General features: G+C 52.7%; 57 protein-coding genes, 2 tRNA genes and 1 other RNA gene (2 of these 60 cut by a window edge). 35 read left to right on the forward strand and 25 right to left on the reverse strand.

Annotated features, from left to right (window positions below; translation table 11 throughout):
- Positions 1-454, reverse strand: the 5' portion of a protein-coding gene (locus DNH61_RS10970; RefSeq protein ID WP_111146780.1) for a YitT family protein. The gene continues 338 nt to the left of window position 1, outside the view; 454 of the gene's 792 nt are visible here — the first part of the coding sequence; the start codon lies at positions 452-454; its stop codon lies off the left edge, out of view.
- Between the two features lie 203 nt (positions 455-657).
- On the opposite strand from DNH61_RS10970, the gene cshA reads away from it, so the two are divergent.
- Positions 658-2247 (forward strand): degradosome RNA helicase CshA, encoded by a 1590-nt coding sequence (cshA, locus tag DNH61_RS10975; protein ID WP_111146695.1) that lies wholly within the window; start codon positions 658-660, stop codon positions 2245-2247.
- A gap of 98 nt (positions 2248-2345) precedes the next feature.
- On the opposite strand, the gene DNH61_RS10980 is transcribed toward cshA, so the two are convergent.
- Positions 2346-2447 (reverse strand): sporulation protein YjcZ, encoded by a 102-nt coding sequence (locus DNH61_RS10980; RefSeq protein ID WP_111146696.1) that lies wholly within the window; start codon positions 2445-2447, stop codon positions 2346-2348.
- A 150-nt stretch (positions 2448-2597) separates the two neighbouring features.
- On the opposite strand from DNH61_RS10980, the gene DNH61_RS10985 reads away from it, so the two are divergent.
- The 3 genes from DNH61_RS10985 to DNH61_RS10995 all read left to right on the forward strand — a co-directional run bounded on the left by DNH61_RS10985 (position 2598) and on the right by DNH61_RS10995 (position 4198).
- Positions 2598-3359: a YesL family protein gene (locus DNH61_RS10985; RefSeq protein ID WP_111146697.1), complete on the forward strand. Its 762-nt coding sequence runs from the start codon at positions 2598-2600 to the stop codon at positions 3357-3359.
- Between the two features lie 71 nt (positions 3360-3430).
- A non-coding RNA gene (gene ssrS / locus DNH61_RS10990) (6S RNA) lies at positions 3431-3614 on the forward strand.
- A gap of 191 nt (positions 3615-3805) precedes the next feature.
- Complete coding sequence (locus DNH61_RS10995) at positions 3806-4198, forward strand: DUF1499 domain-containing protein (protein ID WP_111146698.1); 393 nt, start codon at positions 3806-3808, stop codon at positions 4196-4198.
- Positions 4199-4262: 64 nt separating this feature from the next.
- Here DNH61_RS10995 and tpx read toward each other — a convergent pair whose 3' ends face one another.
- A complete protein-coding gene (tpx, locus tag DNH61_RS11000) occupies positions 4263-4781 on the reverse strand; it encodes a thiol peroxidase (protein ID WP_111146699.1) in 519 nt (172 codons plus the stop codon).
- Between the two features lie 95 nt (positions 4782-4876).
- Between tpx and DNH61_RS11005 the strand changes: the two genes are divergently transcribed.
- Both DNH61_RS11005 and gltC read left to right on the forward strand, forming a co-directional pair.
- Entirely contained in the window at positions 4877-5485 is a 609-nt protein-coding gene (locus tag DNH61_RS11005) for a rhomboid family intramembrane serine protease (RefSeq protein WP_111146700.1), read from the forward strand.
- A gap of 18 nt (positions 5486-5503) precedes the next feature.
- Positions 5504-6400 (forward strand): glutamate biosynthesis transcriptional regulator GltC, encoded by an 897-nt coding sequence (gene gltC, locus DNH61_RS11010; protein ID WP_111146701.1) that lies wholly within the window; start codon positions 5504-5506, stop codon positions 6398-6400.
- A gap of 102 nt (positions 6401-6502) precedes the next feature.
- Here gltC and DNH61_RS11015 read toward each other — a convergent pair whose 3' ends face one another.
- Positions 6503-7186 (reverse strand): zinc metallopeptidase, encoded by a 684-nt coding sequence (locus tag DNH61_RS11015; protein ID WP_111146702.1) that lies wholly within the window; start codon positions 7184-7186, stop codon positions 6503-6505.
- A 34-nt stretch (positions 7187-7220) separates the two neighbouring features.
- Positions 7221-7658 carry a MerR family transcriptional regulator gene (locus DNH61_RS11020; RefSeq protein WP_111146703.1) on the reverse strand — a complete coding sequence of 146 codons (438 nt, stop codon included), beginning with the start codon at positions 7656-7658 and terminating at the stop codon, positions 7221-7223.
- A 370-nt stretch (positions 7659-8028) separates the two neighbouring features.
- Here DNH61_RS11020 and DNH61_RS11025 point away from each other — a divergent pair, with 370 nt between their 5' ends.
- The 3 genes from DNH61_RS11025 to DNH61_RS11035 are packed head-to-tail and all read left to right on the forward strand — an operon-like array spanning position 8029 to position 11261.
- Entirely contained in the window at positions 8029-9390 is a 1362-nt protein-coding gene (locus DNH61_RS11025) for an ammonium transporter (RefSeq protein ID WP_111146704.1), read from the forward strand.
- 46 nt (positions 9391-9436) lie between these two features.
- Positions 9437-10510 (forward strand): DUF294 nucleotidyltransferase-like domain-containing protein, encoded by a 1074-nt coding sequence (locus DNH61_RS11030; protein WP_111146705.1) that lies wholly within the window; start codon positions 9437-9439, stop codon positions 10508-10510.
- Between the two features lie 16 nt (positions 10511-10526).
- Positions 10527-11261, forward strand: coding sequence for a 3'-5' exonuclease (locus DNH61_RS11035; protein ID WP_111146706.1), 735 nt, complete (start codon positions 10527-10529; stop codon positions 11259-11261).
- Here DNH61_RS11035 and DNH61_RS11040 read toward each other — a convergent pair.
- Positions 11226-11666 (reverse strand): M67 family metallopeptidase, encoded by a 441-nt coding sequence (locus tag DNH61_RS11040; RefSeq protein ID WP_111146707.1) that lies wholly within the window; start codon positions 11664-11666, stop codon positions 11226-11228. The genes DNH61_RS11035 and DNH61_RS11040 overlap by 36 nt on opposite strands.
- 85 nt (positions 11667-11751) lie before the next feature.
- Entirely contained in the window at positions 11752-13062 is a 1311-nt protein-coding gene (locus DNH61_RS11045; protein ID WP_111146708.1) for an MFS transporter, read from the reverse strand.
- A gap of 122 nt (positions 13063-13184) precedes the next feature.
- On the opposite strand from DNH61_RS11045, the gene DNH61_RS11050 reads away from it, so the two are divergent.
- Both DNH61_RS11050 and DNH61_RS11055 read left to right on the forward strand, forming a co-directional pair.
- A complete protein-coding gene (locus DNH61_RS11050) occupies positions 13185-13727 on the forward strand; it encodes a TlpA family protein disulfide reductase (RefSeq protein ID WP_111146709.1) in 543 nt (180 codons plus the stop codon).
- Positions 13728-13889: 162 nt separating this feature from the next.
- Entirely contained in the window at positions 13890-14258 is a 369-nt protein-coding gene (locus tag DNH61_RS11055) for a hypothetical protein (protein WP_111146710.1), read from the forward strand.
- A gap of 76 nt (positions 14259-14334) precedes the next feature.
- Here the strand turns inward: DNH61_RS11055 and cimA are convergent, their stop codons facing one another.
- A complete protein-coding gene (cimA, locus tag DNH61_RS11060) occupies positions 14335-15948 on the reverse strand; it encodes a citramalate synthase (protein ID WP_111146711.1) in 1614 nt (537 codons plus the stop codon).
- Positions 15949-16151: 203 nt separating this feature from the next.
- On the opposite strand from cimA, the gene DNH61_RS11065 reads away from it, so the two are divergent.
- From DNH61_RS11065 to DNH61_RS11090, 6 genes are all read left to right on the forward strand, one after another.
- Positions 16152-17450: a DNA polymerase IV gene (locus DNH61_RS11065; RefSeq protein ID WP_281272376.1), complete on the forward strand. Its 1299-nt coding sequence runs from the start codon at positions 16152-16154 to the stop codon at positions 17448-17450.
- A 49-nt stretch (positions 17451-17499) separates the two neighbouring features.
- Positions 17500-17736 (forward strand): ferredoxin, encoded by a 237-nt coding sequence (locus DNH61_RS11070; protein WP_111146712.1) that lies wholly within the window; start codon positions 17500-17502, stop codon positions 17734-17736.
- A 212-nt stretch (positions 17737-17948) separates the two neighbouring features.
- Positions 17949-19778: a CHASE2 domain-containing protein gene (locus DNH61_RS11075; RefSeq protein WP_342771437.1), complete on the forward strand. Its 1830-nt coding sequence runs from the start codon at positions 17949-17951 to the stop codon at positions 19776-19778.
- The gene (locus tag DNH61_RS11080; protein WP_111146714.1) at positions 19768-21594 is read left to right on the forward strand and encodes a FecR family protein; all 1827 of its coding nucleotides are present in this window, start codon (positions 19768-19770) and stop codon (positions 21592-21594) included. Before DNH61_RS11075 ends, DNH61_RS11080 begins: the two co-directional genes overlap by 11 nt.
- A 29-nt stretch (positions 21595-21623) precedes the next feature.
- Positions 21624-23204 (forward strand): stalk domain-containing protein, encoded by a 1581-nt coding sequence (locus DNH61_RS11085; protein WP_181438656.1) that lies wholly within the window; start codon positions 21624-21626, stop codon positions 23202-23204.
- 179 nt (positions 23205-23383) lie between these two features.
- On the forward strand, positions 23384-24787 hold the full coding sequence (locus DNH61_RS11090) for a L,D-transpeptidase (protein WP_111146716.1): 1404 nt from the start codon (positions 23384-23386) through the stop codon (positions 24785-24787).
- Positions 24788-24863: 76 nt separating this feature from the next.
- Here the strand turns inward: DNH61_RS11090 and DNH61_RS26325 are convergent, their stop codons facing one another.
- On the reverse strand, positions 24864-25001 hold the full coding sequence (locus DNH61_RS26325; protein WP_181438657.1) for a hypothetical protein: 138 nt from the start codon (positions 24999-25001) through the stop codon (positions 24864-24866).
- Between the two features lie 164 nt (positions 25002-25165).
- Between DNH61_RS26325 and DNH61_RS11095 the strand changes: the two genes are divergently transcribed.
- Positions 25166-26263, forward strand: a complete 1098-nt coding sequence (locus DNH61_RS11095) for a quinone-dependent dihydroorotate dehydrogenase (RefSeq protein ID WP_111146717.1) — start codon at positions 25166-25168, stop codon at positions 26261-26263.
- A 22-nt stretch (positions 26264-26285) separates the two neighbouring features.
- Positions 26286-27089, forward strand: a complete 804-nt coding sequence (gene yjbM / locus DNH61_RS11100) for a GTP diphosphokinase (protein WP_111146718.1) — start codon at positions 26286-26288, stop codon at positions 27087-27089.
- Between the two features lie 144 nt (positions 27090-27233).
- On the opposite strand, the gene DNH61_RS11105 is transcribed toward yjbM, so the two are convergent.
- Both DNH61_RS11105 and DNH61_RS11110 read right to left on the reverse strand, forming a co-directional pair.
- Entirely contained in the window at positions 27234-27767 is a 534-nt protein-coding gene (locus DNH61_RS11105) for a PCYCGC motif-containing (lipo)protein (RefSeq protein ID WP_111146719.1), read from the reverse strand.
- Complete coding sequence (locus DNH61_RS11110) at positions 27767-28276, reverse strand: thioredoxin family protein (protein WP_111146720.1); 510 nt, start codon at positions 28274-28276, stop codon at positions 27767-27769. The genes DNH61_RS11105 and DNH61_RS11110 overlap by 1 nt, the downstream gene beginning before the upstream one ends.
- Positions 28277-28496: 220 nt before the next feature.
- On the opposite strand from DNH61_RS11110, the gene DNH61_RS11115 reads away from it, so the two are divergent.
- Together DNH61_RS11115 and DNH61_RS11120 are read left to right on the forward strand one after the other, a co-directional pair.
- Positions 28497-30197: an RsmB/NOP family class I SAM-dependent RNA methyltransferase gene (locus DNH61_RS11115; protein ID WP_111146721.1), complete on the forward strand. Its 1701-nt coding sequence runs from the start codon at positions 28497-28499 to the stop codon at positions 30195-30197.
- Positions 30194-30949, forward strand: a complete 756-nt coding sequence (locus tag DNH61_RS11120; RefSeq protein WP_181438658.1) for a pseudouridine synthase — start codon at positions 30194-30196, stop codon at positions 30947-30949. Before DNH61_RS11115 ends, DNH61_RS11120 begins: the two co-directional genes overlap by 4 nt.
- Before the next feature lie 59 nt (positions 30950-31008).
- Here DNH61_RS11120 and DNH61_RS11125 read toward each other — a convergent pair whose 3' ends face one another.
- Both DNH61_RS11125 and DNH61_RS11130 read right to left on the reverse strand, forming a co-directional pair.
- Entirely contained in the window at positions 31009-32394 is a 1386-nt protein-coding gene (locus DNH61_RS11125) for an RsmB/NOP family class I SAM-dependent RNA methyltransferase (protein WP_245948136.1), read from the reverse strand.
- Positions 32395-32598: 204 nt separating this feature from the next.
- On the reverse strand, positions 32599-32829 hold the full coding sequence (locus tag DNH61_RS11130) for a 3-dehydroquinate dehydratase (RefSeq protein ID WP_111146722.1): 231 nt from the start codon (positions 32827-32829) through the stop codon (positions 32599-32601).
- A 328-nt stretch (positions 32830-33157) separates the two neighbouring features.
- Here DNH61_RS11130 and DNH61_RS11135 point away from each other — a divergent pair, with 328 nt between their 5' ends.
- The 3 genes from DNH61_RS11135 to DNH61_RS11145 all read left to right on the forward strand — a co-directional run bounded on the left by DNH61_RS11135 (position 33158) and on the right by DNH61_RS11145 (position 36405).
- Positions 33158-33424: a hypothetical protein gene (locus tag DNH61_RS11135; RefSeq protein ID WP_111146723.1), complete on the forward strand. Its 267-nt coding sequence runs from the start codon at positions 33158-33160 to the stop codon at positions 33422-33424.
- Positions 33425-33679: 255 nt separating this feature from the next.
- Positions 33680-34096 carry a GNAT family protein gene (locus DNH61_RS11140; RefSeq protein WP_111146724.1) on the forward strand — a complete coding sequence of 139 codons (417 nt, stop codon included), beginning with the start codon at positions 33680-33682 and terminating at the stop codon, positions 34094-34096.
- Between the two features lie 167 nt (positions 34097-34263).
- The gene (locus DNH61_RS11145; protein ID WP_111146725.1) at positions 34264-36405 is read left to right on the forward strand and encodes a DNA topoisomerase III; all 2142 of its coding nucleotides are present in this window, start codon (positions 34264-34266) and stop codon (positions 36403-36405) included.
- An 8-nt stretch (positions 36406-36413) separates the two neighbouring features.
- Here the strand turns inward: DNH61_RS11145 and DNH61_RS11150 are convergent, their stop codons facing one another.
- Entirely contained in the window at positions 36414-37046 is a 633-nt protein-coding gene (locus DNH61_RS11150) for a TraX family protein (protein ID WP_111146726.1), read from the reverse strand.
- Positions 37047-37262: 216 nt separating this feature from the next.
- Here DNH61_RS11150 and DNH61_RS11155 point away from each other — a divergent pair, with 216 nt between their 5' ends.
- On the forward strand, positions 37263-37721 hold the full coding sequence (locus tag DNH61_RS11155) for a GyrI-like domain-containing protein (RefSeq protein WP_111146727.1): 459 nt from the start codon (positions 37263-37265) through the stop codon (positions 37719-37721).
- Between the two features lie 37 nt (positions 37722-37758).
- Positions 37759-38187 (forward strand): hypothetical protein, encoded by a 429-nt coding sequence (locus tag DNH61_RS11160; protein ID WP_245948137.1) that lies wholly within the window; start codon positions 37759-37761, stop codon positions 38185-38187.
- Positions 38188-38305: 118 nt separating this feature from the next.
- Here DNH61_RS11160 and DNH61_RS11165 read toward each other — a convergent pair whose 3' ends face one another.
- Positions 38306-39436 (reverse strand): GGDEF domain-containing protein, encoded by a 1131-nt coding sequence (locus DNH61_RS11165; RefSeq protein ID WP_111146729.1) that lies wholly within the window; start codon positions 39434-39436, stop codon positions 38306-38308.
- Between the two features lie 123 nt (positions 39437-39559).
- Here DNH61_RS11165 and DNH61_RS11170 point away from each other — a divergent pair, with 123 nt between their 5' ends.
- A complete protein-coding gene (locus DNH61_RS11170) occupies positions 39560-40699 on the forward strand; it encodes a glycosyltransferase family 4 protein (RefSeq protein WP_111146730.1) in 1140 nt (379 codons plus the stop codon).
- A gap of 55 nt (positions 40700-40754) precedes the next feature.
- Here the strand turns inward: DNH61_RS11170 and DNH61_RS11175 are convergent, their stop codons facing one another.
- Positions 40755-41795 carry a YkvI family membrane protein gene (locus DNH61_RS11175; RefSeq protein WP_111146731.1) on the reverse strand — a complete coding sequence of 347 codons (1041 nt, stop codon included), beginning with the start codon at positions 41793-41795 and terminating at the stop codon, positions 40755-40757.
- Between the two features lie 136 nt (positions 41796-41931).
- On the reverse strand, positions 41932-42636 hold the full coding sequence (locus DNH61_RS11180; protein ID WP_111146732.1) for a hypothetical protein: 705 nt from the start codon (positions 42634-42636) through the stop codon (positions 41932-41934).
- A gap of 216 nt (positions 42637-42852) precedes the next feature.
- Here DNH61_RS11180 and DNH61_RS11185 point away from each other — a divergent pair, with 216 nt between their 5' ends.
- The 4 genes from DNH61_RS11185 to DNH61_RS11200 all read left to right on the forward strand — a co-directional run bounded on the left by DNH61_RS11185 (position 42853) and on the right by DNH61_RS11200 (position 44649).
- Positions 42853-43422, forward strand: coding sequence for a xanthine phosphoribosyltransferase (locus DNH61_RS11185; protein WP_111146733.1), 570 nt, complete (start codon positions 42853-42855; stop codon positions 43420-43422).
- 81 nt (positions 43423-43503) lie between these two features.
- On the forward strand, positions 43504-43842 hold the full coding sequence (locus DNH61_RS11190) for a hypothetical protein (RefSeq protein ID WP_111146734.1): 339 nt from the start codon (positions 43504-43506) through the stop codon (positions 43840-43842).
- A 107-nt stretch (positions 43843-43949) separates the two neighbouring features.
- The gene (locus DNH61_RS11195) at positions 43950-44171 is read left to right on the forward strand and encodes a hypothetical protein (protein WP_111146735.1); all 222 of its coding nucleotides are present in this window, start codon (positions 43950-43952) and stop codon (positions 44169-44171) included.
- A gap of 220 nt (positions 44172-44391) precedes the next feature.
- Positions 44392-44649: a hypothetical protein gene (locus DNH61_RS11200; RefSeq protein ID WP_111146736.1), complete on the forward strand. Its 258-nt coding sequence runs from the start codon at positions 44392-44394 to the stop codon at positions 44647-44649.
- Between the two features lie 281 nt (positions 44650-44930).
- On the opposite strand, the gene DNH61_RS11205 is transcribed toward DNH61_RS11200, so the two are convergent.
- The 3 genes from DNH61_RS11205 to DNH61_RS11215 form a co-directional block, all read right to left on the reverse strand.
- Positions 44931-45017, reverse strand: a tRNA-Leu gene (locus DNH61_RS11205).
- Between the two features lie 163 nt (positions 45018-45180).
- Positions 45181-45267, reverse strand: a tRNA-Leu gene (locus tag DNH61_RS11210).
- A gap of 141 nt (positions 45268-45408) precedes the next feature.
- Positions 45409-46134: an N-acetylmuramoyl-L-alanine amidase family protein gene (locus DNH61_RS11215; RefSeq protein WP_111146737.1), complete on the reverse strand. Its 726-nt coding sequence runs from the start codon at positions 46132-46134 to the stop codon at positions 45409-45411.
- A gap of 184 nt (positions 46135-46318) precedes the next feature.
- On the opposite strand from DNH61_RS11215, the gene DNH61_RS11220 reads away from it, so the two are divergent.
- The gene (locus DNH61_RS11220; RefSeq protein ID WP_245948139.1) at positions 46319-46585 is read left to right on the forward strand and encodes a YqzE family protein; all 267 of its coding nucleotides are present in this window, start codon (positions 46319-46321) and stop codon (positions 46583-46585) included.
- A 1-nt stretch (position 46586) separates the two neighbouring features.
- Here the strand turns inward: DNH61_RS11220 and DNH61_RS11225 are convergent, their stop codons facing one another.
- The 3 genes from DNH61_RS11225 to DNH61_RS11235 all read right to left on the reverse strand — a co-directional run bounded on the left by DNH61_RS11225 (position 46587) and on the right by DNH61_RS11235 (position 50382).
- The gene (locus tag DNH61_RS11225; protein ID WP_111146738.1) at positions 46587-47477 is read right to left on the reverse strand and encodes a hypothetical protein; all 891 of its coding nucleotides are present in this window, start codon (positions 47475-47477) and stop codon (positions 46587-46589) included.
- A 161-nt stretch (positions 47478-47638) separates the two neighbouring features.
- Complete coding sequence (locus DNH61_RS11230) at positions 47639-48580, reverse strand: YqhG family protein (protein ID WP_111146739.1); 942 nt, start codon at positions 48578-48580, stop codon at positions 47639-47641.
- Positions 48577-50382, reverse strand: a complete 1806-nt coding sequence (locus DNH61_RS11235; protein ID WP_425452234.1) for a DEAD/DEAH box helicase — start codon at positions 50380-50382, stop codon at positions 48577-48579. The genes DNH61_RS11230 and DNH61_RS11235 overlap by 4 nt, the downstream gene beginning before the upstream one ends.
- Before the next feature lie 300 nt (positions 50383-50682).
- On the opposite strand from DNH61_RS11235, the gene DNH61_RS11240 reads away from it, so the two are divergent.
- On the forward strand, positions 50683-53328 hold the full coding sequence (locus DNH61_RS11240) for an adenosylcobalamin-dependent ribonucleoside-diphosphate reductase (protein WP_245948141.1): 2646 nt from the start codon (positions 50683-50685) through the stop codon (positions 53326-53328).
- A gap of 116 nt (positions 53329-53444) precedes the next feature.
- Here the strand turns inward: DNH61_RS11240 and DNH61_RS11245 are convergent, their stop codons facing one another.
- Together DNH61_RS11245 and DNH61_RS11250 are read right to left on the reverse strand one after the other, a co-directional pair.
- Complete coding sequence (locus DNH61_RS11245; protein ID WP_111146785.1) at positions 53445-54467, reverse strand: serine hydrolase domain-containing protein; 1023 nt, start codon at positions 54465-54467, stop codon at positions 53445-53447.
- A 48-nt stretch (positions 54468-54515) separates the two neighbouring features.
- Positions 54516-55340 (reverse strand): MerR family transcriptional regulator, encoded by an 825-nt coding sequence (locus DNH61_RS11250; protein WP_111146742.1) that lies wholly within the window; start codon positions 55338-55340, stop codon positions 54516-54518.
- Between the two features lie 312 nt (positions 55341-55652).
- Here DNH61_RS11250 and DNH61_RS11255 point away from each other — a divergent pair, with 312 nt between their 5' ends.
- Both DNH61_RS11255 and DNH61_RS11260 read left to right on the forward strand, forming a co-directional pair.
- Complete coding sequence (locus DNH61_RS11255) at positions 55653-56399, forward strand: thioesterase II family protein (protein ID WP_111146743.1); 747 nt, start codon at positions 55653-55655, stop codon at positions 56397-56399.
- A protein-coding gene (locus DNH61_RS11260; protein WP_111146744.1) for an SDR family oxidoreductase crosses the window boundary here: on the forward strand, positions 56392-56695 show its 5' end (the start). Its footprint extends 524 nt past the window's final position; 304 of the gene's 828 nt are visible here — the first part of the coding sequence; it begins with the start codon at positions 56392-56394; its stop codon lies beyond the right edge, outside the window. Before DNH61_RS11255 ends, DNH61_RS11260 begins: the two co-directional genes overlap by 8 nt.

Genomic DNA, 56695 nt, shown 5'->3' on the forward strand with positions numbered 1-56695 from the left:
TCAAGGCAAGAGCGGCAATCACGGCACCATTGAGGATAAACAGGAGCATGCCAAGCGGGAGATCCCGCTTGCGCGTAACAATGGAAGCGACGATATCAAAGCCGCCGGACGAGCCGCCAAGTCGGAGAGCGACGCCGCTCCCGAATCCGAAAATGACGCCGCCGAACACAGCCCCGAGCATGGGGTCCATAACCAGTGACTTTACAGGCACCACCTCAAGTAAGACTGTGGCTGCAACGACGGAATACACGCTCCAGGCGACGAAGTGGCGTCCGAGCACGAACCAGCCCCAGACGAGTATCGGGAAGTTTAGGACAAAATAAAGCAGGCTGATGTTGAAGACAGTCACGTAGCTGATGATCATGGAAATACCTGATACCCCGCCGCTTAGCAGCTGGTGGGGGATGAGAAGCATGTTAAAACCAATGGCGATCAGCAGTGCGCCGATGGTCATAACCGCCAAGGTTCCAAGGAACCGAAGTACCTTCAAAGCGGGTTTCAACTCCTTTTTGGTTATTTGTCGTTTCATGGCCGGGCGTTCCGTCCAAATACGATTAGTATACCACGAAGTCGCTCGCTGGTATTCATATTCTTACCTGTGCTATAATGGATTGGATATTTTCAAGTAGGCACAGAATAGAAGGAGTTTGAATAAGTTTGAAAACATTTGCTGAATTCGGCCTGGAACCCAAGGTTCTGCAGGCTATCACCGAGTTAGGTTTTGAAGAGTCGACGCCCATCCAGGACAAGGCAATTCCAATTGCCATGAACGGTACTGACCTGATTGGTCAGGCACAGACCGGCACAGGGAAGACCGCAGCATTCGGTATTCCACTGATTAACAAGATTTCCACATCCGAGAATCGCATCGTTGCGCTTATTATGACACCGACGCGCGAGCTCGCTATCCAGGTAGCGGACGAGATCGGCAAGCTTTCCCGTTACAAGGGCATCCGTTCGCTGCCGATTTACGGCGGCCAGGATATCGGACGCCAGATCAGGGCGCTGAAGAAGCACCCGCAAATTATTATCGGTACGCCAGGACGTCTGCTTGACCATATCAACCGGAAGACGATTCGTCTGGATGATGTACAGACGGTTATTCTGGACGAAGCGGATGAAATGCTGGATATGGGCTTCATGGAGGACATTACGTCCATCCTGAGCCTGGTGCCGGAAGAACGTCACACCATGCTCTTCTCTGCAACCATGCCTCCGAACATCCAGAAGCTTGCTCAGCAGTTCCTGCGCAACCCGGAGCATGTGTCCGTAATACCGAAGAACATTACGGCGCCTTCGATTGAGCAGGCTTATATTGAAGTGCATGAGCGTCAGAAGTTTGAAGCGCTGAGCCGCTTGCTCGATATGGAATCTCCAGAGCTCGCGATCGTGTTCGGTCGGACCAAGCGCCGTGTTGATGAACTGAGCGAAGCGCTGCAGAAGCGCGGCTATTCGGCGGACGGTCTGCATGGCGACCTGTCGCAGAACCAGCGGGATGCGGTAATGCGCAAATTCCGTGACGGCAGCATCGATGTACTCGTTGCGACAGACGTTGCAGCGCGCGGTCTTGATGTGTCGGGTGTATCCCATGTTATCAACTTCGACCTTCCGCAGGACCCGGAGAGCTATGTGCACCGTATTGGTCGTACAGGCCGTGCCGGCAAAGAAGGTACAGCATGGTCCTTCGTGACGCCGCGTGAGATCGACCATCTGCATTTCATTGAAAAGGTTACGCGTCAGCGTATTGCGAAGAAGCCGCTGCCGAGTCTGGCTGAGGCGATCGAAGGCAAGCAGCGCCTGACAGCCGAACGTCTGATCGAAATGATTCAGAACGAGGAATTCGCCGAGTACAAGGGGATTTCCATTCAGCTGCTGGAGCAGTATGATTCGGTTCGTCTCCTTGCAGCGGCAATGAAGCTTCTCACAGGCGAGAAGAAGGATGTCAGCATTGAGCTGACACCTGAAGACCCAATCCGTGCCAAGAAGCGCAAGCCGGACATTCGTTCGAGCGGACGCCGCTTCTCCGGCGGTCCATTCGGCGGCGGCAACCGCAGCGGCGGCGGCGGTTATCGCGGCGGCGGCGGGGGTTCCCGCAGTGGCGGCGGATATCGTGGCGGCAGCAGTGGCGGCAGTCGTGAAGGCGGCAGCCGAGACGGCGGTTCTCGCAGCAGCGGCGGATACCGTGGCGGCGAAGGGCGCTACAGCGGCGGCGGAGACCGCCGTCCAAGAGGCTCGTCCGAGGAATAAGGTCACAATACCGGGAAAACTCCGGCAGCATGCGGCACGTTCGCAGGCGCCGGAGTGACCCGGTTTTTCCTCATGAATAAGTTGCTGTTATTTAAGCGCTAAACCCAGATCGCACGAGTAATAATAACCAGCAGAATGAAGAGAACCAGAATCGTACCTGTCGAGGTCCAGAATGCACCGCCGTATCCTACGCCGCTCATTGTTCGAACCCTCCTTTTCAACACGTTGATTAGGTTGTTGTTGCAGTACATATCGTATGCTGACTGAACAGTATAGCGTAGACTGAGGCCTAGGAAGGACATAAATGGGCGTTACGGTTCTGCCATGTCTTCTACCGGAGGGGATTTCGGATGGAAATGCGCGGCCTTATGGGCGGCTTTTACAAAATTTCAGAATGGATCATGAGACTTTCAGTCACCAACGTTCTTTGGGTGATCACTTCGCTGCCTTTCTTATATCTTCTGCTTGTACCGCTCTTCTTCTCCCAAACGGTTGAGCAGCTTATCTCGGGATTACTGGTATCAGCACTGGCCGCCCCGTTCTTCTTCTTCCCGGCAACTGCCGCGATGTTTACGGTAGCCCGTAAATGGGTTATGGGGGAAGAGGAAGCTCCACTTTTGAAAACGTTTTTCCGTGGCTATAAGGAAAATTACGTCAAGAGTATGCTGGGAGGCCTGCTGTACACGCTAATCTTCGTGATAATTGGTGTCGATTACTGGGTATATTATTCGGGTATGGAAGGACTTCAGCTTCTGTCCTACATCTTCATGGGGATCGGCATACTGCTTCTGATATCGCTGTTCAACTTCTTCTGCATGATCGTGCATTACCACATGAAGACCGTACAGCTGGTGAAGAATGCGATTCTGATCACGATCGGAAGACCGATCAGAGCGGTTTCGACCGTTGTCATTGCGGCAGCTGCTATTTTTATCAGCGTTAACTTCACGTTTCTGTTTCCGTTCTTCACAGGCAGTGTAATTGCCTTTATGGCCTTCTACAACTTCTATCAGGTGTTCCTGAAGCTGAAGGAGCAGCAGGAGAAGCAGGAACAGGAGGCGCTTGAAAGCCAGGATCAGGAAATGGCGGAGCAGGAAACGAAGCGTCTGTAGTTCTTGGCATTTCCAGCCGCCAGGGACAGCCTGCCTGTTTACTTTTGAGTAACAAGCATCTATAATAACAATACATCCTGCGATGTTCGTTACAGCTTATACGTTGTTTTGAACCAATGGCTGTTTCTAGGGAGTTCAATATTGAAGCGCGGCTGACATGCCCCCGAAAAGGGATCTCAAAAACGTTTCTGCGGACACCCACCTGCGAGAGCGGGTTCAGAAACATGATAAGCGGACGGCATTGGCGGGTTACCTTTTAACTCAAGCCGCTGTTACAGCGGAGCTATAAGAGCCTTCGGTTACTGAATCATATGTGATTCAGCCGGAGGTTTTTTTCTTTTCTTGCGGGCGTTTATGTAAGCGCGTGAAATACCGACTTTTTTCATAGTTGGATTCATGTTATCATATAGGTTAGCAGAAAGAGATGACGGAGGGGGAGATAGTCGTTGTTGAAGCGAACATTGATCGGTATCATCCGCAGTCACGAGCAAACAGGTGACAGGGCCAAAGACCCGGAGCTCAAATCACACTATTACAAGATGTCCAAGGAGAAAGCCTGGGAGGAAGTTGTATCCACGCTGAAGAAGATGCAGGGGTATAAGGTGCTTCATGAGGTGGAATCTGTAGGAGAGATTGTAGTGGAGAAACGTACGGCTACAGGGCGGACGATGGATATCACCGTTTCGGTCATCAGCGTCAATCCATTATTTACGGCAGTAGATATTTACTCCGCATCACGAGGATCTTTCGGTGATTTGGGGTCTAACTACCGGGTAATCCTAGATATTTACCGGACTTTGGATAAGAAGCTGGCACTGTATAAAGCAGAGAAGCCATAACAATAAGCGGGCGAGGGAAATGATTCCCGCGCCCGCTTTCTTGTAAAGATGTAGTGTTCCGGACTTAAACCAATTGCTTGGCGGCTTCAATTGCCTGGTCGTAGTTCGGGTGTTCGGTCATTTCGCTTAAGTATTCCACGTATTGGACGTTGTTGTCGGCATCCAGCACGAAGATGGAACGCATATCAAGGCGCAGTTCCTTAATCAGAACGCCATAAGCCTCGCCGAAGGAATTTGTTTTATAATCGGAGAGCATAACGACCTTGTCCACGCCTGCAGCACCACACCAGCGGGATTGAGCGAACGGCAGATCCACGCTGACAGTGAGGACGGCAATGTTGTCGCCCAGAGCAGCAGCAGCTTCGTTGAAGCGGCGTGTTTGGGCGTCACATACACCGGTATCGATCGAAGGAACGACACTGATCAGTTTCACCTTACCTGCATAATCCTTCAGGGTAACGGTTTCGGTGAGGGATTTATTAAGTTCGAAATCCGGTGCCTTGTCACCTTTCTTCAGTTCGGGACCTACGAGGGTGATCGGATTGCCCTTGAGTGTAGCAACACCTGTACGTTCTTGTGCCATTTTAATGAAGCCTCCTTTATTTGTATGCTTGTTCCGTCATTCATTATAATGGTTAGCAGTTGTCAATGTCCAATCTATGGCAGGGGGAAACCATAATGATTTTTTTGCGATACGAGAGCTTTCGCGGGTATTTGCGCGCCTACCCGGTTACATCAATGCTGCTTGGCATCAACATTTTGCTGTTCTTGTACAATTGGATTGCGGCGGGTGAGCCGCTCCTTAACCGTTTCGCATTCTTTCAGCATGAGCTGCTCGATCCATACGGCCTTACCGAGCCTTGGCGTTATGTGACTTCTATATTTCTGCACGCGGGCTGGGAGCATCTGCTGTTCAACTGCTTCTCAATACTTGTATTTGCGCCGCCGCTGGAGCGGTTGCTCGGAAGGTACAGGTACTTGTTCTTTTATTTGCTCGCGGGCATATTCGGGAACATATTTAGTGCCTTTATCAATACGCTTGGAACCTACGGCGTTCATTACTCGGTCGGAGCGTCAGGGGCGATTTACGGCGTCTTCGGCGCCTATCTGTACTTGGCTGTGTTCCGGAAGCATGTACTTGATGAGGGGTCGCGCAAGACGATATACACGATCCTCGTGTTTGGTTTGATTTATTCTCTCCTCTCCACTAGAATTGATATTTGGGCTCATATGGGGGGCGGTTTGGCCGGATTTGTCATGATGAGTCTGTTTGTACGCAAGAGATAAGAGGGGTCGAATAAGGCAATGGAATTAAGGCAGCTGTATTACTTTGTTAAGGTGGCCAGCCGTGAGCATGTTACCAGAGCGGCGGAAGAGCTGCACGTAGCCCAATCGGCGGTAAGCCGCCAGATTCATCAGCTGGAGGAAGAGCTGGGTGTCAAGCTGTTCGTCCAAAAAGGGCGAAATCTTCAGCTGACGCCAGTCGGACAGCTGTTTCTGAAGCGTGCGGAGTCCATCATTACGGATCTGGAGAGGGCCATCATTGAGATACATGAATTTATGGACCCGGACCATGGAGAAATTCGCATCGGGTTTCCGCATAGTCTGGGTACACATCTAATCCCGAAGGTGGTGGCGATGTTCCGCAAAGCGCATCCCAATGTGCGCTTCCGCTTCAAGCAGGGAATGTATCCTTCCTTGATCCGCGATGTAATGGATGGGGAAGTGGATCTTGCATTCATCTCTCCTCTGCCGGAGAATCAGGGACAGCTCTGCGGACAAGTGGTGCTTACCGAAAAGCTCTATGCCGTCCTGCCGCATGGCCATTCTTTGGCGGAGGAGCTGTCGATTGAGCTGTCCCAGCTGAAGGATGATCCTTTTGTGCTGTTCCGTGAAGGCTATTCACTGCGGCCGATTGTGTGGGATGCTTGTCTGGAGGCCGGTTTCACGCCTAATATCGCCTTCGAGGGCGAGGAGACTGATACCATAAGGGGACTGGTCGCGGCCGGTATGGGGGTCACGCTGCTTCCTGAGATGGCTGTGTATCACTCGGGGCCGATGCAGCCTGTTAAGGTTGAGGTTCGCAGTCCCGAGATCACCAGGGAGATTGGACTTATCCACCGGTCAAATCATAAGCTGCCCTTGGTCGCGAAGGTGTTCCATCAGTACCTGCTGGACTACTTTGCGGAACGGCGGCCATAGCAGGGTGTTCAGAGGTCACAGGGAGTAGTGAGTATAAAATACAAGAAATAAGGCCGGGAAGGAGAGCGGATGCTCTTCTTCCCGGCCTGTTTGCTGTCTGTACTATTCCCGGTTAGAGGTGAAGATCATAATGTACTTGAGAAGCTCTAGCAGAGAGATCAGCGCTGCCGCTACGTAGGTCAGTGCAGCCGCGTTCAATACCTTGGCAACTCCGCGTTCCTCATCGTTCGTGATGAACCCTTCCGAGATCATCAAGTCACGGGCGCGGCTGCTGGCATTGAATTCAACCGGCAGGGTAACGAGCTGGAAAGCGACCGCTGCAGAGAAGAAGATAATGCCGATGCCGACAAGGTTCATGGCGCCGAACAGAAAGCCGGCGATGAGCAGGAATGGAGCGATGCCGGATGTGAAATTAACTAGCGGGAACATTCTGTGCCGGATCGTCAGCATCGGGTAGCTGACTGAATGCTGAATAGCATGGCCAACCTCATGACAGGCAACCGATACAGCTGAGATTGAGTTCTCATAGTAAACCGGCTCGGACAGGCGTACGACCCGGCTGATCGGATCATAATGGTCAGTCAGACGGCCTGGCACCGGTTCAATTGGAACAGCGTGAAGTCCGTTGGCATCAAGCATTCTGCGGGCTGCTTCATAGCCTGTCAGGCCGCTTGATGTTGGTACCTCCGCCCATTTGTTGAAGGTTCCTTTAACCCGGAACTGGGCCCAGATCGATATACCAAATGCAATCAGGATGAGAAAATCCATCGGGTGAAAAAATAACATGCCTATTCCCTCCATTTAAGTAAGAATGATGACGTTACATGAGGGGGCCTTTGCCGATCAAAAGCATTAATGCCTCGATACAGGCAGCTGTCTGAGGCATAAGCCGCTTGTACACGTTGCGTGCCTGCTGTGGCTTCAGCCGGTCGATAACAGGCTCTAGCTCCTGAACCTCCCGCTGCAGCTGAGTCAGCCTGATCTCCAGGTCGGTCAGCTTGCGGTTGACCTGCTCTTCCGAAACCTTGCCCCATTGATCGAGTAAGGCTTTGATCTCATCTAACGTGTATTTTTCTTTCTTCATCTGTTCTATACGAGCGAGCCGTTCCAAGGTTCCATCTCCATATAGGCGGTAATTATTGTCAGACCGTTTAGCAGGAGTAATCAGGCCAAGTTTTGTATAGAAATCAATCGTTCTCGGGCTTAATTCTGCCTTCTTGGCGAGTTCACCGATCCTGTACAGCTTAGTATCCCCAATTTCCTCACCGTCCTTTCAATACAAACTGTACGCTACGATTATATGATACCTAATCCTTAACCATACAGTCAAACGTAATGCTTTGATATACGTCAGATAAAGCGACATTATTCTGCAAGTTTCACAATTCGGATAAATGGATAGCCCGGATGAAAAAAGCCGAAGAATATCCGGTCAGTAAGGATGAATATATGGATTATATGAACGAAAACTTAACATTAGCACATAAAAAAAGACGAACGTTAGAGAATTCTCCCCCTTTTTTTGTGGAAATTCACAAAGTGTATTGTCAAATGAACGTATTCTGACTATAATGGCAATAAGTCTTTCCTCATGTGTGAGATAACATAACATTAAGGGAGTGGTCGTTGTGGTCAAGAAAGTTTTGCTGACAGGAAGTGCATTGCTGTGTTTATTCCCGGTAATGGCCTTTGCGGAGGCGCCATCCGCAGGAATGCTAAATATGGGGTTAAATACGCTGTGGATTATTCTGGCAGCGGTTTTGGTTCTATTGATGCAGGGCGGATTCATTCTGCTTGAGACGGGTTCCACCCGAATGAAGAATGCGGGTCACGTCGCAGGCAAAACCATATTTACAATGGGTCTTGCTTCTATTGTATGGTGGGCCGTCGGTTATGGCTTTGCCTTCGGTACCGGAGAGAATCCCTTCATCGGACTGAGCGATTTCTTCTACAGCGCTCCTCTGATTGGAACGGAGGCTGATCCATATTCGCCAACTGCATTCTTCGTCTTCCAGATGATGTTCGTCACGATCTCGCTGTCCATTGCTTGGGGCGGATTTGCCGAACGTGCGAAGCTGTCCGTGTACTTGATCTTCACTTTGGTCTTCTCAGCGGTTATTTACCCGGTGATTGCTCACTGGATTTGGAATGCGGACGGCTTCCTTGCAGCAGATGGCGCGCAGGATTTTGCAGGTTCTACAGTCGTTCACCTAACCGGCGCGCTGGCTGCCTTCGCTGCTACCGTGCTGCTTAAGCCGCGGATTGGCAAGTTTAACAAGGATGGCTCGGCTAATGAAATTCTGGGTCACAATCAAGTCTTCACGGCGCTGTCTGTTCTTCTTCTGTGGGTGGGCTGGTTTGGGTTCAATGCAGGCAGCTCGCTTGGCGTAGGTGACGGATTCTTCGCTTATGTCGCATTTAACACCCAGCTTGGTGCAGCAGCTGGTGCTGTAGCAGCGCTGTTGATCTCATGGGCCTTTATTGGCAAGGCCGATATCACTACAATGCTGAACGGCGCTCTAGCCGGCCTCGTTGCCATCACAGCCTCCTGTGCTTATGTGGAGCCTTGGGCAGCAGTAGTAATCGGTCTTGTTGCAGGTGTGCTCGTGTTCTTCAGTGTCAAGCTGTTCGAGAAACTTCGTATTGACGATCCGATTTATGCCCTGTCCGTACATGGTGCAGCCGGCATCTGGGGGACACTCGCGAATGGTCTCTTCGCAACTCCTGAACTGGCGGCCAAGGTAGGTGTTGGTGAAGGCGGATTGTTCTACACCGGCAGCTGGCATCAGCTTTGGGTACAGTTTGAGAGCGTCGTAATCTGCGGAGCGTTCGTGCTTGCGGCTTCCTTCCTTGTACTCGGCATTATGAAAGCCGTTATGGGGTTGCGTGTCACCGAGGAACAGGAGATTGTTGGTCTTGACCTTAGCGAGCATGGCAACTATGGCTATCCGGAGCAAATGAAGAAAGCTGGACAAAACCTGAACGTTTAACTGTATACTGGCATCAGGACACACTGACGAAAGGGAGTGGGCGCCCGTGCACGATCCGGAAGTGGCGCAGCTTCTCGCATCAATAGGAACAGTTGAAGACACAGGGGCTCTTCGCAGCCTTCGGGACCGTATTCAGGAGGAGCTGGAGCGGAAGCTTGCTATCACCTCTGTCGAACAATTTTATAGTGATCTGAATGAGGTGCACGACGCGATTGTCAGCAGGGCTGTACACCTCGCAGAACAGGATATGGCACGGACAGGGAATGGTTTCCCTCCCGTGCCTTACGCCTATCTATTGTTCGGAAGCGGAGGACGCAGTGAGCAGACGCTGTCCAGTGACCAGGATAGTGCCGTAGTTTACGATATCCCGGATGACGCGGATAACCGGGAGCAGGTAGAAGCTTATTTTCGGACGTTTGCACAGATCGTTGTGGAAACGCTGAAGTCAGCGGGCTATCCGCCATGTGAAGGCAATGTGATCAGCACGAATCCGGAATGGTGCGAGTCGCTCAGCGAGTTTAAGAGGAAGCTGAACCGGTGGTTCGAAGAAGGGCACTGGGAAGTGGTCCGTTACCTCCTTATCGTGGCGGATGCGAGAATAGCGGCAGGCGATAAGCGACTGATCGATGAGCTGAAGGAGAGCTTCTATAGGGATACGCTGGAGAAGCCGCTTATTGTCAGGCGGATGCTGGATAACACCATGAAGCACAAGGTTCTTATCGGGGTGTTCGGCCAGCTGCTGAAGGAGCGTTACGGTGAGGACTCGGGAAGTCTGGATGTTAAGTATGGTGCTTATATTCCAATGGTAAATGCTGTTCGATTGTTGGCAATTCAAGCAGGAATCAGGGAGACATCGACACTTGAACGACTGGCGAAGCTGAGGGAGCAGGACCGTCTTCCCGCAGGTGAGGCTGAGAAGTATGCTGCAGCGTTCCGGCTGTTCCTGAGGCTGAGGCTTCTTACCATGGAGCGCAATGAAGGCGGCATGTATAAGAACAACGGCAAGATTGCCGGTGATCGTCTGACGGCAGAGCTCAGGCGCGATATCAAGGAGGCGCTCAAGGCGGGCAAGAGGCTCCAGCGGTTGGTGACCAGGCAGACGACGAGCAAGCTATTGTAAGCCGGAGGGGTGAATGATGAAAGAGCACAAGGGCGTTGGCAGAATGTGGCATCTGTATAAAATGGGCGGGCTTACCCCGGCCATTGCGTCGATGCTTGGCGCGCAGAACGCCCAGCAAATGGCCTTTATCCGTTCGATGACGAAGGAGCAGCGCAAGCAATCTGTGCTGGATCAGCCGCTCCGCGAGCTGGAGGTGGTTGTGTTTGATCTGGAGACGACTGGATTCTATCCTTATAATGGAGATGAAATTTTGTCGGTCGGCGGCGTCCTCATGCGAGGTATGGAAATAATGGAAACGCACAGCTTCTACAGTCTGGTTAATCCGGGTCGCAGGGTACCACGCCACATAACAGAGCTGACAGGCATTACGAACCAGATGGCTGAGACGGCCCCCGACCTAATGCAGGTCCTGCATGATTTTATGGAATTCGTCGGCAAGCGGGTGCTGCTGGCCCACGGTTCAGGTCATGACAAGCAGTTCTTGAATGCTGCGCTCTGGCGTACCTCGCGGGTCAATCTGACCCACAGGGTGCTTGACACCATGATGGTCGCCAAGTGGCTGGACGCGAAGCGGGAGTCGTATGGCCTTGACGAGCTGCTGGAGGACTATGGCATTAAGATTACGCAGCGTCATCATGCACTGGAGGATTCCTTCATGACGGCCAAGCTGTGGCAAAGATTCCTGAAACAGATGCTGGCCCGGAATATCACAACATTAGACGATATGTATGCTTACCTCAGTAAACATTAACGCTCCGGCAGAGCTGACCACAGGCCGGTATGTTCTTACCACAGGAGCATCCGGCTGGGTCAGCGACACGATCCAGCTGCAGATTTGCATTCCGCCAGTCCACTGCTGGACATCCGAGGCTGACGGGACAGCAGGAGAAGCGGGATGGGAATGGAAGAAACCGGCGATAGTCAGCCGGTTTCTTTTTATTTTATACATGGCTGTAACCCAATCGGATGGATCGAATTTGTAGGAATTTACCGGCATTCCCGCCGCATTGCGAATGGCGAGAACCTCGGATATAGTTTCGTATTCGTGATCCTGTGCGAAGCAGGCCAGCACCCCGCAGGCTTCATTCGGGAACTGGTCAAGGCAAGCTTGAATCAGCTGTTCATATGCCGGTCTGGTAATTGTAATTAGGTTCAAACGGGTGCTTCCTCCTTCATGACGGGAGAGGCCATCACTTTAGCTGTATCTTCTTAGTATAGCTGAATAATGGACATCCGTCATATCAGGCATTATCCCCGGCAACCTTCGGAGGCTTGACCATGAAGAAGACGAACGCAAGAGCGGCGGCAGCAAGAACAGCCACAGTTGTGAACAGTACCTGCTTCGAGATTTCCACCAGCCAGCCGAATATCGGCGGTCCGAAGGCAACTCCTAGAAACCGGAGGCTGCTGTAAAGGGATGTGATCATCCCGCGATGCGCCTTATCAACCGAACCTGTCACAAGTGTATTGATACAAGGGAGCAGAAGTCCGGTTCCAATACTGCTGAGCGTCAGCAGGCCGATGAGCAGATACAGATTTTGCAGCCCCCATATCGCGGCTGTGAGAGACGCAGACATCATCAGGAGGCCGACGTTCATCAGCACCCGCATCAGATGGCCTTTGTTCTTGATTACCCGTCCTGTTACATAAGAGGTTACAACCAGTCCGAACAGAGGAATGGCCAATATGCCGCCTTTGGCAACGCCGTCTATACTGTAAGGCGGCTTCTCAAGCAGATCGGAGAGGAAGAAGAGCACCCCGAACAGAACAAACAAGGCAAGCGAACCGGCGATGAAAGCGGGAATCAGCCATTTTCCTTTCTTCCGGAAGGTCTGGGCGATGTTCTTCAAATAGTTATGCAGCGTTGGCGGCTTATCCTTATGCTTCGGCTCCTTGATTAGGAACATCATGGCCAGCAGAGACAAGGCACAAAATGCCGGAAAGGCAAAGAATGGCGCAAACCATACAATGAGGGCAAAAAGCGAACCTAGAATCGGACTGATAACTTTACCTGTCCCGTTCGCGGCCTCAATCATACCGAGTGCTTCACTTTCCTTGCCGTTCTTATACATATCGCCAACGAGTGCCATTGCGATCGGTGCCGTTCCAGCGGCACCTAGTCCCTGAACCGCACGGGCGGCAATAAGTATAGTGTACGAATTCCAGACGGCGCCTAGCCCTGCAACAATACCTGCGGCCCCATACACGATGAGTGAAGGGATAATAATCGCTTTACGTGACAGACGGTCAGATAAATAGCCGGCAACCGGTATAAAGACGCCTGCCGTTACCGAAAATAAGGTAATAACAAGGCTGGATTGAAAGGAGCTGACACCTAGCTGGCGCTCCAAGTCTGGCAGGATGGGGACAAGCATGGAGTTTCCCAGCACCATAACCATCGGCACAGTTGCCAGCGCAATGTACTCTACCCATTTGGACTTGCGGCCGCCTTTGTCTTTATGCTCTTTGTGGCTGTTCGCTTCATGTTCTTGTGCGGCGTGTGAGTGGCCGGTTCCTTTGTGGCGAAGCCAGCCAGGTTTGACTTTTTCCATTGTTATCTGCTGCCTCCGTTCAATCATGTAGTAACGCTTAATAAGATGTCCAGACGCTTGAAGGGTCATTCGGGGCGTGTTAAGATGTGTGAGTCCAGTTATAAGGAAAGCGGGGATTAGATATGAACCGAAGCAGGGTTTGGCTCATTTGTGCCATCGCGATCTTGCTGGCGGGATTTGCGGTTTATATGGAAACAGATGAAGAGCCTGTTGTCTCTGCCGGCCCGGTCTCAGGAGAAGCAAAACCCAAGGTTGGCTATACCGCTCCAGTATTCGAGCTGCCGGATTTGAATGACCAGGCTATACGGGTGGGCGGCACCGGGGACAAGCTTGTATTGATAAATTTTTGGGCTTCCTGGTGCGGGCCATGTGTCATGGAGGCCCCTGACCTGCAGGAACTGCACGAAGCGTACGGAGATAAGGTTACAATTGTAGGCGTTAATGCAACCAAGTTTGACCGCGAGCGGGAAGCGCGTCAGTTTGTGGACGAGTATGAATTTACCTTTCCTGTTCTTATGGACCGCAAGGGTATGGTAACCGAGCTTTACCGGGTATCCGAATTTCCGACATCCCTTCTGGTTGATCGCATGGGCATAGTGCGTGAGAGGGTCACAGGTGTTATACCGTCCTCCAAGTGGCGAACACTTATTGATAAATGGAGCTGAGAATAAGGAGCCTCATCCAAGCCATAAGGCGGGGATGAGGCTCTTTGATGTGCACCACACGCAGGTCGTGATAAAAAAATGTTGAATCCTGCAGGATTATGTATATAATTAGTTGTACAAACGTTATACAATCATTATACTGTCCTGATGGGAGCGAAAATCATGTCTACAACAAGAATATTGGACAAGACTGACAGGGTGATCGAGATTGTATGGGAGCAGAAGGCAAGCCCTGATGATTTTGATAGAATAACCGGTGAGGTTAAGCGGTTTTCGAAAGAACTAGGTGGTAGATTTAACGTGCTCGTAGATATGCGCAGTGTCAAAGCGTTCTTGCCGGAGTCTCAAGCTAAGCTGGTGGAACATCAAAAGGATTTACTGAGCTTCGGGATGCAAAGAGCGGCGGTAGTTGTACAAGGGGCCATAGCTAAAATGCAGCTGAACCGGTCATCTAAACAGTCAGAGAATGCTGTAGAAAGCCACTGGGACAGCTACGAGGAAGCACTTGCTTTCCTGAAAGCAAATAAGTGATTGACGGCAGCCGAAGACAAAGAGCCTCATCCAGCCCAACGGGGCTTGGATGAGGCTCTTCCTATATCGCTGGACCTTAGTGATTCACGAGTCCGAGGTGGCCGCGGTTAACCGGATCGGAAGCTTCCTGCTTCTCTGTATTCAGGAGTGCATAGCGAATGCTGTCTACCAGCGCTTCCCAGCTGGCATCGATGATGTTGCCCGATACGCCAACCGTGCTCCACGTATTATGGAAGTCTGTTGACTCGATCAGAACCCGGACCTTAGCTGCAGTAGCGTCCTTCTCATCGATTACCCTGACCTTGTAATCGGACAGTACGATATCCATGATACCGGGGTAGAACTGGACCAGAGCCTTGCGCAGCGCGTTATCAAGCGCATTGACCGGTCCGTTGCCTTCGGCGGCGGTATAGACGGTCTGGCCGTCAACATTGATCTTAACGATGGCCTCTGACATCATAGAGCCGGCGTTACGCTCTACAATCATCTTGAAGGATTCGAGCGTGAAGATCTCCTTGGCTCCGCCGAATGCGTCCCGCAGCAGAAGCTCAAGTGAAGCGTCGGCTCCTTCGAACTGGTAACCCTGATGCTCAAGGTCTTTGATCTTGTCAATGATAGCCCTTGTATGCTCCTGGCTTGTATCGATGTCAAGGCCCAGTTCGGCAGCTTTCGAAATGATGTTGCTCTGGCCGGCAAGCTCGGATACGAGAATGCGCTGTTTGTTGCCCACTCGTTCAGGCTCGATGTGCTCATAGGTTTTGGAATCCTTCATAATAGCCGAAACGTGAATGCCGCCTTTGTGTGCAAAGGCTGCCTGACCGACGTATGGCTGTCCGACCGGCATATGAGCGTTGGCAATTTCGCTGACGTAACGGGCGACTGCCGTGAGCTGCTTCAGCTGCTCGCCAGAGATGCAGTTGTAGTTCATCTTCAGCTGCAGATTCGGGATAATGGAGCAGAGGTTGGCATTGCCGCACCGCTCACCATATCCGTTAATCGTGCCCTGTATCTGCCGTGCCCCGGCATGAACCGCAGCCAGCGTGTTGGCTACCGCAAGCTCACAATCGTTATGGGTATGAATTCCTACCGGTGTATTCAGCTCGGATTTGACCTTGGCAACAATCTCCTGGATCTCATGCGGCAGCGTGCCGCCGTTCGTATCGCAGAGCACGATCCAGTCCGCGCCTGCTTCCTCGGCTTTCTTCAGAGCAGCAAGAGCATATTCAGGATTATGTTTGAAGCCGTCAAAGAAATGCTCCGCGTCATAGATCGCTTCCATCCCTTGACGCTTGAGATAGGCAAACGAATCGAAGATCATGGCGAGATTTTCTTCTAATGTCGTCTGAAGGGCAGTATGGACATGAAAATCCCACGATTTGCCGACCAGCGTAGCGGCCCTGGCACCGGAGTCGATAAGCCGCTGCAGGTTAACATCCTGCTCGGCAATGGAGTTCTTGCGCCGCGTGCTGCCGAACGCAGTGATTTTGGCGTTCAGGTTATAGTCCTGTACCCGTTTGAAAAACTCGATATCCTTGCTGTTGCTGCCAGGATTGCCGCCTTCAATATAGTGAACGCCCAATGTATCCAACTTGCGGGCGATTTTGAGCTTGTCGTCAGCAGACAGGCTTATGCCCTCGCCCTGCGTTCCATCACGCAGCGTTGTGTCAAATACGAAAATTTCGCTATTCATCGTGGGACGCTCCTCCTTGACTAACCTTCTCCAGTCATAATTTCCTATTATAACATTTAACTTTAAATGCGAAAACCCGTCAATCGCGGGCATAATGATATTGTTCACATCCGGGCCATTGACCAGTGCGCTTGAGGGGGGTTATCCTGAAGATATCGCGATTCTCTTCGCATTCAGGCGAACCGAAAGGAGAGGGCAGAGGAGTGGACAACAGCAGCGCAAACACCCGGGAAGCTTATCCGGCTAACGGGCGGGTCATTCTTCATCTGGATATGAATGCCTTCTATTGCTCGGTTCATGAAGCGGAAGAGCCGGAGCGGTACAAAGGCATGCCGACTGCGGTGGCCGGAAGCGTTGAGCTGCGGAAAGGAATTATTGTCACCTCTTCCTACACGGCACGCAGCAAGGGCGTGAAGACTGGCATGACAGTCAGGGAAGGCCTGAAGCGCTGTCCGGGACTGATCTTAATCAAGCCGGACTTCGATCTCTACCGGAAGTACTCCCGCGGCTTCCTCAGCATTGCCAAGCAGTACACACCGCTGGTGGAGAGTGTATCGATAGATGAATGCTATCTGGATATAACGGGCTCCAAGATTTTTGGCACGCCGCTCGAGATAGCCGCAGCGATTCAGAACCGGATTCGGGAAGAGTGGTCGCTGCCCTGCTCAATCGGAGTTGCTCCTAACAAGCTGCTGGCCAAGATGGCATCGGATATGAAGAAGCCCAACGGGATAACGGTGCTGCGTCTCCGAGATGTTCCGGAGGTTCTATGGAACCGGCCGTGTGTGGAGCTGTTCGGGATAGGAGCTAAGACAGCAGAGAAACTGACCAAGCTTAACATCCGGACGATCGGACAGCTTGCGGCAGCGGACGAGGCCATGCTGGTTAAACAGTTTGGGGTAAGCGGATCCTGGCTCAAGCAGGCTGCTTACGGCATGGACCATTCCCCCGTTAATCCTGTTCGGGAACGGAACAAGTCAGTCGGGCATACGACGACGCTGCCGGCAGATGTGACAGAACGGGGAGAGGCTCACCGGATTCTGCTGAATCTGGCTGACCAGACAGCAAGACGGATGCGGCGCCAAAGCCTGGTTGCGTCTACGGTTCAGATCACGATACGAACGCCCGATATGAAGACCATCACGAGATCGTCCACGCTTGAGACGCCGACCGAGTCGGCCGATCAGATTCATAAGGAGGCATGCCGTCTCTTCGATACACACTGGAAGGACGGGAGACCGGTGCGCCTGCTTGGCGTAACCCTGCAAAATCTTCAAAACCGCGATGCGGCAGCCGTGCAGCTGGATCTGTTCAGTTATAACGAACAGCCCAAACGTGAAGCATTAACGAAGGTAATGGACAATCTGCGGGATAAATTCGGGGAGAATGCCGTATTGACCGCGGGCATGCTGGGCGATGATCCGTCCACCCGGATCAGGGACCGCCGAATTCGGGGGACATCCTTGCAATTGGACGAACATTTATTATATAGTGATGAGTGAGGGTAAAACAAATAACGGTTGATGATAGATTTTTTAGGAGGGAAACCTGATGGCAAAGTATACTTGGGTTGAGAAAGATACATGTATCGCATGCGGCGCGTGTGGTGCAACAGCGCCGGATATTTATGATTACGATGATGAAGGTCTTGCGGAAGTAATCTTCAAGGACGACGGTAATAAAGGAAATACCGAAATTCCTGAGGACCTGTATGATGATCTGCAGGACGCTTGCGATGGCTGCCCGACAGATTCCATCAAGATCGCAGACTCGCCTTTCAATATGTAGTTAATCGGAATCTTATATATATTTAAGGTACCAGAGACCGGCATTTCATGCCGGTCTCTTTTTTTGTCATGAAGTGTCGAGATGTTATTGCCAATTCAGGAAGGGCTCAACTAGAATAGAAGGATAGGACAAAAGACAGGGGGACGTTCATCACGATACTGCATACAGGAAAGCGGCTGAGAACCGCTGCTGCGGCCTTAATAATCATCCTGATCTGGTCCGGAATAGCCAGTGTTGGAACCGGCGGCAGCCTGCACGGGCTGGAAACAGCAGCGAGGGATCTGCTGCGCAAACAATCGGATTATGAAAGGCGTCCGCTTGACCAGATAAAAATTATTAAGATTGACCAGCATTCACTTGATCAATTGGGCGGATTCCCCTGGGACAGATCGCTGTACGCCGAGCTGATCGCCAGTCTGGCGGAAGCCGGAGCCGAGGCAATCGCACTTGATATCATTCTGTCTGAGCCTGGCCGTGATCCGGAGGCTGACGCGCGGCTGGCTGAAGTGATAGCGCGGTATCCGAATGTCTATCTGCCCGCGGTATTTGAATTTGAGCAAAGCCGAGGCAGTGAAGGCAGCATGAAGACAGCCTCTGTCATCTATCCGGCGGCGACAATTGCTGTGAATGAAGAGCAGACAGGTCACATCAATGTCTTACTGGACCGGGATAGTGTGGTAAGAATGCTGACAATCGGCCTGGAAAGCGAGCAAGGACGGGTCATTCCGGCTCTCAGTGTCCGGATGGCGAATGCCCTGCTGGGCCCTGACAAGCAGATACGGTGGGACCCGGCGCGGCTGGACTGGTACAGGGGAGATGAGAGGATACCGGTTAACGGGAGCGGCCAGGTGACAACCGAATATTATACGGCGCCGCAGGAAGAGATGACCGCGGCTGCCGGTTATGACGCGCAGTCCTTCTCGGATGTCTTAAGCGGAGCAATCCCCGCTGATTATTATGCAAATTCCGTTGTTCTGATTGGAGCTTATGCGCCGGGCATGCAGGACGAATATCTTACGCCGTTAAGCGCGAATGCCAAGATGTATGGGGTGGAGATACAGGCTAATATGATCCAATCGCTGGTTAATGGCGCTTTTTACACAGAGCTTCCTTATGGAGCGGTATATGTGTTTGTTGCAGCTGCTGTGCTGCTGGCTGCGCTGCTGTTTGACCGGTTCAGAGGCTGGGGCACACTTGCTGTGTATCTGGTGCTGGCACTGCTGTTAGCGGGCGGGTGGATGATGGCATACATTACGGCCTCGGTGTTTATTCCAATAACCTACCCTTTCCTGGCCTTGACGACAGTAATGATAGGGGCTGTGTCCGCTCATTATTCGGCCGAAAGGCGCGAACGGACAAGGGTGACCGAGGTATTCGGACGGTTCGTCCCGCCAAGCGTGGTCAGCGAGCTGTTAGCCTCAGGAGTGGATGTGAAGGCGGGCGGGCAGCGGCGGGATGTCTCGGTTGTTTTCGCAGATATTCGCGGATTCACGTCCATGTCGGAGAAGCTTCAGCCGGAAGAGGTCATACAAGTGCTGAATGAATACCTGGACTTGTGCACACGTGCCGTATTCGCCTGGAACGGAACGCTGGACAAGTTTATCGGCGACGGGGTGATGGCGATATTCGGAGCGCCTGCTGTGCTCCCCAATCATGCTGAGCAGGCTGTAAGGGCTGCCCTGCAGATGAAGCGTGAGGCGGCTGCACTTGAGCGGAGATGTATGGAACGCTTCGGAATGCCAGTGACCTTCGGGATCGGGATTCACAGCGGACCGGCGGTCGTGGGCAATGTCGGCTCAGAAGCCCTCCGCCTTGACTACACGGCTATCGGGGATACGGTTAATCTTGCTGCCCGCCTGGAGTCGGCTGCAAAGGCCGGCCAAATACTTGTCAGCAGGGAAGCTGCGGAACGTATAAGCGGCATTTTCCGGCTGGAGGATCTGGGCGAGATAGTAGTTAAGGGCAAGGCAAAGCCGGTGCACATCTACAGGGTTGAAGAGGAGAACGGGGAACAAGGGGAGTGTACAGGGGATGAGCAGTAAGTTAGGGCGGATCGCGATAGGCTGGTTATGTGCGGCCTTGTTATTAAGTGCAGTGAGCTGGATTTATCCGGCCGAAAAGGCTGAAGCGGCTCCGAGCCGCGCTGCTGTAATCAAGGAACTGAAAGGGAAGGTTACAGCCCGTAAGGCAGGCGGAACCAAGTCGTTCTCCGCTTTTAAGAAGATGAGCCTTGGCGAAGGGGACACGCTGATAACTGGCAAGGGAGCCAAAGTCGTTCTCCAGCTGCCAAGCAGCAAAGCGGCACAAGATACAGTGACGATCTCGGAAAATTCCGAGGTCAGCTTTACAAAGCTTGAGAGCGGCAAGGGAGCTAAGACGAAACTGAGTATTTGGGCCGGTTCCTTGTGGGTAAAGGTCAAATCAGTTACAGGCGCAAATGACCAGTTTGAAATCAAGACACCGACAGCGGTTATGGGGGTAAGGGGTACCCATTTTGCCGTCAGCTACGATTCATGGACTCATTTGGTCACGACCAGCTCGTTAAGCGGTGCCGTTGCGGTGACTATGCCTTCGGCTGGGGAAAGGCTGTTGTATCCTTCACAGATGATCTCAATCCTTCCTGCGCCTGACAGCAGCAAATTGAATTATAAGATTGGCATGATTGATCCGGCAGGCTTGATCAAGAACACCGATCCGGCGGTTGTTGAAGCGCTGCTGCGGAATGGTGCGGACATCCAGGAGGAGAACGACAGGCTGTTAAGCAGGAATCAAGAAGAGCAGTACCTGATTCTGGAACAGACAGGAACAGAGGACCTTATAACCTACCGCAGCAATTTGGATGCCATTCTAAACAATATCATGCTCGAGGCGTACCGGCAGAACATTCTGCCTGATGACGAGATTAAACTCATTGTGGATGAGGGCAACCAGCATGCGGAAAGGCCGGTATATGACTTGAATAGAGAACTGCCCATTGTGATCACCCCAATGCAGAAGCAGGCTCTTGATGAACTGCAAAGACTGCAGCAGGAAGCGCTTGAACGCAGGATGAAGGAACAGGAAAAGACTTCAAATGAACAGCTTCATCCCAACAGCGGTTATCTGGCGCTTAAGGAGAGGGGCGAAGCGCTTAGACTGGCGAATGAGCAGGCGTTAATAGAAGCAGAATTACGATCATTTCAAGACTATGCAGCCCAGCTTAGTGAGCAGGAGCGGAAGCGGTTTGAACAGCGCCGAGAGGCGCTCGGACAAGAACAAACCGTCACGGTGAGCCAACCGGTGGGCTATTCGCCGGTAACGGCTCCATCTTCAGCTCCGCCTGTAAAGCCTGCTGCCTCACTCGCTTATACGAACACCCTGCTGAAGAACGGGCTTCGTAATCCGGAGCTGAGGACACCTGTGGATCTGGACGTTCTGCTTGGCGGGTTTAGCGGCAAAAATGCCATTTATGGCTATGAGGTCCGGATATCCTACCCGTCCTCACACATCAGCTTTAATGAGGCTTCATTCGGCGATCGATCGAAAACTTACCGTACCGGGGGGCCATTCAAGGTAGAGCCTGAAGCGGGCTGGCCGCTTGCCTACACGCCAGAAGCAGTCGACCAGGTATTTGTCACAAGCCGGGCGGGAGGCACTGGGGAACTGGTATATTCCGCAGTAAAGTATACCGGATCTTCCGTTGAGCTTGCGGATGCAGTTGCGGTTGTCACGCTGCCGTTCTATCTGCACAACTTGACCGGCTTACCAGAGAAGCTCTCCTTCCAGCTTATTATTACTGCGGTGGACCGCAGGGGCCAGGTGATTGAGACGGCAGCTGCAGAGCCTCTGGTACTGAGAGTTACAGCGGGCGCGAAATAATGCTGATTTTACGCGACGGGAGAGAGACAATGAACAGATGGATGAAGCAAACAACCGCCGCCGTAATGGCCGCCGGACTGCTGATGACAACAAGCTTGTCGGCCGCTCCAGCGGCGGGAGGCGATGACATGGCTGCCATACTGCCGTTGTTCGAGCTTGATACACTTGCAGGCGGGAGCAGTCCCGGCTTAGCCGATGGCAGGAGCGTGACGTCCGCATTTCGCTATCCGGCCTCCCTGGCAGTGCTTGGGGATGGAGCATTGATAATATCGGATTCCGGGAACCAGAGTATCCGCACTTTGAAGGATGGAATGGTTACCACGGTGGCAGGAGCCGATCTTGGGCTGGATGAATACGGCAGCCGGGTTGGAAGTATGCAGGATGGTTCTGCTGAGCAGGCTGCATTTCATGGGCCCGCTGGTCTGACCGTAGATGTTAGGGGAAGAGTCATAGCAGCGGACAGCGCCAATCATGCGATCCGGATGCTTGAACCGGCCGGTTCCGTCGTAACGATTGCAGGTACTGGTGTGCTGGGCCACCGGGACGGAAAGGCTGCACAGGCACTATTTTATAACCCGCTTGACGTTGCAGTAAATAATGATGGTGTCATTTATGTGGCCGATACATTGAACCATGTGATCCGCAAGATTGAGGACGGTAAGGTTACTACGCTTACGGCGGCATCGAAACGTATTGTAGAATATTTTCCGGGAGCTGTAAGCGCGGCGGGAGATTACGCGGATGGCCCAATTGCACAGGCGAAGTTTAATGAGCCCAGCGGGCTGGCGCTGGATGCGAAGGGGAATCTATACGTAAGTGACACCGGGAATCACCGGATTCGCTACATTGATTTTGCCAGCGGTACCGTGACAACCGTTGCCGGAAACCCTAAGGTTGTTTATGGCGCCGATGGTGTGTATGCCGAAGGGGGCTTTGAGGACGGACCTGTTGGCAGAGCCGCTTTCCATACACCGCTTGGTCTAGCGGTCACACCGGACGGCGGGCTGCTTGTGGCCGATTCTTTAAACCACGCCATCAGATATATCAGCAGGGGTATCGTGACCACTCTGGCAGGAACACCCGGCGAGGCCGGTGCAATAGACGGGCCGGCTGCCTATGGGCTGCTTCACAGCCCTGCGGATGTCGTTTCGCTCGGCGAAGGAGAGTTCGCCGTAGCTGATACGGGCAACAGTCAGATCCGTCTGCTCAAGCCCTATTCCTACCCGGCTGGGCTAAAGGCAGATGGCCGGATTCGAATCGTGTTTGGGCAGGATATTATTCAGACGGAAGCAGAGCCGTTAATCATTAAGGGTGTTACCTTTGTGCCCGTGCGCGTCATCAGCGAGAGGCTTGGATATAAGGTTCATTACGATAGGGCCGGCAAGCAGGTGAGCTTGGTTAAGAGCGGCATGTCCTACACATTGGTGAATGGATCCACAACGGTCAAACTGGGCAAAGATGAGGTTCATCACACTGTACAGCTGCAGGAAGCACCTTTCATCCGAAGAGGGAGACTCTATCTGCCAGTCCGATTCTTCGCCGAGCAGACCGGGCTGGATGTGCAGTGGCTGGCCGATGTTAAGGCTGTCCTGCTGCGCAGCAAGCCATAACCTTGTAAGGTAACAGCCTACCCCCAAGCAGATAGCAACAGGCCGTCCGGCTTAAACGGGCGGCCTGTTGTGCCGATAGTAGACTATAGAGGATTGTGCCGCGCTGTCGGTTAGACTTGCAGGCCTTCTGCACGGTAAGATAGATAGATAGGAAGAGAACAGGCAGCGGAGGTCGGCTGATGGGAGAACGCGAGGAAACCATTTATCTCAAGTACTATGTCAAGCAGCACCCGGATAACAAGATGGCCTGGTATTTGCTTGGCAAGGAATATACGATGCAGGGAAAAGAAGCAAAAGCGAACTACTGCTATCTGCAGTCAGGCGCCGTTTATGAAGCCTTTGAACGAAAAAAGCATCCGCTTCTGGCGGAAACGCCGCAGGAAGCTATTGCAACCTATAACCGTCAGCGCCGCAAGCGCCGTTACCTGTCAAGGGCAGTCCTGCTTTCCATTGTACTGCTGGCCGGTTCAGTATTTGCACCTGGCATGCCATGGAAGCTTGAACGCGGCCTCCCGGCGGCAGATCAGTCTGCTGTGCAGCCTGTACCAGCAGCGGGAGAAGGGCAGGTGTTGAAGCGTACAGCGGTTGTGTTCGCGGCAGAGGCCACGGCTGAGGCAGCGGGAGAAGCTGCAGAAGAGCTGCTCTATGGGAAAGAGAAGCCGTCTTATGGACTTTCGGTCCATCAGGAGAAGCAGGGTGAGTGGACGCTATGGACTGGAGCAACGGATATTCTCATGTCGGTAACAAGCAGTCTGGATGGCTCGCGATCAGATATCCGCTGGCATAATCAGGAGGTTTGCAGGTGTGATGCGGAAGCTGCTGCTGATGCACCAGGTCTGATCGAAGAGTGGAAGGCGGACCGTGAGCGGCAGTGGGTGCTGGCCAGTGCAATCAAGCATTACCAGCAGCGTGAGGGTGTGTGGCCTGAGACGCTGGACGAGCTTGTGAGACCATATCCCGAGAACGCGCTCTCGGGCGACACCGCGAGGTTGGCAGAGATGTTCCCGCTTGTTAAGGAGCAGCTGAAGAGCAGCAGAGCAGAAGATAAACAGGGAGCTGGCGGCAGCAGTCCGCCAGTAGAAGAGGCTGGCAAAGAAACGGGGCAAGGGCCGATTAATGGAGGAATAGATGATAAGCTGCCGGACGAGCCCCTCGATATTGTAATAGACCGTGCGAACCATAGGCTGGCTCTGATGAGCGGACAGACGATCGTCCGCAGCTACGCTGTGGGCCTGGGTGGTGATAAGACGCCGGAAGGCACATTTCAAATATCGGAGAAGGTTAGGAATCCGAACGGGCGGGATAACGGCGAGTTTGGAAGCAGAGGGATGACATTGTCGGATACACTGTATGCGATTCATGGGACGGATGAGCCGGACAGTATTGAAAAGGATGAGTCGCTTGGCTGTGTCCGCATGCTGAGGGAGGATCTTGAGGAGCTCTATGACATGGTCACGCTTGGAACGAAGGTAACCATCACTAGTGGGGTTCTTCCCGATCATAAATCGCAGCCGGCTGATCGTTTCAAGCTGGAGCCGAAGGCGGACGAGACGAACCCCTCCAAGGTGTACCGCTGGCTGTAAGCCAGCCTGCCGAGAGCAAGCCGGCATGTCCTGCTTTCCGTGCTTTCCGGCTGCTTAGGCGGCTATAAAGCCGCTGCTAGCCATTAACAATCAACAGGACTGCCATGCCAATTATGACAACGGCTGCAGCTGCGCCAATCCAGACCAGCGCCTTGCGGTTAACGGTCTCCTGCGGCTTGGCTTTCATCACCGGCGGTTTGCGTCTTGCACTCATGAGATTCAACCTCTCTTCTGCGTGTGATATGCTTATTGTAATCGTTTTCCCCATAGCCCGCAACCGGATTGGACGGGCGGAAGGTTTGACGGGACATCTTTCCTTTTGGAGAGGAAAAAGCTAAACTGTTTCCTAGAGCATAATTAAGGAACGGAGATGAATGGATGTTGTACCGCAAGTTTGCCAAACCTTTTTTCTTCAAGATGGACCCCGAGAAGGCCCATCATCTTGTAATAGACGGTCTGCATACCGCTGCCCGGATTCCGGGTATGAAAGCTGTCATGAGCGGTGTGTACGGCGTGCAGGCTCCAGAGGAGCTCAGGCTGAAGCTCTTTGGACTGGATTTCAGTCATCCGGTTGGACTTGCGGCCGGTTTGGATAAGAATGCGAAAGCTGTGGATGGATTCTCGCGAATTGGCCTGTCGTTCATGGAGGTTGGGACGGTAACCCCGAAGGGCCAGCCGGGCAATGAGCTTCCCCGTCTCTTCCGGCTGCCGCCGGATGAAGCGCTGGTGAACCGGATGGGCTTCAACAATGAAGGAGCGGAAGCGATGGCGCAGCGCCTCGGCAGGCTTCCGAAACGCCGCATTCCTATTGCTGTCAATATCGGTAAGAACAAGGCGACGCCCAATGAACAAGCTTACGAGGATTATCGTGAATGCCTCCGCAAGCTGTATCGGCAGGGTGACTTCTTCGTCGTTAATATCAGTTCGCCCAATACGCCTGGGCTTCGAAGTCTTCAGCATGGCGATGAGCTGCGTATGCTGTTATCTGAAGTGAAGGATGAGATGGCTAAGCAGGCGGCGGCAGTAAGCCAACAGGTCAAGCCGGTCCTCGTGAAGATTGCGCCCGATATGAATGAGGAAGAGCTTGAAATGACCGTGGATACGATCCGCCAGAGCGGCGTGGATGGAATTATTGCTACGAATACAACGCTGTCGCGTGAAGGGCTGCATCATGAGCATAAGAAGGAGGCCGGGGGCTTGAGCGGCAGACCGCTGACCGCAAGGTCTACGGAAGTGGTGCGCTCAATCTACCGTCAAACCGGTGGAACCCTGCCGATCATCGGATCAGGCGGCATCTTCTCGGCTGAGGATGCATACGATAAAATCCGCGCAGGCGCGTCGCTCGTCGAAATCTACACGGCACTTATTTATAAGGGGCCCGGCGTGCTCCGCGAATTGACGGACGGCTTGCTCAAGCTGCTGCAGCGGGACGGTTTCCGCCATATACAGGATGCGATTGGGGCCGATCATCATTAATTAACAGTCAGGAGGCGGCGTTATGGACGGACGGGACTGGAACCTGTTCTTAATCCCCTATGAGCAGGCGGTTGAGGAATTAAAGGTGAAATTCAAGACGCTCCGCGGTGAACTGAAGACGAGAGAAGCTTATGCGCCAATCGAATTCGTCACCGGCCGTGTGAAGAGAATTTCCAGCATTTTGGACAAGGCGAAGCGGCTTGATGTCCCGATGGACAAGATTGAGACGGGCATCGAGGATATCGCCGGCATCCGGATCATGTGCCAGTTTGTAGAGGATATTCACCGTGTAGCCGATTCCATCCGAAGCAGGAAGGATCTTAAGCTGGTCTATGAGAAGGATTATATAACGAACTTCAAGGACAGCGGATACCGCAGCTATCATATGATCGTGGAATATCCTGTGCAGACCGCGCTAGGCTTGAAGAAGGTGCTGGCTGAGGTGCAGATCCGAACCCTTGCCATGAATTTCTGGGCGACAATCGAGCATTCTCTTAATTATAAATATAAGGAAAGCTTGCCTGACGATGTGCGGATCCGGCTGCGGAAGGCAGCGGAGGCCGCTTTCCAGCTGGATACGGAGATGTCAAGCATCCGGCAGGAAATACTGGAGTCACAGCGGGATTTCGAGGAAAAATCCAATATCGTGTCCAAGGTGCTTTCCGATATCCAGGATCTCTACTTCTACAATCGGGTCAGAGAAGCGGCACAGTTTCAGCTGCGGTTCAACGAGCTGTGGGAAAAGGAGGACATCTTCGAGCTTAAGCAGTTGTCCCAGGATATCCAGCGGGCAACTCTGCGTGCCAAGAAGAGCAGCAGATCCTGATCATGGGGCGAATACATACAGACCACAGCCAGGCGGCTGCGGTTGCCCGGCTGGTGAAATTGTACCGGCGGGCTTGATAGACAAGAGGGGCTGTCTGCAGAAGATCTGGTGTACAGATCCTGCGGACAGCCCCTCCAGCTTTAATTATACTTCTTCCGGCGTATAATCCGGATTATACATGGATTCAATGGCCGCTTCGATTTCTTCGAAGGATTTGCCTTGGTCTGCCAGCTCCATTACGGTGACCAGCTCCTGCTTGCAGATCCCGCAGTGGGCGCTGTGGTCGGTCCAGGTTACGCCATCGGCATCCTGGCCGGCGACGTAGCAGCGGAACAGCGAGTCATGAGGGTCATCGCCGCCCATGCAGCCGCAGTAGCAGTTCAGCCGGCTCACAATATACTCGTAGCGGGCGACGGCTTGATACAGATCGTTGGTCAGCTGGGTATGGTTCTTCAGAAATTCGGGCATAACCTCAAACGATGCGGTCTTGTAGTAAACCTCGGTTTCGAGACTTCCTGTATCATGGTTCTCATGGCCGTTCCCGCTGGCGCCGGTTCCGCCGCCGCCCGAGCAGCCTGCGATCACGATTAATGTCATGACTGCGATGATGAATCCCCCAAGCAGCAGGTCATACCTGCGCCGGGCGCTTATCCTGTCACTGCCGACTGACTGCTTCATTATTCAGCCCCCTGTTCGAATCCTTTCGGATCTTCTAAGAATGCCCGGAATTGGTCAGCCGTGCTGCCGGAGTTTGCAGGTGCATCATCTTCGCGGAGTCCGCCGACCAGGCGCGCAACCTCTTTGCCGTCCTCGAAGTAAGCAAGCGTAGGTGTAAAGTCGATCTGGTATTTACCAAAATAATCTTCGAACTCGCGCAGGTTGAACTGAGGCAGATCAATGCCCAGATCTTCCGCAATCGGCATCAGCTTGGGCGTTGTATTCCGGCAGTGCCCGCAATCTGAAGCGAAGAAGTAAACAAATGTTGCTTCACCGCTCTTCACCTTCTTGTCAAGCTCGTCCGGCAGAATGATGTTCTGGTAATTCGGATCATTGAGAATGTCTTTTGTTGCCGGATTCAACTGTGAAGACGGCTTGTTATACAGCTCGTTCTTGTTCTGCTGGTTAAGAAAGAAGATGGCACCAAATAATACTACAATCAGTCCTGCGTAAATCCAAAGCTTCTTCATACTTGACGATCAACCCCCATTAGTGAATAATTTGTACAAGTTTAGTACCTTCTATTATACAACATGAGCCGGGTGTTTTGTAAAATGGCATGCGCGGCCAGTGTGAATCGTATCACTATAAATGGCGTGTATGCCAATGAACTGCAGACTGGCTGTAATACCTCCCGGTTCAGTCCGTCCTTCCTGAAATCTGCATAACAGAAAGTGAGCTGTATAACCAATGGGCATCAAGCTGCCGGAACCATTCCTGGAGAAGATGAAGCGTCTCCTGGGAACGGAATACGAGGAATGGCTGAATACATATAACCGCAGGCGGCTGTATGGGCTGCGGGTGAATACGCTTAAGATCGGGGTTGATGGCTTCCTGGCTGTCTCGCCATTCGAAGGACTGGCACCTATCCCTTGGTGCCCGGAAGGCTTCTATTATGAAGAGGAAGACCGCCCGGGCAAGCATCCCTATTACCATGCGGGCCTCTACTATATTCAGGAGCCGAGCGCAATGGTGCCTGGCGAGCTGCTGGGGGTTGAGCCAGGGGACCGCGTGCTTGATCTGTGTGCCGCCCCGGGCGGCAAAAGCACGCAGCTGGCGGCGAAGCTGCAGGGCGAGGGGCTGCTGGTAGCCAATGACAATGCCAGGGAACGGACCAAGGCACTGGCGAAGAATATCGAGCTGGCCGGCGCCCGTAATGCTGTCGTGCTGAACGAGGAGCCGGAGCGCCTCGTGCCTTACTTCCGCGGTTTCTTCACGAAAATACTGGTAGATGCACCCTGCTCTGGTGAAGGGATGTTCCGCAAGGACGAATCAATGATTGCGGCATGGGAGAAGCATTCGGTCGAGCGCTGCACAATTATGCAGCGTGACATACTGCTTCATGCTGCAGAGCTGCTGGCGCCGGGCGGTCTGCTGCTCTATTCCACATGCACCTTCTCCCCGGAAGAGAATGAAGCCCAGATCGCCCGGCTTCTTGCCGGGCGGAAGGATATGGAGATTGTGCCTGTGGCGCAGCAATACGGCTGGTCTCCTGGGCGTCCTGATTGGGCGGAAGAATTCCCGGTCCTTGGCGGAGATCAACACCAAGAGGATGGCCAGGAGCCGCGTCTCAGTGCCGAACCGGCATTGGCGGGTACCGTCAGACTGTGGCCGCATAAGCTGGCAGGCGAAGGGCATTATGCCGCCCTCCTGCAGAAGCGTCATGCGGATGGAATGGACGAACTGCAAACAAAGACAGATCAGCATACTCGCCGGCACGAAGGCAATTCGATAGGAGCGGCCGTTAAGCCGCAGAAGAAGGACAAGTCTGCCCAGCTGCCGTCTGGCAGTTCGTCTGGCAGTCTGCGGCGGATGGACAAGAGGACAGACGGGCGGGACAAACGACGTGAGAAGAATCGCCCGGGCAGGCAGGGGGATGAGTCAGGATGGAAGGGTGCAAGGGGGAAGCAAGGGGCAGCAGCGCCCGAAGCTGATGTGATGAGCCTCTGGCAGGAATTTGCTGCCGCACTCCTGCCGGATGCCCCGCAGTGGTCTGGAAGTCTGCGTGTGTACGGACGGAGACTGTATTTGCAGCCTGCAGGACTGCCGGAGCTTACAGGACTTCGGATTGTAAGGGAAGGCTGGTATCTCGGTGAAGCGGGTGCCCGCCGCTTCGAACCGTCACAAGCGCTGTCAATGGGCCTGCGAATGGATGAGGCAACACGCTGCCTGGATTTAACGGACAGCACAGGGGAAGCTCTGCGCTATCTCAAGGGAGAAACGCTGCATATCGATAAGGAACGAATCGTTGTCAGATCCGGCAGAGAAACAGCTGGATCAGGCAGTTCCTATGTGCTGGTCGGGATTAACGGATATCCGCTGGGCTGGGGCAAATGGGGGGACGGCATACTGAAGAATGAGCTGTCTCCGGGATGGAGGTGGATGGGATGAGCAAGAAGATCCGGCTGGATAAGATGCTGGCCAATATGGGCCTTGGAACGCGCAGTGAAATCAAGAAGGCAGTCAAGCAGGGCCGAGTAACAGTGGAAGGTAAAGCCGTTAAGGACAGCGGCCTGCAGGTCGATCCCTTCCACGAACGAGTAGAGCTGGATGGCGAGGCCGTCAGTTACCGGGAGACCATCTATCTCATGCTCAACAAGCCGCAGGGCGTCATCTCGGCAACGGAAGATACCAGGGACAGAACAGTACTGGATCTGCTGGAGCCGGAGGACCGTGTCCTTGCCCCGTTCCCTGTCGGCAGGTTGGACAAGGACACGGAAGGGCTGCTGCTGCTTACGAATGACGGCCAGCTGGCTCATGAGCTTCTGTCGCCGCGCAAGCATGTAGACAAGACCTACGAGGCGGAGGTATCTGGTCTGGTAGGAGAGACGGACATCCAGGCATTCAAGGAAGGTGTGACCCTGGATGACGGCTATGTCACCATGCCCGCCAGACTGACGATCCTCCGGACGGAGGAGCAGCATGACGGCACGGTGGTATCCTATATCTCCCTGATCATTCAGGAGGGAAAGTTCCATCAGGTCAAACGAATGTTTGAAGCAGTCGGCAAGAAGGTCGTGTTCTTGAAAAGGGTAGCGATGGGACCGCTGCTGCTGGACCCTTCGCTTGTGCCGGGCACTTACAGAGAGCTGACGGAGGGCGAGCTGGAACGCTTGAAGGCCCACCGGGGACTGGCCGAGTAAACAGCATACGAATGGCCGCTTCTCCTGATTTAATCAAGGAAGCGGCCTGTATGAAGAGGTTAGACGCCCATTCTGCGCAGACCCTTGGGGTAATGATTCTTGATTTGGCCCCCGTTGGCCTTGCCCCAACCGAGCGGGCAGCCGTCTACGGCGACAATACCCCAACCGGAGCAGCCGCTGCCAGCTGGAATTGTCTCGCCTCGGAGATAAGCGGTTGTATCCGGGTCGTCGGCTGAGGCTGATTGGACCCATGCTGCATCCCCGGGGCTGACATGCTTCGCTAAAGCGTGAGAGGGCTCTGCACGGTTCTTGCGGATATCGCACAGATGCAGCCCGCCCCGGGCAAGCTTCAGGCCAGGTAAGCTGGCAGCAGTGAAGCGCTTGTCTATATCACGCGGAAGCCAGTACAGCGCGTCGCCAAACCGCACCGGTTCACCATGCTGAGAGAGGCTGAAGCCGGGTGCGAAATCCGCAGCAAAGCGCAAGAACAGCTCCAGCTCAGCCGCAGCCGAAGGCGCGGTGGCCTGTCCCTTACGGCCTTTAGCCTGTGCTGGATGAGAAACGGGATGATGGAGCTTCGCATCAGCCGCCTGGCTGTCCAGCTTGCGTAGACGGGCTACGAAGTGTCCCTCGCCCCGCTGCTCATGCGGCCAGATCCGTTCCAGCTGCTCAATGGCGAAAGCCGGGTGCGAAGCTGTGAATGCTTCAATAACGCTCTCGTTCTCCGAGCGGTTGAAGGTGCATGTGGAGTACACCAGTATACCGCCTGGCTTCAGCATAAGGGCTGCATGCCGGAGGATGTCAGATGATCGGCTGGCGCACATTTCAACATGTCCGGGTGACCACTCGGCCACAGCATCCGGGTCCTTGCGGAACATTCCTTCCCCCGAACAAGGGGAATCGAGCAGAATCCGGTCGAAGAATTCGGGAAAGCGTGCGGACAGCCGGTCTGGTGTTTCATTCGTTACAACAGTATTTGCAAAACCCAGCCGTTCAATATTTTCGCTTAATATTTTGGCGCGTGCAGGGTGAATCTCATTGGATATGAGCAGGCCTTGTCCGTTCATTTTACCTGCTATCTGGGTTGACTTGCCCCCTGGGGCGGCTGCCAGATCAAGAATCGTTTCCCCGGGCTGGGGATCCAGAAGCTCAGCGGCCGACATAGCGGATGGCTCCTGGATATAGTAAAGACCGGCATCATGGTAGGGATGCCTGCCAGGCCGGGTAAATTCGTCATAGTAATAGCCGGTGTCGCACCACGGGACAGGCTCAAGCTTGAAGAGACTATGTATGCTGCGAAGCACGTCGGGCTGAGGCTCGAGCTTTCCGGGATGAATCCGCAGGCCGTAGGTTCTGGCTTCCTTATAGCTTTGCAGAAACGCGGCAGCTGCCGCTTCGCCAAGCAAGCCCTGCATTTGAGTGATATAAGCATGAGGTAAAACCACTTCCAATGTCTCCTTCGCTCTCGGTTATGGGAATCGTTTCGCGGATGCTAATCAATGTATCCATTAAACCTTTATGATTATAGCATAATGGGCGCATGCAGGCTCAACGGCTGGGACATGGCAATGCTAAAAGGCCGGCATTCTCCTGTAAGCCAGGAGGCGCCGGCCAGTCTGCCCGGTGATATGATTCACGGGCTCTATTGGTTAGTAGAGAGAAATCGTAAGCGTGTCCTTCTCGTTGATCGCATGAAGGGTCGCCTCACTGCCGGAAATCTCGACGCTGATCAGCGAGCGGAGGCAGTTCTGCAGTGCTTTCTTGCCGGTTTGCAGCTTGCGGTTAAGTACCTCACCCAGCTTGTCCAGCGCTTTCTTGTTGTTGCTCTCATTCAGATATACAGGAATCGGTTTATTTTGAAGGGATATCATTGTACGCATGTGACAGCACTCTCCTCACCTAATTGATACTTGATGTTAGTATAACGAACAATTCTTAAAAAGGGCTTAAAATTTGATTGCAAAAAATTAAAATGAGTAAATTTTCAAAATTCGTTCATAATTTTAACAGAAACGCCCTGATTTGCGAGTAAAGCCCTGCTCGGCTGATGAACACCCCCTCCTAATACCCGCATAGCGCAGGATTGAAACACGACCGGTAAAAATTGTAGCCGAGAGCAGGCCCGGCCGGAGGGAAGCAGGATTTTTGTGGAAGATGGAGAAGGTTAGAGCTACACATCTTGTTAATAAGGCAAGGAGGCTATGTTTAATGGAGATTATGATTACGCATGCAGAGCTTACTCACAGTGAAGAAGACGGATATGTAGGGAAAGTCCATCTTAAGGTGGCAGGGCACAAGCAGGACTACGAGGTAGCACTGCAGAGCAAGAAAGGAAAAAGTTGGTCCTACGGGTTATTCTTCCTGAACGAATCGGGAAGCGAGGATGATATCTTCGAGGTGGAAGATTTTCTGGAAGAGAACGACGAAGCATTCCAGGCGGTAATTGATGCGGCCAAGAATTCGTTAAACAGCTAATTTTCGATTGGATAGGAGCTTCCCGTACAGTGGAGGCTCTTTATTTTTATGGTCAAGTTCAACCATATTGTGGATTTGCATGCAGTGACTTACAATGGAGTAGATGAGGGCGCTAGTGGTGCGACGGTGGAATGCTGTTTCAGAACGTTCGAGTGACAGCTTGTTTCAGAGCCCGGTTGTCCGGGTAATGTTTGACTATCTAATTTCCCAGTGGTAGACCGGTTGATCAATAAACGGATGGAGGGAGCAAGCGCCATGGAAACGATCGTGAAGCGAGCAACTCTGCAGGAACTGGACGTCATGACGAATTTATTCGAGCAGTACCGTCTTATGAACGGCGGCAGCCCTGAGATGGCAGTGTTCCAGACGGAGCAGGAGCTTGAGCAGATGCTTGAAGGCCAGCGGTGCATTGTGTTTGTTGCAGTGAAGCAGTTAAATGGTGTATTGCATTATCTGGGCTACGCCAAGCTTGGTTTGTCAGCTTCACAGCGGAATGGCGATTGGATGCTTAAGGAGTTGTTTGTCCTGCCGGAGGCGCAGGAAAACGGTGTAGAAGAGAGGCTTCTAACCGCAGCGGCATCTTATGCTAATCTCAAAGACGTGAAAGCGCTTCTTGCTGAAGCGTCCGTACAGAGCGAGCAGATGAAGCCGTTCTTTGAAGGCATAGGCTAGAATCGTTATGAAGTTGCTTAGAATCGCTTGTCATGATATCACATATCCCAGAGCGCCGCGGGTGAACCGCAGCGCTTTTTTTATGGCATGGCGTGTGCCTTTGACAAGGATAGAGTCTTCCAGCAATAATGATGAGATAAACTAACGAGGCACGGAGGCTTGATTGGATGAAAGCATTAGTATTAGCAGAGAAACCCAGCGTGGCAAAAGAAATTGCGCGGGTTCTGGGATGCAGCAGCAAGCACAAATCACATTATGAAGGACAGAATTACATCGTAACCTGGGCGCTTGGCCATCTCGTAACGCTTGCGGAGCCGGAAGACTATGATCCCGTCTATAAGCAGTGGAGCCTGGAGACTCTGCCTCTGCTGCCGAATGATATGAAGCTGAAGGTACTGAAGGAAACCTCTCACCAGTACAAGGCCGTTGCAGCGCTTTGCAAGCGTCCGGATATTGGGGAATTCATTATTGCGACGGATGCGGGGCGCGAAGGGGAACTGGTGGCAAGATGGATTATGGAGCTGGTCAAGTGGCGCAAGCCGTTCAAACGGCTGTGGATCTCTTCGCAGACCGATCAGGCTATCAAGGAAGGCTTCAAGCAGCTGCGGCCGGGCAGGGAATATGATCACCTGTATGCGTCTGCAGTGTGCCGGGCGGAAGCGGACTGGCTGATTGGGCTTAATGTTACGCGGGCGCTGACCTGCAAGTATAACGCTCAGCTGTCGGCAGGCCGTGTTCAGACACCAACGCTGTCAATCCTGATGAAGCGGGAGGATGAGATCAACAGGTTCATTCCGCAGCCTTACTGGACGCTGGAAGCGGACTGCGGGTCCTTCAAGGCCCATTGGCGGGAGAAGGAAAATCATGATGGACGCATCATGGAGAAGGAAACCGCTGAGTCGCTGGTCAATCAGCTTGCGCGCGCGGAGGCTGTCGTCGTGAAGCTCAGAACCTCGGAGAAGCAAGAGCCTCATCCGCTTGCTTATGATCTGACAGAGCTGCAGCGTGATGCCAACCGGCGGCTTGGCTTCTCCGCAAAGCAGACTTCCACTGTGTTACAGCGTCTGTATGAACAGCACAAGCTGGTGACTTACCCGCGTACCGACTCCCGCTATTTGAGCTCTGATATGGTGTCTACGTTAAAGAGCAGGATGCAAAGTATCGCTGGAGCCAGCCCGTATGCTCCTCTGGCGAAGAAGCTGCTGCGCGGATCACTTGCCGCAACGAAGCGTATTGTCGATGACAGCAAGGTGACAGACCACCATGCCATTATTCCAACCGATCAGTATGTGCAGCTGGGAGCACTCAGCAATGAGGAGAGAAAGCTGTATGATCTGATTGTCAGGCGGTTCATGGCTTTATTTTGTGAGCCTTACCGTTACGAGGAGACCAGTGTTGTGCTGGAAGCGGCAGGTCACCGCTTCTATGCGAGAGGCAGAGTGCCCAAGCAGGAAGGCTGGCGGGAAGCTTATGGCAGCATTCAGAATCTGCCAGAGGATGATGCGGATGAGCAGGGGGATGCTGATTCCCATGGGGAGCCGGATCAGCTGCTTCCAGAGCTGAAGGAGGGACAGCGGATTCCGCTGAAGGCCGTCAAGTACAAGGAGCGCCGCACGGAGCCGCCAGCTCGTTATTCAGAGGCATCGCTGCTCACTCAGATGGAGAAGCATCAGCTTGGAACGCCGGCCACCAGGGCTGATATCATCGAGAAGCTGCTGTCTTCCGATACAATTGAGCGCAGCGGCAGCCGTCTGAAGCCGACTGGCAAGGGCAAGCAGCTGATCGAGCTGGTAGTGGATGAGCTGCAGAGTCCCGAGATGACGGCAAGCTGGGAGGCGGAGCTGGAACGCATAGCGAAAGGGAAAGGCAACCGGGAAGCGTTCATGACGGGGATCCGCGAGCAGGCGGCCAAATGGGTAGAGGAAATCAAGCAGGAGACGAAAACGTACAAACCGCATAATTTGACCCATTCCCGGTGCCCGGAATGCAGCAAGCCGCTCATGGAAGTGAAGAGCAAGAGAGGACGCTCGCTCGTATGCTCAGACCGTGAATGCGGATTCCGCCGCGCGGCTGAGCCCGCTCTCTCGAACAAGCGTTGTCCGCAGTGCCGGAAGAAGATGGAGATTCATACCGGCAAAGCGGGGAAATATGCCCAGTGCCGCCACTGCAATGTGATCGAAATGCTGGACGGCAGCAAGGCGCCCCGCGGGAAGGTCAACAAGCAGGCAATTGAGAAGTACTCCGATAATGTTTCGCTGACCGGGGGCCTGGCGGATGCGCTTAAAGCGGCATTGGAGAAGAAGGATTAATGGGCTTCTCAGCTCTTTAGCAGAAGGTCGGCCGTCCCCAGAGCAATTAGATGGACCGGATAGAAGCTGCGCCAGATATAACGCGGGATGACGAGCTTATCGGAGAGCCGCAGCACATGCGGGAGGTAGGCTAGAATGAACGTCGAGCCAATACTGTACATCTGCGAGAACCATCCTGGCATGGCGGCAGCGTACAACACATTCAAGACGAAGTGCAGCAGCACCATCAGGCTTGATTGGGTATAACGGTAGATCAGAACTAGCAGAAGGGCATAGCTTCCGTAATTAAAGGACAGGAGATCAAGTGCCAGAAAGCCGGCAGCCAATATTAGTGACACAGCGGCGGGATGCTTATAGAGGTCGATTAGCCGCAGCACCACGAGGCAAACAAGGAGTGTCCCGACGACATTGATATCGTCACCGCCGAGCGCCCATTGATACGGAAGCTGGGAGATGACGCCGATTACTGCCAGTCTCAGCATGTAACGGCGGGTATTTCGCGTTAGCCTATAGCCAAGCACCAGCGCATAAGCATAGAAAGGGAAAGCCAGCCTGCCGATAATCCGCCACGTAGGATCATCAGGAAAGAAAACAATCCCTGTGTGATCGATCAGCATAGTCAGCATGGCGAGCAGCTGCATGGGTTCACCGCCTGTTCCGCTCGAATATGAGCATATAATGGAGTATTATAGCGAACTCAAGATCCGGCGTAAAATAATAGGTCAACGGTTAAGCGGGCAAAGGGACTGTAAGTCCCGGAGTTTCGCCGACAGGCTTATCGTGGTACACTAAAAGACAGGACCGCAGCAACCTTGGGTCCTAGGCACCTATTATTCCAGATCCGGGGAGGTAACAAAATGGACAATTGCATGCTGGTAAAGAAACCGTCGCTAAACCTGGTAGGAATCAGTTACTCAGGTCCTTATTCCACGTTTCCTGATGAAGCAATCCGGCTGCAGAACGACTTCATGGCCCGAAAGCATGAGCTGAACGATAATGTTAAGTCGGCTGTTTTGTTTAGTCCCTACTTTGGCAATGAAGTGTTCGCTACTTATTGGGCCGCTCTTGAAACACATCATATGAGCTCTGTGCCAAGCGGGATGGTTCAGCTGACTATTCCTGAGCATGAGTATGCAGTTGTGACAACAACGAATAAGCGGATTGGGGAAGGGTATGAGCAAATCTCGGCCTGGATGAATGAGAAGGGCCTGAAGAAGCATGATTATGCATTGGCTATTGAAGTGTTCTTCGTAGATGCTCACCTGGATGAAGAGACGGTCGAGCTCTGGATACCCGTGAGGGATGCAGAGGAATAGGGCATCTGTCAGCACACATATGCAGGAGGTCTGTTCCTTGAGGGGTTTGAAGGCAGGAACGACGATCAGGGGAGCGGCGGCAGGACTGACCGCGGGAATTGGGCTTGGGCTTCTGATGAAGTTTATCCAATATGCTTCAGGTGAGCGTGTTTATACGCTGCTGCTCAATATTGATTTTGTGCCGGGCGTGGGGGCCAGACTGCCTGAAGCAGTCGAATTCCTGCTCCATATAGCTGTTGCAGTACCGATCGGCATTCTGTATATACAAATTGTACAGCGCCTCGGTAATTCTGTTCCATGGGCTGTTGCAGCAGGCTTGCTGCCTGCCGTAATAACCTGGCTGCCGCTGACGCAATGGTCTGCGCGTACGCCGTCTCCGGACGATGCTGGAGCTTTCATCTGGTGGATCGCAGGGCATCTGGTGTTCGGCATGCTGCTTGTGCCATTCCGGAGAACTTATACATAAGGTTAGCTGCTCTACGTAAGCAATGCTGGTCATCAACAGAACAAAGAAGAAGGACAGCGAGCCGCTGCTCCCTGGCGGCTTGCTGTCCTAAGCTGCTGATACGCGGCTCCCTGTCCCTTTAGGATGATTTGGCGCGTGACGGCCGGAAGGCCGTCACTTTATTTTTTCCGGTAGTTTTGGATATGTACATGGCCTCATCAGCCTGCTTAACGGCCTCTTCAATGGTAATCTTGTCTGTTACCGTGCTCCATCCGACACTAACCGTGACAGGTGTTTCGGCTTCCACCCGCTCACGGATGACTTCGGCCACATCAGCCGCTTTGACATCGGGTCTGGCTACGGCTGCAACCAGCTCTTCCCCGCCGTATCTTCCTGCTGTACCGCAGCCGGAGGTTTCATCAGTTATAATGCCGGCAACCTGCTTCAGCACCAGGTCTGCCTGATGGTGGCCTTTCGTATCATTCAGGCGTTTGAAGTTGTCAATGTCGCAGAAGATGACCGATACAGGGAGCCCCTTGCTCAGATACCTCCCGGTCTTCTTCAGGAAATGCTGCCGGTTGAACAACCCGGTAAGGCCATCGCGGATAGAGGATACATACACATTTCGCATTCGTTCAACGACACGCTCGAACAGGATGAGAAACAGGAACAGGAAGTACAAGGCAGGCAGCAGATGAATGACTGCCCCTAACAACGAGTCCTGCGGTGTCTGTGCCGAGGAAGCGATAATGAAGGCAAAATAGACAGCCAGCGAGAGCGCATACTTGGTCTTCTGCCTGATACGCGGCAGCACGACAGATAACAGCAGTGCGCACGCAACGATCCCAGCGAGTCCGAGTGGTCGAAGGGTGATGCCGCCTGGTCCGATACCCCCGGCGGGCAGAGCGGAGGCATTCCACTGCACGGCGGCAGCACCAGCTGCGCCGGCTGCAAAAGCCAGCAGCGCGAAACGGTCCAATTTTCCGGGGAGGGTATACAGCTCGAGCATAGCAAAGTTTATAATAATAAATGAAAGCAGCCCAAGTCCAAGATCTGCGGCTGCAGGCAATCCAGCGCTTGGTATGATCCCGAGGATGTGGACTAATGACAGGACCAGCCCTGTGTTGAGAAGCATATAAGCGCCGCGCCGCAGATTCCTGCGCTGCAGCAGAATAGACATCGACAGCATCAGGAGATTAATGGTGGCAGCGGCTGAGGCGCCTGCTAACTGCCCGTTAGGTCCGGCGAGCCAATTCAGTACATTCATCATATTCAGTCCCTACATTTCATTAAAAGTCTCTACATAAGCTTGTCTGTTACCGTTACAGAAACGTATGTTCTATACTAGCATATCTCTGACAGGTTTTAAACGACTTACTTAGGAGGATTGCCTATGAATATTTTACAAGCCTTGTTTTTCCCTCCCGAACAGCCGGGCGGAGTATCCTCCATGGTCCCTTATATTCAGGAGAGATTCAACCGGATGGGCTGGAATATGGAGCTGTTCTCCCTGCCGAAGCGGATACGGGGCAAAGGACAAGGGAAGGTGGTATTTGATACCTTCGATGCAAGTGCCTATGAGGGTACACCGATTGTTGATAAATACCTGCAAACGTACCTGGATTATGTATGGTGGACCTCTATGCGCATTAAGAAGAAATATGATCTGATTCATGCCCATCATCCGATAGCGGCACTGGTTATGAAGCAGCTGTTCCCGGACACGCCGGTTCTGCTGACCATCCACTCCAGTTATGAGCGCGAGCTGATCCTGAACGGGCGCATCGCTCCTGATGGTGCAGAGCAGCAGTTTCTCACGGCTATTTATGGCGAGCTTGAGACCAAGATGGACCGGATCTTAACGGTTTCGGATTCTTTCCGCTCTTACCTTGCTCCTCATATGCGCGATGCATCAGCTATCCATGTTATTCCGAACGGGTTTGACGAGAAGCGCTTCAAGCCTATTCATCACGAGAATGAAGTGCCCCAGCTTATCACGGTGTGCCGCCTTGTTCCTGCCAAGGGTCTGGATATCCTGCTGCATGCCTGTGCGCTTCTGAAGCGGCGCGGTTACACATTTGTCCTGCATATTATCGGGGACGGCCCGATGCGCAAGGAACTCGAGCAGCTGGCAATCGAACTCGACTTATACGATGAAATTATCTTCTATGGTTACATGCTTCACCCGGAAGAATTCATGCCATTCTTTGATATCTTTGTCCTGCCATCACGTGCAGAGGCATTCGGTTCTGTGTTTGCGGAGGCGGCGCTGTGCTGGCTTGCGCTGGTCGGAACGGACGTAGGCGGTATTGCGGAGCAGATCGAGAATGAAGTGAATGGGCTTCTTGTGACGCCTGAAGACCCAGAGGCCTTGTCTGCGGCGCTTGAGAAGCTCGTGTCCGATCCGACCTATCGTTACAACATGGCCCGGGCAGCCTGGTCGAAAGCCAAGAATGTCTATTCCCTCCAGCGTGTTATCAGTCAATTGAAGGATATCTACAAGTTATATCGGACAGAAGGCGCGGAATCATAACGAAGAGAGGAGAAAACCTGCTCTTCTCCTCTCACACGATCATGCCTGCTTGTAATCAGAGGGTAGGGCGGTCTTGCCGCCTTCGAATAATTAAGTACATCCAGCCGAGACTGACCGCACCGAACATGGGATACAGGGTGGATAGCAGCATTTCAAATCCGATCTGGGACAGCAGGAAGCAGAAAATCAGAATGCAGCCAGTTAAAGCTTGGCGAGAAAGGCCGACCCGTTCTTCAAGCTGCAGGGTCAGTCCGTAGACATCGGAGATGAGTGTAGTGAAAATTTCGGCAAAGATCAGAAAGAGGTAAATCCATTGAATGCCGGGGCCAAGCTGCTTGGCGATGCCTCCCATTGGTATGGCAAGCTGTGAGATGCCCGGCATCTGCGTGGAAAGCGCGATATGTCCGACCAGCAGCATAAATCCGATGCCGATTCCCCCGGCGCATGCCCCGGCGATGATCGTTCGGCGATCGTTAATTCTGCTGCCCAAAGGGACTAGCACAGCTTGTGCCAAGGACAGATTAAACGCTGCGTAAAGAAATGGCGAAGCCCAGGCGGACAGCGGAGAGATATGGTCGGCAGTAAACACCCACCGTTCTCCTTCGTTTGTCATGAGGGTGTCCGCAATAAGGATAACGGTGAACAGCAGCATGAAGGGGACAACAACGGAATTGACGGTAACGATAGCATTCATGCCTCTGAGCAGCAGCACGTAACAGGCGGCCATTGTAATAATCAGGCCAGTCTGATAGGGGATACCGAAGTGTTCCTCAAATATGGCACCGCCGCCGGCCAGCATTACCGCACTGACCCCGAAGAGTACAACCATCATAAAATAGCTGACCCATACCCCGAAACGGGGTCCAAACAGGTGCTTGTTCAAATCTTCATAAGAGCGGGCGCCGATTCCGGCTGCGAGGAGCATCATTTTGGCGCCAAGCCAGACGAACAGAATCATAGCAATACCGATGGAAATTGTGCCCCAATAGCCGTAACGGGTAAAAAACTGAAGGATCTCCTGGCCGGTGGCAAAGCCGGCGCCAACAACGGTTCCTATGTAAGTGAAGGCAATTTGCAGCACTTTAACCGGCTTCATACGCGAAAGTCCTCCCTGCATATAAGTCATAAAGACGCTGCTGATGTGCAGCAGTCTTCACCTATTCATATGCGTTTGGGAGGACAGGCATGACAAGCACGGCAGAGACAATCGGGAGAATAAGTCGGTAGAGATGTTACTCCGAGTAGGGGAACAGCTTCATGGAGACAATCCGGCTTGTGTCAGGTTCAAGATCCAGCTTTAGCATGGTTTGGTCAGCTGTGTAGGAGAGGACGTACTTCGTACTGCTGTGAGGAGTGCCAAGAGTCTTCTTGGCCTTGTCTCCTTCGTCGCCGATGAGCAGTTTGGCGATACCAGTCTGCAACCCCTCGCCGTACACCTCAACGAAGTGGACAACTCCATCATCACTGAACCCTACTGTGAACCCTTCATAATCATAGACTTCGACCTGACTCTTGCGCTCGTTCAGCGTATAGGACTCATCGGGAGAGCCGTACTGCTTGATGACACTGCTGCGGGAATCACCTAGGGATATACCCTTCAGGGAAGGCGAAGATAACCAGGCTTCTAACGCATCCTTCTGGCTGACGGATGATTCGCTAGCCGCATTAGACAGCCTGCCGGAACCCTGCTTGCGGTCTTCGACGGTGTCCGATATGGCGGGGGATTGTTCCGTGATTCGTTTGTTTAAGGCCTGCTGCGGACTGTCAGCCGTAATTTCCGGTGACTGCGAGACAGGTGAAGAATAGCCGCCTGTTGAGGTGTTTCCGGCCAGCCCTTCTTCATTATTGTCGGAACAGGCCGCGGTTATGGTGATCACAGCCATTAAGGCAAGCGGAATGGAATACCGTCTCGTGCGGCGGCTGATTCGATAGCTCACTGATGGGCCTCCTTTCGTATTGGCGGTACCGGTATGTGCTTCCTTCCAGCACGCTACCAAAAAAACCATATGTATGTATGACGAAATAATCCGAAAAAAGTTTCGTTTCGAAGCATTTGATTTCCTTAGAACCGGGGCAGCAGAATCGAGTTGCGCCTCGTATGCAAGCTATGGTAATTTAACGTAAAGGGTTTAGGGTGGAAGGAACGTGAAACGATGGATCTGTTAAAAGAAATCATTCTAAAAGAAGCTTCAATAATGACAAGCGATGTCCTTAAACTAGACGCAGTCCTAAATCACCAGGTGGATCCCGTGCTGATCATGGAAATGGGCAGGGAATTCGCCCGGAGGTATGCTGAAGCATCCATAACCAAAGTTATTACAGTTGAATCGTCGGGCATTCCGATTGCCTTCGCAACGGCATTGACGCTGGGCGTTCCGCTGATCTTCGCGAGACGGAAGAAAACCCTGATCGCTGACCCGGATGCATTCAGTGAACGAGTGCCTTCCTTTACGAAAGGAATCGTGACCGATATCATGGTGTCGAGACAGTTTCTTACACCGGCTGACAAGGTGCTGTTCATTGACGACATTATCGCCAACGGGGATGCGGCACGAGGTTTAATCAAGATTATCGAGCGCTCCGGTGCAGAGCTTGTGGGACTTGGGATCGTAGTCGAAAAATCGTTCCAGGCTGGCGGACGCACGATCCGTGAGCAGGGAATTCGAGTAGAGTCACTTGTAAAGATTGCCTCTCTTGATAATGGACAAATAACATTCGAGTAAGAACTTCCCTTGCTCGCTCACTTTCCCTGAGGGAGAATTTAATTTATAATAGGGATAAGTGACCGAGGGGAGGCAGAAAAAATGGAAAAACTGGAGCTGTCCGTATCTTTCTTTGAGACGAAGTTGTCCACGGCCAAGACGCACTTTGAACGTGCGCTCGACTGCAAACATACAGAATTCGATGATTTGTACCCTTATATGGTGGAACATCCGCAATTTTTCTGGTATAAGCGCTATGTTGCCTGGTCGGAGCTGCTGACGATTGTTAAGCTTTGTGAAGAGCTTAACGTGGAATGGCGGACACAGTTCACGGATCGACAGGCCGAGTACATCGACAAGCGTGTGATGTCCTCCCGTGTGCTGGATGAGTGGTACGAGACGAATGATCTGCGTGAAACAGTCGGTCATTCAGAAGAGTAGCAATTAGTAGATCCGCGTGTAGACGTAGAGCCCATACAGGACTTATACCGCCTTCAGCCAGGACCTGGTTGAAGGCTTTTCTTTCACGGATAGGGAGGAGATCATAGATGATTTCAGAGGATCAACTGGATGAGTATCGGGTGCAGGGGGTCCAGGTGCGGGTTGAGCGGGATGAGATGGAAGCGAACGACGTGGTAGGTATCGTCGTTGCCTGGGATGATGAACAGGTTATGATCCGCAAGCCAAGCAGACGTGTTGTAAAGCTAAGCCGTACGTACCGCTACGTGCCTGCAAGCACACCCAGGCAGAATGGACAATGGGAGTCGTAGTGCAAGACTCCTATCGCCTGATTTGTCAGAAATTTATAAAGATTTTGATAAAATTACCTTTTGCCCGCTTGTTAAAGCAAAATTCTGTGTTATGCTATTAAAAAATAGAAGGCTAGAAGGCAAATCTGCATGAAGGAATGCTGTTTCACTAAAGGCCGGCCCGTTTAATAGTTAGATAGGATAGGGAGTTATAGAGATACCATACAAGGAGATGAAAGCTATGAATCCAACAATGAAACAATACTTCGATGAACTGTATAAGACGACCAGCGAACTGTTGGATCGGATCAAGCGTTATGAGCGTGCAGACAGCCACGCGGAAGAAATCAAGAATATGTATGTCACATTTTATGATATCGAATATACGAAGGCCATGCAGGTGAATGATCGTGACTGGATGGAGAGAGCGGTCATGAAGCTGGAGAATATGAAGCTGAGATTGCTCACCATTATGGAGGACAGACTGTATACGGCGTAAGATGCAACTTATGCTTGCCATACAAGTTTTGCTGCGCAGCACTATACCTTTCCGAAACAGCCCCTTCTAATCCCGGCAGTTGTACAGGACTCCACTCATCGGCACTACAATGATCCTAATAGGAAGTCAGGAGTCCGCTGCGGCTTAACCCGCGTACGGGCTCCTGTTCTGTTATAAGAGCTGCTCATGCATATTCGTTCGGACCAGATAACGTGTGTACAAAAAAAAGGTTTATGAGCCAGCTGGTAGCTGAGTTCATAAACCTGTTCGCTGAATATGTATGGTGCGGTCGAGAGGACTCGAACCTCCACGGCTGTTAAACCACTAGAACCTGAATCTAGCGCGTCTGCCAATTCCGCCACGACCGCATGTGATTGAACACAAGAAATAATATATCATGCTGATAAACTAAAGTCAATACAGCTGGCGGAAAAATTTCATTTGAATATTTCGATGATTCGCCATGAGCAGGGAATAAAAAACAGGATCATAAATGCCAAAGCAATTTATGACCCTGTTGATACCTATGTATGGTGCGGTCGAGAGGACTCGAACCTCCACGGCTGTTACACCACTAGAACCTGAATCTAGCGCGTCTGCCAATTCCGCCACGACCGCATGTAAATCGAATGCCTGAAGTTCATATATTAAGACTTCGTTAACAGCCCCGATCACGTAGAACATCTTAGCATGCCGGCTGAAATCAAGTCAAGCCAAAGTACAATGTTCCAATTTTCAGTTTATTAGAGCAGCAGCTGGTTATCCGGCAACGATCATATACTGACGGATTCCGCTGCAGATCGCTTCGGCAATCCGCTGCTGCTGTCTTGGGTTTATCAGCATCCGTCTGTCCCGTTCGCTGCTCAGGAAGCCGGTTTCTACAATCACCGCTGGACACTTTACCCGATTAAGCAGGAAGTAAGAACGGCTTACCTGGGGTCTGCGGCTGCGGCTCATCTGCTGCTCCACATTGAGGGTGTTCTGGATAAACGCAGCGAGAACGGCGCTTCTGCCTTCCGGCTGATGAATGACTACCGGGCCATGTGCTGCGCGGTAGCTGGACCAGTTGACATGTAGGCTGACAAAGGCCGAAACCGGGATTTCTTCAGATAACTGTTTGCGCTGGGACAGATCCTTGCGGTGACGGGAACGTGTAAAGTGCCAGCGGTTCTCTTCGCTAAGCGCGTAATCGCCCGTGCGGTTCATCACGGCATTGATATGGTGACTACGCAGCAGCAGATACAGCCGGGCAGCAATCGCAAGATTAATATCCTTTTCCTTGACAGAATTCCAGCTTGTTCCGCTGTCTATACCGCCATGTCCCACATCGATAAGAACCTCTGCTTCGGGCATCATGCCGTGCGGAAGAGGACGGGTATCGTGCTGCGCAGATGCTGTGTTGACGTGGCAGTTCAGCAAGAGGCCAAGCGCCAATAATGCCGCTGCGAAGCGGGGTAAGGCGCCGTATGTTATGGAAAGAGGCATGCTCAAATTCATCTCCGCTTAGTCATTTTGTAGTGATTCATGTCCTGTTGACCTCTTTATCATGCACTTAAATGCCGCTTTCATTCATTGCCATGCCAGCAGTTTAAACACTTGGGTCCGCGGGAATAATAGACGTACGAGCAAAGGACGGACATAAGAGGCTAACCAGAAATGGAGTGCGTAGATGAAGATGAAGGACGGGGCCGAGTATGTGAAATATGTGACTGCCCGATTGGTAAGATATATCGATACCCCGACGGAGCAAAGGCGCCAAAACCGCATAGATGCCAAGAAACGCAAAGAGCCGTGGCTTGTCAAATGGTTCGGATGGGCGCCCTACAGTATTCTATTGTGGTATCGTTCAGTAAAGTCAAAGGTGCGGCCTCGCGCCGGAGTGAAGCCGGACCTGGGAAAGACAGAAGAGAGCAATCATGGCGGAGGTACAGGTTAATTTATTCATAGACTGAAGCGTGACGTTTAACTTCATCGTAGAGAAAATAACGGGTGCCTTCTTCTTGTTCAATCTGAATATAAGCGATACCGCCGGTCCAGACATGGATGCCATTCAGCGGGGCAACTGCAAGCCAAGAACCGTCGAACCATTCAGAGGTAAGCCGCAGTTCTGCTTTTCCGGACAGCTTGCCTGCCAGCATCTTGCTGTCTTTGATCCGGAGCGGCTGGCCAGTTAGCCAAGGAAGTCGTGCGTACAGATCAAAGGACTGTCCGCGGACTGCTCTCTCCAGCTTGGGACTAGAAGCCAGGCTGGTTACACCGGTCAATAGATAGCTGGATTCACCCGCCTCAGCCGTGCTGGCCCACTGTTCAGCACCGATCGGGAGCTCTTCGGCGGTGTAAGCATCAAGGTACAGAGAAGTCCCTTCTGTTGTGTGGATATGCCATACTGCCAATAATGGATTGATATACAGCCTTTCCTTAAGGAGAGGCTTATTGCCGTTGTCTGCTGCAGTCAGGCCCAAGCGGGCAAGGCCATCATGAAGAGTGGACATGGCGAACAGCGGATGCTCGCCAAGCCCGTACTCGGTCAGATGATAGCCTCGGTCATTCGGCAAAGCATGGACGATCATATACCCGGTTGTCTTGTTGCCATTAAGGAAATGAACGACCCAGCCATGGGTGCCAGGGCCAATCGGCATAATTTCCCGTTTAGCCGTGAGCAGCTTCTTGAAGCCCGGCTCGGCGCCGAGGCCCTTAAGCCAGGTGTCGATCTGTCTGTTCAGCTTGTCGGATGAAGCAGGCTTTACTGCTTGTCCGGCGGCAAAGGCGTCCGCAGAATATGAGAAGAGCAGCAGGGTTATCAGCAGCGATGCAGATAGGAAGCGCAAGATAGAATCTTCTCCTTTATAGTGGAATAGTGGAATAGGTACTGACTTCAGTACAGTCATTGTAGCGGACAAGCCGGCGGAAGGCTGTTGCAACCTGTCGCGCGGTTTTTCCTTGTCCGCTTCTTATTTTGCCGGACAGCTGCGAATCCCGTCCGATTCCGCTAGTCAATACCCGACAGATGAAAGATACCGCAGTTTATAGCGGAAGCCGTCACCCGCGGCGACAGCTGCCAGCGGATCTCGTCCTGCCGGTTGGCATACTGAGCCGCGATGGCTGCGTGCTGCTCTTCGTCTTCCGCGCCCGCTATTAGAGGCTCATAATAGAGATTAATTCGCTCAAGCTCATCGTCAAGCCGCGCTGCCGCCGCTTCTGCCCAGCTGTAGTCATAGCTCTTCAGCTTGCGCTCCAACTGCTGTTCGATCATTCCGGCGGCTTTGGTAACCGTCATACTGCTCCTGGCGATGTGAATGTTGGGCGGCAGCCGGGGCGTCATTTTTAATTTCAGCAGCCGGTCATAAAACTGTTCCACGCAAACCCCTGTCGCAAGAGAGATGCCGAACGAGTGCAGCTCTTCCCGCTTGCGGTCGCATTCAAAGCCCACCTTGATGTTAACGCCAAGCCAAGGGGTGTATGGCACAGACTCCAGCGGATCAGGCTTGCGGGTTTCCGGTTCCTGGAACAGGCATACGAATTTTCCGCCGCTCCGGACAGCCTGAAACAGCTGATCCAGCCGCCGGGAACCGAAGTACAAGTCCTCTCGCGGCATCCGGACGGCATTCAGGGAACCGTGTATATGGCCAAAGGAGCGGCCAAGCGCCGCTTCCACACCAGGTGGAGCGTCGGCAGCTGCCCGTTCATTCTCAGCCGCTTTAGCCTCGGCAGCATCATACTTGTCACGATTGGTGACGAATAGGAAGGACATCGTTTCCGGTTCAGCACCCGTCCGGTCCACGAAGCTCCAATAGTACGGGCGCCCGGTAAGCTCCCGGTCAGCGGCCGGCGAGAGCTTAACCTTGAAGTGGGAAGGAGACTTCTCCAGTACTCCGCAGCCTGTCGCTTCCAGATACCGTTCTACAAATTTGTGGATTTGCCTATTGTTCAAGGTCTCACCTCCACCGAGTCGCCCAGATTATCCAGCAGTGCACCAAGCGGAGCTCCTTGCTCTGGACTGCTGCCCGCTTCGGAACGCAGCCGGTTTAACGAACTGCCAAGCGACTCGAGCTGGGATTGAAGCTCAGCCTCACCACTAGACTCCAGCATCAGCTTGGCCAGCCGCTGCTCCAGCGGCAGCTCTTCCTGTTCGAACCGCTCCAGAATATGATCCAGCTCGCCGATGACGAGCTCGAATAAGTTGATTTTCTCATGCAGCAGCGAAACGATATGCTCTTCTATGGTGCCTTTGGTGCAGAGATTGTATATTTTTACATCATTCTTCTGACCGAGACGGTGTACGCGGCCGATCCGCTGCTCGACGCGCATCGGATTCCAGGGCAGATCAAAGTTAATCATATGGTGGCAGAACTGCAGGTTGATACCCTCGCCGCCCGCCTCAGTGGCAATGAGCACCTGCGCCCGTCCCTTAAATAAGTCCATCATCCAATCCTTCTTGCCGCGGTTCATGCCGCCCCGGTAAGGGACCGCGACCAGGCCATGGCCTTTGAAGAATTGAAGCAGATGCTCCTGGGTCGCGCGGTATTCTGTGAAGAGAATCACCTTGTCTTCAATGCTGCGAATAAGTTCGAGCGCTTTTTCGGCTTTGGAGTTGGCTGTGATCTTTCGGATCACTTCGACAAGCTCCCAGACCTTGGCGCGCATTGGTGAGTCTTCCGGCATTTTCTTGAACATGTTGACCAGTGTTATGAAGACGGCATCCCGGCTGCTGCATACCTCACGCTGCAGGGTAACGAGCGACAGCATGCTGGTCATATCGCCGCCGCTCTCATCGTACCGTTCCTTGACGAATGCAGTTACAGCTTGATAGAGCGCCTGCTCCTCTTCGGAGAGCTCGACGATAATATTCCTGACAATCCGCTTCGTAAAATGAATGCCGCCGTCACCCCGCCTGTTGCGGATCATGACCTGGGATAACGCTTCCTGGAGCCGGTCCTCATTCTTGGGTATTCGCTTATCCACGACAAAGTTGGCCGAAAAATCACTTTGGCCGCCCAGCTGGCCGGGCTTAAGAAGTGTGATTAAATTATAAAGCTCGTCCATATTGTTCTGGACCGGGGTGGCTGTCAGCAGCAGGCAGTATTTCTTGCGCAGCTTGCCGACGAACTGATAGTTGGTTGTCTTCCGGTTCTTCAGCTTGTGCGCCTCGTCAATAATCAGCATGTCGTAATCCTGATCAAGCAGAATGGAGCGGTGAGGATCTCGCTTGGCTGTATCCATGGAGGCGACAACAACATCGTACTGCCACGTGTGCTCCTTCTTTTGGGCGACTGCCGATATGCCGAATTTGGAGTTCAGCTCTCTCACCCATTGAAGGACAAGCGAAGCAGGGACGAGGATCAGCGCTTTGCGGACGAGTCCGCGTACCATGTATTCCTTCAGCACGAGTCCAGCTTCGATCGTCTTGCCGAGTCCGACTTCATCGGCGAGAATGGCTCTTCCGCCCATCTCATGCAGCACCTTGCGAGCCGTTCCGACCTGATGCTCCATCGGTTCAAAGGAAGGCAGGACGCGCAGACACTGCAGCTCCTCGAAGCTTGTCACCAAGGTAGCCTGCTGGGCTTCCATCGCTAGCTGGAACATCGACCAGTCATCCCAGGGACCGTTGCGCTGTATGCGCTCACTCAGCTCTTCATGCCAGGAGCGTTCCATGTGTAACGAAGCGTTTGGATGGAGCTTTTTGCCGGTTGTCTGGCTGCCCGGCTGCTCTGTGCTGTTCATTGGCCTCTGCATAGCAGCTCCTTTCCTAACAATAAGTGGGATCGTTAATAATTGGTTACCATTAGTATGACCCTCTCGCGCGTTCTTCATAAGAAAGGGTGAGATTTAAGAAAAATGCCGGGAGGACAAGCATGGTGCCGCATACAGGGGGAAGGACAAAGTTAATTCACAATTTTCTCATTGGTATAACAATATATTGTGTAGTACAATGATGTTTGCACACAATATATGGTGTTTAATTTACATATGATAGCATTAGGCTTCATTTGTTTATTGGTGCAAATTATCGCTTGTACTGGAGGCGTTAGAGTGGTGGAGACAACGAAAGTAAACCGCTTGGAAGGCTTGAGCGAGAAAATTTTTCTGGACCGTTATGCCTGGAAAAATGCCGATTCATCGCAGACAAAGGTCGGAGACGTCGTGCTTGTCCTGACGAAGGACGACCCGAAATTCCCTGCGAAGGAAGTCGGAGAAGTTATAGAACGCAGCGGGAATACCGTTACAGTCCGGACAAGAACCGGGCAAATTGTAGAGTCAGATGTTGAGAAGCTGACATTAACGATTGAGAAGACACCTGACGAGATGTGGGGCCGCCTTGCTGAGGCGATGGCATCTGTTGAGGATACGAAGGAAAAGCAGGAGCTGTGGGCCGAGCGGTTCCGTTATATATTGGATGACTGGAAGCTGGTGCCCGGCGGACGGATCGCGGCAGGGGCAGGCACAAGCGAGGAGCTTACCTTGTTTAACTGCTATGTCATCCCGTCACCGAAGGACAGCCGCGGCGGCATCATGGAGACATTATCGGAAATGACCGAGATTATGGCCCGTGGCGGCGGAGTAGGCATCAATCTGTCATCTCTGCGTCCGCGCCGCGCAATTGTGGCAGGCGTTAACGGCTCATCCAGCGGTGCAGTATCCTGGGGCGGCTTGTTCAGCTACACGACCGGTTTGATTGAGCAGGGCGGCAGCCGCAGAGGCGCGCTCATGCTGATGATCAATGACTGGCATCCGGATGTTATGGATTTCATCACGGTGAAGCAGACGATGGGACAAGTTACCAACGCTAATCTCTCCGTATGCGTCAGCAACGACTTCATGCGTGCAGTGAAAGAGGATCTGGAGTGGGAGCTTGTCTTCCCGGATACGAAGGACCCGGATTATGATGAGCTGTGGGATGGAGATCTGGCAAAATGGCGTTCGCTTGGCAAACGGGTTGTGCCTTACAAGACCGTCCAAGCGCGTGACATCTGGCATACGATTATCGAATCTGCCTGGAAGTCAGCCGAGCCGGGTGTGGTGTTCATGGAATACTACAACCAGATGTCCAACAGCTGGTACTTCAACCCGATTATCTGTACGAACCCTTGCGGCGAGCAGGGCCTGCCGGCGTGGGGCGTCTGCAACCTGTCTGCGCTGAATCTCTCCCGCTTCTATGATGAAGCCAATCATGACGTGGATTGGGAAGAGCTGTCCAAGGTAACCCGCTGGTCGGTGCGTTTCCTGGACAATGTGATCGACAAGACACCGTACCACTTCGAGGAAAATGAACGGAACCAGAAGCGGGAGCGCCGCGTTGGTCTGGGCTCCATGGGCCTGGCTGAACTGATGATCAAGCTGAACATCCGCTATGGCAGTCCGGAATCGCTGGAGTTCCTTGACAAGCTGTACGGCTTCATGGCACGTGAATCCTATCTGGCCTCCACCGAGATTGCGGCGGAGAAGGGGTCGTTCCAGGAGTTTATTGCCGATAAGTTCCTGCAGAGCGGCTTCATGAAGCAGATGGCCGAAACTTATCCGGAGGTTGCCGAAGCGGTAACAACCCGCGGCATGCGCAATGTTACCGTTCTGACCCAGGCGCCTACAGGCAGCACAGGCACAATGGTCGGCACCTCGACAGGCATTGAGCCTTACTTCGCTTTTGAATATTACCGTCAAAGCCGTCTTGGCTACGACAAGCAGCTGGTGCCAATCGCCCAGGAGTGGAAGGACGCGCATCCGGGCGAGAGCCTTCCGGACTTCTTCGTAACTGCGATGGATCTGTCGGCGGAAGATCACATCCGCGCGCAGGCAGCGATTCAGAAGTGGGTGGACAGTTCGATCTCGAAGACGGCTAACTGTCCGGCTGATTTCACGGTTGAAGAGACCAAGCGCCTCTATGAGCTGGCCTTCGATCTGGGCTGTAAGGGTGTGACGATCTATCGTGACGGCAGCCGTGATGTTCAGGTGCTGTCCACGAAGAGCAATGAGGAGAAGTCAGATGCGCCCGGTACGGCGGAAACAGCTGCTCAGGCCGCTGCTGAAGAGCAGACTGATGCGGCTTCCGTCAGCGAGCTTAACACGGCACTGAACGCCGGTGTTTCGAAGCGCGACGAGCAGGTATTCGACAAGCAGTACAAGCGCCGCCCAACTGTGCTGCGCGGTGCGACCTACAAGATTAATACGCCGTTCGGCATGGCTTATATTACGATCAATGATATTGACGGAACGCCAGGGGAGATTTTCCTCAATGTAGGCAAGGCTGGCTCAGATGTGTTCGCGATGGCGGAAGCACTCGGCCGGGTCTGCTCGCTGTTCCTGCGTTACGGCGACCACGGCAACAAGGTGAACCTGCTGATCAAGCATCTGAAGGGCATTGGCGGTACAGGCGCAATCGGCTTTGGGGCTAATCGTGTCGAGTCCATTGCAGACGCGGTTGCCAAGTCGCTGGAGCAGCACATCAGTGAAACGAACGGTGATCCTGTGAGCCCGCATGCGGAGACAGCACCAATTGCCGCAACCGTAGAAATGCCGGACGAAGTGGAGGAGCAGGCATCCTCGTATGTCATCCCTGCTTCAGCGGATCATGGATCTGCGGCCAGCACATCACGCGACCTTTGCCCGTCCTGCGGATCAGCGTCGCTGATCAACGTGGAAGGCTGCAAGACCTGCAGCAACTGCGGCTACAGCCGGTGCTCTTGATCGTTAGAAGCACGGCTGCTCATCAGTAATTACAAAGCATACAAGCTGCCAAGACCCAGGTGTCTAGTACACCGAAGTCTTGGCAGCTTTCTTTTTGACATGAAACAGTATTCGTCCTAATCCATCACCGCTTCAAAAATGTGCTCCTTAATCAATGGCCATCTGTCACGAGAATTGGCGATGAAATCCGATGTAATGGCAATGACCATATCATGGCCTGGAACGCAGCATAGGACATTGCCGCCGTCACCCAGCGCGGAGTATGTATAAATTCCGTCCTCTTCACGCAGCCACCATAGATAGCCGTAGTTGAACGGGTTCATGGCGGTAGATTCGTCTATCCATGTCTCTGAGATAACCTGCTTGTTATCCCACTTGCCCCGGCTTAGATACAGCAAACCAAGCCGCGCCATATCCCGGGCGGTTAACGTGAGACCCCAGCCTCCGGTGGAGATGCCGCTCGGATCTTCTACCCAGCCCCTTACCTTATGACCGAATAAGTCATCAAAACCGAATGCTTCCATCCCGTAATCCGGAACTTCCTTCATGCCGATCGGCTTGAAGAGATGCTCGTTGGCAATCTCCCTGGCACTCAGTCCAGTGCTTCGCGTGAGGATGGCGGAGAGCAGGTGTGCTCCAGCGGTGGCATACTTGAATGCTCCAATCGTACCTCCGCGGCCTAATAGATCAAGAACATACTTGACCCAATCCGTCTGCATGCACATCTTGTCCAGCGGCTCCTTCCAATCATCAAAGGGATAGGGAACTGTCATCGTGAGAAGATGACGGATCGTAATGTCCTGCTTCTGCCGGTCAGCAGCACCTGGAACATACTCGGGGAAGAAATCGAGCACCTTCTGGTCTATACTTTCGATATGTCCGGCATCTATCGCGATACCGATAAGCGCAGACAGGATGCTTTTTGTGACCGATGCAGCATGCTGCGGTTCTTCAGGGCTTCGGCCATTGTAATAGCTTTCGTAAGCGATGTACCCGTGTCTCGCTACCACTATACCGTTTATATTGCTGTAGTCAGCCTTGATCAGGGGATCAATTCCGGCAAGCCTCTCAGCGTCCATTCCCAGGGATGCAGGGTCTGCAGCCTCCCACTTCGCAGTCGGCCAGTAGTCTCTATGCATGATCAACCTCGTTGCCTCCAATATAATTAAGAATGTTCCTGCCTTGCCTCACTTTTTCCGCACGGGAACATACACCTCGGTTACGATATCCCCGAAAGCTGCGGCTTGGCCGGGGTCGGTTACATAAACCTCATAGGGCAGTCCCGCCAAAATATACCCTTCCTGTTCCGTCCATTCTCTTAGCTTCGCATATACTGACGTCAGCTCGGAATAGGCTCCCTTCCACACAGCTTTCGCGCAGAGCCCGCCAGGCAGCTCTCTTGTTCCGTCTACAGCCTCCCGGACCGGGATGGCGAATTCGATATCATTGCCTGCCGGATTGTATTCCGTGCTGTGATAGATCGTCATTGGCGTACCGAGCAGGGTGAGTGCCTCGGAGGCGATTGTCTCATACAGCCTGCTGAAATAAGCGCCATAACCGGCGGCATAGTCATCCCGGCTGAGCACCTGTCGTTTGCTGACAATAGCAACCTTCTTTGTTTCGACAAGCTGCACGTCAATGCGGTTATAATACGACATGACAGGCAGGCCGCTCTCCAGCGTTACAATATCTTCATACATCCGCTTCAGCGTGTACTGCAGCTCATCAGCCCTTCTTTGGATTTCCATCCTTTTGCGAATAAGGGCTATGCCCAGCCTCTCTTCCGATTGATCCTCTTCCGCATTCAGAATGGCTTTGATTTCCTCAAGTGAAAAATGATAGGACTTCAGGCGATTGATGAAGAGCATCTTCTTTAACTGCCTGATGGAATAGAACCGGTAGCCATTCTCCGGGTTAATCTCATCTGGTGTAATAAGGCCGATTTCATCATAATACCGAAGCGTCTTAGTCGAGACTTCGCAGATCTTCGAGAATTCCCCGATGGACAGCAATAGATCACCTCCCATGTTCGTGTGTACAATCCTACTATCCGCTTTACCCTTAGGGTAAAGTCAACCGGAAATTTGCGAGACTTTAGTTTCTTTACTTTTTGGAAGTTTATGGACAGTAATTATTACAACTATTTCAAGATGAAAAGCAGATATAGTGTCGCAATGCGACTGTTATGCTCGGAAATTGAAGGATGAAGGCTGTTTATAGAGGATGTTGTCTATCGATTTATGACAGTAAAAATCTCTGTCCGATTGGAAAAATATGATATATAATAGGCAAATGCTGGACTTTATAAGGAAGGTGAGGAGAATATGACACAAGATGTAAATTTACAAGTTAAATTGTTGTGCTTCCCGTTTGCAGGAGCAGGGGCGAGCTTCTTCAGCAGCTGGAACGACTTGTTCGACAGCTCATTAGAGATTGTCCCTGTTCAACTGCCGGGAAGAGAGAGGCAAATTGCCGAAGAGCCTTACAGGAATATTCATGCCGCAGCCGACGTGTTTGCCAAGATGATTGAGGAACAGCATGCCGGAAGCCCAGTATCTCTCTTCGGCCACTGCTTTCTCGGGGCTACCCTGGCTTTTGAAGTGGCGAGGCGGTTGGAGGCTAACGGAAAAGTCCAGCTGATCCGTTTGTTTGTCAGTGCTGCATCGTCGCCTAATAGTGTAAGGAGCTATTCGTTGACCTCCTATCAGGATGATCAGTTTATTGAAGAGGTCAAGAAGCTCACGGGATACATGCATCACGCTTTTGAGATTCCTGAACTCAGAGAGCTGTTAGTGCCGACACTCAGAGCTGACTTTGAGATGGACGAGACTTACATTCCTGCGCCAGGCAGCCGGATCAACGCACCGATTTCGGCCATGTTTGCAACGGAAGACGCGTTTGTGAAGCAGGAGGATGTCGCATGCTGGAAGGACTGCACGTACGGTGGTTTCGAAATATTCCCGGTGAGCGGGGAGCACATGTACATTACCTCTTCGCCTGAACAGTCCGCTGCCATTATCCAACAAGCGCTTGCTAAGCTGCATATGGAGGGTGCCCTTCACAATGACTAGTCTAAAGGGAAAGGTAGTTCTGATTACCGGTGCAGGACGCGGTATAGGCAGAGCCTGCGCGCTGCGTGCAGCAGAAGAGGGTGCAGACCTCATCATAACAGATATTGGAGATTCCATAAATTCGGTGCCTTATCAGTTGTCCACACACGACCAGCTTGAAACAACGGCCGAGAGGTGCAAGGAATTGGGCTCTAGTGTGCTTATGCAGCTGGCGGATGTATGCGAGATGAACGATATTTTGGCGCTTGTGGAAGCAGCCGTTAACCGGTTCGGCAGAATTGATGCAGCCGTGAACA

The sequence above is a fragment of the Paenibacillus sambharensis genome (assembly GCF_003233845.1).
GTDB classification, from domain to species: Bacteria; Bacillota; Bacilli; order Paenibacillales; family Paenibacillaceae; genus Paenibacillus_I; species Paenibacillus_I sambharensis.

Coding starts and splice junctions, on each gene's coding strand:
- DNH61_RS11050 (WP_111146709.1), top strand. CDS start 13,185: ATGAACCGAAGCAGGGTTTGGCTCATTTGTGCCATCGCGATCTTGCTG.
- DNH61_RS26325 (WP_181438657.1), bottom strand. CDS start 25,001: ATGAGTGCAAGACGCAAACCGCCGGTGATGAAAGCCAAGCCGCAGGAG.
- yjbM (WP_111146718.1), top strand. CDS start 26,286: ATGGACGGACGGGACTGGAACCTGTTCTTAATCCCCTATGAGCAGGCG.
- cimA (WP_111146711.1), bottom strand. CDS start 15,948: ATGAATAGCGAAATTTTCGTATTTGACACAACGCTGCGTGATGGAACG.
- DNH61_RS11115 (WP_111146721.1), top strand. CDS start 28,497: ATGGGCATCAAGCTGCCGGAACCATTCCTGGAGAAGATGAAGCGTCTC.
- DNH61_RS11130 (WP_111146722.1), bottom strand. CDS start 32,829: ATGCGTACAATGATATCCCTTCAAAATAAACCGATTCCTGTATATCTG.
- tpx (WP_111146699.1), bottom strand. CDS start 4,781: ATGGCACAAGAACGTACAGGTGTTGCTACACTCAAGGGCAATCCGATC.
- DNH61_RS11200 (WP_111146736.1), top strand. CDS start 44,392: ATGAATCCAACAATGAAACAATACTTCGATGAACTGTATAAGACGACC.
- DNH61_RS11090 (WP_111146716.1), top strand. CDS start 23,384: ATGGGAGAACGCGAGGAAACCATTTATCTCAAGTACTATGTCAAGCAG.
- DNH61_RS11185 (WP_111146733.1), top strand. CDS start 42,853: ATGGATCTGTTAAAAGAAATCATTCTAAAAGAAGCTTCAATAATGACA.
- DNH61_RS11135 (WP_111146723.1), top strand. CDS start 33,158: ATGGAGATTATGATTACGCATGCAGAGCTTACTCACAGTGAAGAAGAC.
- DNH61_RS11215 (WP_111146737.1), bottom strand. CDS start 46,134: ATGCCTCTTTCCATAACATACGGCGCCTTACCCCGCTTCGCAGCGGCA.
- DNH61_RS11105 (WP_111146719.1), bottom strand. CDS start 27,767: ATGAAGCAGTCAGTCGGCAGTGACAGGATAAGCGCCCGGCGCAGGTAT.
- DNH61_RS11110 (WP_111146720.1), bottom strand. CDS start 28,276: ATGAAGAAGCTTTGGATTTACGCAGGACTGATTGTAGTATTATTTGGT.
- DNH61_RS11080 (WP_111146714.1), top strand. CDS start 19,768: ATGAGCAGTAAGTTAGGGCGGATCGCGATAGGCTGGTTATGTGCGGCC.
- DNH61_RS11155 (WP_111146727.1), top strand. CDS start 37,263: ATGGACAATTGCATGCTGGTAAAGAAACCGTCGCTAAACCTGGTAGGA.
- DNH61_RS11055 (WP_111146710.1), top strand. CDS start 13,890: ATGTCTACAACAAGAATATTGGACAAGACTGACAGGGTGATCGAGATT.
- DNH61_RS11175 (WP_111146731.1), bottom strand. CDS start 41,795: ATGAAGCCGGTTAAAGTGCTGCAAATTGCCTTCACTTACATAGGAACC.
- DNH61_RS11255 (WP_111146743.1), top strand. CDS start 55,653: ATGACACAAGATGTAAATTTACAAGTTAAATTGTTGTGCTTCCCGTTT.
- DNH61_RS11085 (WP_181438656.1), top strand. CDS start 21,624: ATGAACAGATGGATGAAGCAAACAACCGCCGCCGTAATGGCCGCCGGA.
- DNH61_RS10980 (WP_111146696.1), bottom strand. CDS start 2,447: ATGAGCGGCGTAGGATACGGCGGTGCATTCTGGACCTCGACAGGTACG.
- DNH61_RS11045 (WP_111146708.1), bottom strand. CDS start 13,062: ATGGAAAAAGTCAAACCTGGCTGGCTTCGCCACAAAGGAACCGGCCAC.
- DNH61_RS10985 (WP_111146697.1), top strand. CDS start 2,598: ATGGAAATGCGCGGCCTTATGGGCGGCTTTTACAAAATTTCAGAATGG.
- DNH61_RS11120 (WP_181438658.1), top strand. CDS start 30,194: ATGAGCAAGAAGATCCGGCTGGATAAGATGCTGGCCAATATGGGCCTT.
- DNH61_RS11235 (WP_425452234.1), bottom strand. CDS start 50,382: ATGCAGAGGCCAATGAACAGCACAGAGCAGCCGGGCAGCCAGACAACC.
- DNH61_RS11190 (WP_111146734.1), top strand. CDS start 43,504: ATGGAAAAACTGGAGCTGTCCGTATCTTTCTTTGAGACGAAGTTGTCC.
- DNH61_RS11245 (WP_111146785.1), bottom strand. CDS start 54,467: ATGCATAGAGACTACTGGCCGACTGCGAAGTGGGAGGCTGCAGACCCT.
- DNH61_RS11035 (WP_111146706.1), top strand. CDS start 10,527: ATGAAAGAGCACAAGGGCGTTGGCAGAATGTGGCATCTGTATAAAATG.
- DNH61_RS11195 (WP_111146735.1), top strand. CDS start 43,950: ATGATTTCAGAGGATCAACTGGATGAGTATCGGGTGCAGGGGGTCCAG.
- DNH61_RS11170 (WP_111146730.1), top strand. CDS start 39,560: ATGAATATTTTACAAGCCTTGTTTTTCCCTCCCGAACAGCCGGGCGGA.
- DNH61_RS11220 (WP_245948139.1), top strand. CDS start 46,319: ATGAAGATGAAGGACGGGGCCGAGTATGTGAAATATGTGACTGCCCGA.
- DNH61_RS11145 (WP_111146725.1), top strand. CDS start 34,264: ATGAAAGCATTAGTATTAGCAGAGAAACCCAGCGTGGCAAAAGAAATT.
- DNH61_RS11015 (WP_111146702.1), bottom strand. CDS start 7,186: ATGTTATTTTTTCACCCGATGGATTTTCTCATCCTGATTGCATTTGGT.
- DNH61_RS11070 (WP_111146712.1), top strand. CDS start 17,500: ATGGCAAAGTATACTTGGGTTGAGAAAGATACATGTATCGCATGCGGC.
- DNH61_RS11005 (WP_111146700.1), top strand. CDS start 4,877: ATGATTTTTTTGCGATACGAGAGCTTTCGCGGGTATTTGCGCGCCTAC.
- gltC (WP_111146701.1), top strand. CDS start 5,504: ATGGAATTAAGGCAGCTGTATTACTTTGTTAAGGTGGCCAGCCGTGAG.
- DNH61_RS11165 (WP_111146729.1), bottom strand. CDS start 39,436: ATGATGAATGTACTGAATTGGCTCGCCGGACCTAACGGGCAGTTAGCA.
- DNH61_RS11140 (WP_111146724.1), top strand. CDS start 33,680: ATGGAAACGATCGTGAAGCGAGCAACTCTGCAGGAACTGGACGTCATG.
- DNH61_RS11150 (WP_111146726.1), bottom strand. CDS start 37,046: ATGCAGCTGCTCGCCATGCTGACTATGCTGATCGATCACACAGGGATT.
- DNH61_RS11095 (WP_111146717.1), top strand. CDS start 25,166: ATGTTGTACCGCAAGTTTGCCAAACCTTTTTTCTTCAAGATGGACCCC.